The sequence below is a fragment of the Pseudoalteromonas sp. N1230-9 genome, from assembly GCF_032716425.1.
GTDB lineage: Bacteria > Pseudomonadota > Gammaproteobacteria > Enterobacterales > Alteromonadaceae > Pseudoalteromonas.
Genome location: NZ_CP090420.1, coordinates 807,402 through 865,072, shown reverse-complemented (window position 1 = coordinate 865,072; position 57,671 = coordinate 807,402). Strand labels below are relative to the sequence as shown.

The 57,671-nt window shown below is 40.6% G+C and carries 42 protein-coding genes and 1 pseudogene (1 of these 43 only partly in view); 31 read left to right on the top strand and 12 right to left on the bottom strand.

Annotated features, from left to right (window positions below; all coding sequences use genetic code 11):
- Positions 1 to 218: 218 nt before the first annotated feature.
- Positions 219 to 518 carry a hypothetical protein gene (locus LY624_RS21180; RefSeq protein ID WP_341804619.1) on the top strand — a complete coding sequence of 100 codons (300 nt, stop codon included), beginning with the start codon at positions 219 to 221 and terminating at the stop codon, positions 516 to 518.
- Positions 519 to 653: 135 nt separating this feature from the next.
- On the opposite strand, the pseudogene LY624_RS21175 reads toward LY624_RS21180, so the two are convergent.
- Positions 654 to 852, bottom strand: a pseudogene (locus tag LY624_RS21175) (IS256 family transposase); the annotation flags it as partial.
- Between the two features lie 74 nt (positions 853 to 926).
- Between LY624_RS21175 and LY624_RS21170 the strand changes: the two are divergent.
- The 4 genes from LY624_RS21170 to LY624_RS21155 all read left to right on the top strand — a co-directional run bounded on the left by LY624_RS21170 (position 927) and on the right by LY624_RS21155 (position 7,731).
- On the top strand, positions 927 to 1,730 hold the full coding sequence (locus tag LY624_RS21170; RefSeq protein WP_341804618.1) for a LuxR C-terminal-related transcriptional regulator: 804 nt from the start codon (positions 927 to 929) through the stop codon (positions 1,728 to 1,730).
- Positions 1,731 to 1,817: 87 nt separating this feature from the next.
- Entirely contained in the window at positions 1,818 to 3,077 is a 1,260-nt protein-coding gene (gene tyrS / locus LY624_RS21165; RefSeq protein WP_341804617.1) for a tyrosine--tRNA ligase, read from the top strand.
- 482 nt (positions 3,078 to 3,559) lie between these two features.
- Positions 3,560 to 6,121 carry a TonB-dependent receptor gene (locus LY624_RS21160; RefSeq protein WP_341804616.1) on the top strand — a complete coding sequence of 854 codons (2,562 nt, stop codon included), beginning with the start codon at positions 3,560 to 3,562 and terminating at the stop codon, positions 6,119 to 6,121.
- Positions 6,122 to 6,315: 194 nt separating this feature from the next.
- The gene (locus LY624_RS21155; protein ID WP_341804615.1) at positions 6,316 to 7,731 is read left to right on the top strand and encodes a TonB family protein; all 1,416 of its coding nucleotides are present in this window, start codon (positions 6,316 to 6,318) and stop codon (positions 7,729 to 7,731) included.
- Here the strand turns inward: LY624_RS21155 and LY624_RS21150 are convergent.
- Complete coding sequence (locus LY624_RS21150) at positions 7,724 to 9,841, bottom strand: winged helix-turn-helix domain-containing protein (RefSeq protein WP_341804614.1); 2,118 nt, start codon at positions 9,839 to 9,841, stop codon at positions 7,724 to 7,726. The genes LY624_RS21155 and LY624_RS21150 overlap by 8 nt on opposite strands.
- A gap of 155 nt (positions 9,842 to 9,996) precedes the next feature.
- On the opposite strand from LY624_RS21150, the gene LY624_RS21145 reads away from it, so the two are divergent.
- The 3 genes from LY624_RS21145 (at position 9,997) to LY624_RS21135 (ending at position 17,099) form a co-directional block, all read left to right on the top strand.
- A complete protein-coding gene (locus LY624_RS21145) occupies positions 9,997 to 12,618 on the top strand; it encodes a TonB-dependent receptor (protein ID WP_341804613.1) in 2,622 nt (873 codons plus the stop codon).
- Between the two features lie 71 nt (positions 12,619 to 12,689).
- Positions 12,690 to 14,738 carry a S9 family peptidase gene (locus LY624_RS21140; protein WP_341804612.1) on the top strand — a complete coding sequence of 683 codons (2,049 nt, stop codon included), beginning with the start codon at positions 12,690 to 12,692 and terminating at the stop codon, positions 14,736 to 14,738.
- A gap of 117 nt (positions 14,739 to 14,855) precedes the next feature.
- Complete coding sequence (locus LY624_RS21135) at positions 14,856 to 17,099, top strand: tetratricopeptide repeat protein (RefSeq protein WP_341804611.1); 2,244 nt, start codon at positions 14,856 to 14,858, stop codon at positions 17,097 to 17,099.
- A gap of 49 nt (positions 17,100 to 17,148) precedes the next feature.
- Here LY624_RS21135 and LY624_RS21130 read toward each other — a convergent pair whose 3' ends face one another.
- A complete protein-coding gene (locus tag LY624_RS21130) occupies positions 17,149 to 18,645 on the bottom strand; it encodes an arylsulfatase (protein ID WP_237119114.1) in 1,497 nt (498 codons plus the stop codon).
- Positions 18,646 to 18,934: 289 nt separating this feature from the next.
- Between LY624_RS21130 and LY624_RS21125 the strand changes: the two genes are divergently transcribed.
- The 4 genes from LY624_RS21125 (at position 18,935) to LY624_RS21110 (ending at position 22,423) form a co-directional block, all read left to right on the top strand.
- Positions 18,935 to 19,726: a hypothetical protein gene (locus tag LY624_RS21125; protein ID WP_130152415.1), complete on the top strand. Its 792-nt coding sequence runs from the start codon at positions 18,935 to 18,937 to the stop codon at positions 19,724 to 19,726.
- Positions 19,727 to 19,779: 53 nt separating this feature from the next.
- A complete protein-coding gene (locus tag LY624_RS21120) occupies positions 19,780 to 20,934 on the top strand; it encodes a BamA/TamA family outer membrane protein (protein WP_341804610.1) in 1,155 nt (384 codons plus the stop codon).
- Positions 20,935 to 21,061: 127 nt separating this feature from the next.
- On the top strand, positions 21,062 to 21,520 hold the full coding sequence (locus LY624_RS21115) for a hypothetical protein (protein WP_341804609.1): 459 nt from the start codon (positions 21,062 to 21,064) through the stop codon (positions 21,518 to 21,520).
- Between the two features lie 429 nt (positions 21,521 to 21,949).
- Complete coding sequence (locus tag LY624_RS21110; protein WP_130151755.1) at positions 21,950 to 22,423, top strand: hypothetical protein; 474 nt, start codon at positions 21,950 to 21,952, stop codon at positions 22,421 to 22,423.
- Between the two features lie 407 nt (positions 22,424 to 22,830).
- Here LY624_RS21110 and LY624_RS21105 read toward each other — a convergent pair whose 3' ends face one another.
- Positions 22,831 to 23,241 carry a hypothetical protein gene (locus LY624_RS21105; protein ID WP_130151756.1) on the bottom strand — a complete coding sequence of 137 codons (411 nt, stop codon included), beginning with the start codon at positions 23,239 to 23,241 and terminating at the stop codon, positions 22,831 to 22,833.
- 153 nt (positions 23,242 to 23,394) lie between these two features.
- On the opposite strand from LY624_RS21105, the gene LY624_RS21100 reads away from it, so the two are divergent.
- From LY624_RS21100 to LY624_RS21065, 8 genes are read left to right on the top strand one after another with little or no spacing between them, the layout of a single operon-like run.
- Positions 23,395 to 25,725: a TonB-dependent receptor gene (locus LY624_RS21100; protein WP_445936751.1), complete on the top strand. Its 2,331-nt coding sequence runs from the start codon at positions 23,395 to 23,397 to the stop codon at positions 25,723 to 25,725.
- A gap of 12 nt (positions 25,726 to 25,737) precedes the next feature.
- Positions 25,738 to 27,891, top strand: a complete 2,154-nt coding sequence (locus LY624_RS21095) for an FAD-dependent oxidoreductase (protein ID WP_341804608.1) — start codon at positions 25,738 to 25,740, stop codon at positions 27,889 to 27,891.
- Between the two features lies 1 nt (position 27,892).
- The gene (locus LY624_RS21090) at positions 27,893 to 28,717 is read left to right on the top strand and encodes a DUF547 domain-containing protein (RefSeq protein ID WP_445936750.1); all 825 of its coding nucleotides are present in this window, start codon (positions 27,893 to 27,895) and stop codon (positions 28,715 to 28,717) included.
- Positions 28,718 to 28,757: 40 nt separating this feature from the next.
- Positions 28,758 to 29,948, top strand: a complete 1,191-nt coding sequence (locus tag LY624_RS21085) for an ABC transporter substrate-binding protein (RefSeq protein ID WP_341804890.1) — start codon at positions 28,758 to 28,760, stop codon at positions 29,946 to 29,948.
- The gene (locus LY624_RS21080; protein WP_341804607.1) at positions 29,941 to 31,653 is read left to right on the top strand and encodes an ABC transporter permease; all 1,713 of its coding nucleotides are present in this window, start codon (positions 29,941 to 29,943) and stop codon (positions 31,651 to 31,653) included. The genes LY624_RS21085 and LY624_RS21080 overlap by 8 nt, the downstream gene beginning before the upstream one ends.
- A 1-nt stretch (position 31,654) precedes the next feature.
- A complete protein-coding gene (locus tag LY624_RS21075) occupies positions 31,655 to 32,305 on the top strand; it encodes an ATP-binding cassette domain-containing protein (RefSeq protein WP_130151761.1) in 651 nt (216 codons plus the stop codon).
- Positions 32,298 to 32,930 carry a CDP-alcohol phosphatidyltransferase family protein gene (locus tag LY624_RS21070; protein ID WP_130151762.1) on the top strand — a complete coding sequence of 211 codons (633 nt, stop codon included), beginning with the start codon at positions 32,298 to 32,300 and terminating at the stop codon, positions 32,928 to 32,930. Before LY624_RS21075 ends, LY624_RS21070 begins: the two co-directional genes overlap by 8 nt.
- Positions 32,920 to 33,705, top strand: a complete 786-nt coding sequence (locus tag LY624_RS21065; RefSeq protein ID WP_341804606.1) for a sterol desaturase family protein — start codon at positions 32,920 to 32,922, stop codon at positions 33,703 to 33,705. The genes LY624_RS21070 and LY624_RS21065 overlap by 11 nt, the downstream gene beginning before the upstream one ends.
- Positions 33,706 to 33,772: 67 nt before the next feature.
- Here the strand turns inward: LY624_RS21065 and exaC are convergent, their stop codons facing one another.
- Positions 33,773 to 35,293 carry an acetaldehyde dehydrogenase ExaC gene (gene exaC, locus LY624_RS21060; RefSeq protein WP_341804605.1) on the bottom strand — a complete coding sequence of 507 codons (1,521 nt, stop codon included), beginning with the start codon at positions 35,291 to 35,293 and terminating at the stop codon, positions 33,773 to 33,775.
- Between the two features lie 172 nt (positions 35,294 to 35,465).
- On the opposite strand from exaC, the gene LY624_RS21055 reads away from it, so the two are divergent.
- Entirely contained in the window at positions 35,466 to 36,362 is an 897-nt protein-coding gene (locus LY624_RS21055) for an AraC family transcriptional regulator (RefSeq protein WP_130152418.1), read from the top strand.
- On the opposite strand, the gene LY624_RS21050 is transcribed toward LY624_RS21055, so the two are convergent.
- The gene (locus tag LY624_RS21050; protein ID WP_341804604.1) at positions 36,352 to 37,023 is read right to left on the bottom strand and encodes a YoaK family protein; all 672 of its coding nucleotides are present in this window, start codon (positions 37,021 to 37,023) and stop codon (positions 36,352 to 36,354) included. The genes LY624_RS21055 and LY624_RS21050 overlap by 11 nt on opposite strands.
- A 129-nt stretch (positions 37,024 to 37,152) precedes the next feature.
- Between LY624_RS21050 and LY624_RS21045 the strand changes: the two genes are divergently transcribed.
- Positions 37,153 to 38,184: a LacI family DNA-binding transcriptional regulator gene (locus tag LY624_RS21045; RefSeq protein ID WP_341804603.1), complete on the top strand. Its 1,032-nt coding sequence runs from the start codon at positions 37,153 to 37,155 to the stop codon at positions 38,182 to 38,184.
- On the opposite strand, the gene gtfA is transcribed toward LY624_RS21045, so the two are convergent.
- Positions 38,181 to 39,653, bottom strand: a complete 1,473-nt coding sequence (gene gtfA / locus LY624_RS21040) for a sucrose phosphorylase (protein ID WP_341804602.1) — start codon at positions 39,651 to 39,653, stop codon at positions 38,181 to 38,183. The genes LY624_RS21045 and gtfA overlap by 4 nt on opposite strands.
- A 138-nt stretch (positions 39,654 to 39,791) precedes the next feature.
- On the opposite strand from gtfA, the gene LY624_RS21035 reads away from it, so the two are divergent.
- The 3 genes from LY624_RS21035 (at position 39,792) to LY624_RS21025 (ending at position 44,633) form a co-directional block, all read left to right on the top strand.
- Entirely contained in the window at positions 39,792 to 41,012 is a 1,221-nt protein-coding gene (locus LY624_RS21035) for an MFS transporter (RefSeq protein WP_341804601.1), read from the top strand.
- A gap of 151 nt (positions 41,013 to 41,163) precedes the next feature.
- Positions 41,164 to 43,563, top strand: coding sequence for a TonB-dependent siderophore receptor (locus LY624_RS21030; protein ID WP_341804600.1), 2,400 nt, complete (start codon positions 41,164 to 41,166; stop codon positions 43,561 to 43,563).
- Between the two features lie 188 nt (positions 43,564 to 43,751).
- Positions 43,752 to 44,633, top strand: coding sequence for a methyl-accepting chemotaxis protein (locus tag LY624_RS21025; RefSeq protein ID WP_341804599.1), 882 nt, complete (start codon positions 43,752 to 43,754; stop codon positions 44,631 to 44,633).
- A 291-nt stretch (positions 44,634 to 44,924) separates the two neighbouring features.
- Here the strand turns inward: LY624_RS21025 and LY624_RS21020 are convergent, their stop codons facing one another.
- Positions 44,925 to 46,136: a sugar efflux transporter gene (locus LY624_RS21020; RefSeq protein ID WP_341804598.1), complete on the bottom strand. Its 1,212-nt coding sequence runs from the start codon at positions 46,134 to 46,136 to the stop codon at positions 44,925 to 44,927.
- 225 nt (positions 46,137 to 46,361) lie between these two features.
- Here LY624_RS21020 and LY624_RS21015 point away from each other — a divergent pair, with 225 nt between their 5' ends.
- Positions 46,362 to 47,876: a catalase gene (locus LY624_RS21015; protein WP_341804597.1), complete on the top strand. Its 1,515-nt coding sequence runs from the start codon at positions 46,362 to 46,364 to the stop codon at positions 47,874 to 47,876.
- Positions 47,877 to 47,934: 58 nt separating this feature from the next.
- Positions 47,935 to 48,414 carry an ankyrin repeat domain-containing protein gene (locus tag LY624_RS21010; protein WP_341804596.1) on the top strand — a complete coding sequence of 160 codons (480 nt, stop codon included), beginning with the start codon at positions 47,935 to 47,937 and terminating at the stop codon, positions 48,412 to 48,414.
- Between the two features lie 42 nt (positions 48,415 to 48,456).
- Here the strand turns inward: LY624_RS21010 and LY624_RS21005 are convergent, their stop codons facing one another.
- On the bottom strand, positions 48,457 to 50,955 hold the full coding sequence (locus tag LY624_RS21005; RefSeq protein ID WP_341804595.1) for a S8 family serine peptidase: 2,499 nt from the start codon (positions 50,953 to 50,955) through the stop codon (positions 48,457 to 48,459).
- A gap of 540 nt (positions 50,956 to 51,495) precedes the next feature.
- Between LY624_RS21005 and LY624_RS21000 the strand changes: the two genes are divergently transcribed.
- From LY624_RS21000 to LY624_RS20985, 4 genes are read left to right on the top strand one after another with little or no spacing between them, the layout of a single operon-like run.
- Complete coding sequence (locus tag LY624_RS21000) at positions 51,496 to 53,010, top strand: curlin (protein ID WP_341804594.1); 1,515 nt, start codon at positions 51,496 to 51,498, stop codon at positions 53,008 to 53,010.
- A gap of 35 nt (positions 53,011 to 53,045) precedes the next feature.
- Positions 53,046 to 53,438, top strand: coding sequence for a curli production assembly/transport protein CsgE (locus tag LY624_RS20995; protein ID WP_130151775.1), 393 nt, complete (start codon positions 53,046 to 53,048; stop codon positions 53,436 to 53,438).
- Position 53,439: 1 nt separating this feature from the next.
- Positions 53,440 to 53,853, top strand: a complete 414-nt coding sequence (locus LY624_RS20990) for a curli assembly protein CsgF (RefSeq protein ID WP_237115406.1) — start codon at positions 53,440 to 53,442, stop codon at positions 53,851 to 53,853.
- A complete protein-coding gene (locus LY624_RS20985) occupies positions 53,853 to 54,626 on the top strand; it encodes a CsgG/HfaB family protein (RefSeq protein ID WP_237119136.1) in 774 nt (257 codons plus the stop codon). Before LY624_RS20990 ends, LY624_RS20985 begins: the two co-directional genes overlap by 1 nt.
- Before the next feature lie 63 nt (positions 54,627 to 54,689).
- Here LY624_RS20985 and LY624_RS20980 read toward each other — a convergent pair whose 3' ends face one another.
- The 3 genes from LY624_RS20980 to LY624_RS20970 form a co-directional block, all read right to left on the bottom strand.
- On the bottom strand, positions 54,690 to 55,385 hold the full coding sequence (locus LY624_RS20980) for a helix-turn-helix transcriptional regulator (RefSeq protein WP_341804593.1): 696 nt from the start codon (positions 55,383 to 55,385) through the stop codon (positions 54,690 to 54,692).
- A 144-nt stretch (positions 55,386 to 55,529) separates the two neighbouring features.
- Positions 55,530 to 57,032 (bottom strand): trehalase family glycosidase, encoded by a 1,503-nt coding sequence (locus tag LY624_RS20975; protein ID WP_341804592.1) that lies wholly within the window; start codon positions 57,030 to 57,032, stop codon positions 55,530 to 55,532.
- 9 nt (positions 57,033 to 57,041) lie between these two features.
- A protein-coding gene (locus tag LY624_RS20970) for an MFS transporter (RefSeq protein WP_341804591.1) crosses the window boundary here: on the bottom strand, positions 57,042 to 57,671 show its 3' portion. The gene runs 621 nt beyond the window's last position; only the last 630 of its 1,251 coding nucleotides appear in the window; its start codon lies off the right edge, out of view — the gene reads right to left on this strand; the stop codon is at positions 57,042 to 57,044.

Below are 57,671 nucleotides of genomic sequence, written 5' to 3'. Positions count from 1 at the left end.
TCATCTACATTTGAGATAGAAAAAACAATTTTAGTAATATCCATACTGCTGCAAGCTTGCAATTAGATTGTATTAATAAGATTACTGAACATTACACTGAGCCCAAGGAAGTTAAGTTTGTTGTAAAACATTTTCATCATCTAGCAAACTTGGAAACAACGCTTAACAAGTTAAGCAGTAATAATTTAGTAAGCTGAAGAATTCAGAGAGGTAAAATAATGAGTAAAGCAGAACTTCCTGTAGCCTGGATTGAGAATGAGCCCCCTATTCAGCCAGGATTATATTTTGTAGCTGTTCGGTATGAAACTGGGTTTGGTTCTTATGATTATATGGATTGGGATGGCGAGAAATGGGAAAAAGATAAATCTATAAAGGTTGTTGGTTGGGTGGCTTTGTGTGACTTTTTAAAATTAATTGATGCTGGTTGGCCTTTAAGTGATGATCAAGATTCAGCATTAAAAGACTCGCTTAAAAAATATAAAGCTAACGACGATAAAGGTTTTGTCGAATTTAAATAAGCTTTACTCATATTATCAAAATAATACCAAATGCTTGGCTAAGTGTTCATTTTTCGCCAAATATAGCCAAGCACTTTCTGCAAATTTAGTGGATATTAAGTTGAGGGGATTAAAATTCTGTATCAGCTTAAACTGCTAAATATCTAGCACAGCATCTAACCTACCTTCGAAGTGGATGGCTAATTGAAAAATATAAGATTCCAGCTATGGATTGGCATTGTCCATTCCTTTGAAGCGTTCAATATGTCCACATACATAATTTCATCAAACTATTTTCATTGGGAAATGCGCCCTTTGTTTCAGTGAGCTTTCTAAATTGGCGGTGCACAGCTTCATAAAACCCATCACTTTTAAAAATACTCCTCCCTGCGTTATGATGTACCGAGCGCATTATTACCTCTTAATCTCATGATAGAAAAAACATTTAATCAGTTACTCGCCGCTTCCATTTCGGCAATTAATTCAGTCACGTTTACGCCTAAGTTAGTGGCTTTTATCAATCATATTGTAAATTTTGATTGTGCTGTTATAACGGGTTTAAGAGGTAATAAACATCCAATTTATTTGTATGACTCAATTAAAGAGTCACGTGAGCTACTTTTTGAGCGCTACTTAACGGCATCGTTTCGTGATGATCCCTTTTATCAGATGATTTTAAGCAACAAAAAACAAGGGGTTCATTCTTTAAAGGATATCATGAACAATAAAGCTAAAACCTCCTCAACCGATTACTCACATTTTTACTTACAAACAGGTTGGCAAGATGAGCTTTGCCTCGTTATTGAGATAGAGCCTGAGCGCTGGGTCATTATTTACTTAGGTAAAACCAAAAAAGACCATGTATTTACTCGTGAAGATATAAACACATTAAAGTCATACTTTTGTCTAATTCAGTCACTATGTCAGCAACATTGGCTACAAGCAGAATTTCTTCTTGCTGAATCTTTATTGCAACCTGCGATTCATACTGAGAAAAAACGCGAATTAATTAAGCATGCCCTATTCACTTTTGGTCAGCACTTACTTACAAAACGTGAAAAACAAATCGTAACCTTAATTATTCAAGGCCTTGATAGCCAAGAAATAGCAACCCAGCTTGGTGTATCTGAAGGCACGGTTAAAAACCACCGAAAACGCATCTATGCAAAATTACATGTGGCTTCATTAAGTGAACTCTTCCAGCTTTTCTTAAACCACCTAATTACGCGATAAACCTAAAACTGTCCCTTTTGAGACATACAAATCGCTGTTCTCTATCCGTACTCTGTCAACCTGATAGTAAAAATTAAGACAAGACAGATGACACTTATTCAACAATTAAATGATCGCGGGCTAATTGCTCAAGCTAGTAACATTGAACAGATGCAGCAGCAACTCGATGATGCACCTCAAACTGTGTACTGTGGTTTCGACCCAACTGCGGGAAGCCTTCATATTGGTCATTTAGTACCACTTATTATGCTTAAGCGCTTTCAAGACGCGGGTCATCAAGCAATTGCGCTTATAGGTGGCGCTACAGGTATGATTGGCGATCCTAGCTTTAAAGCTAATGAGCGCAACTTAAATAGCGAGCAGATAGTCACAGATTGGGTTAAGGCATTAACAAGCCAAATTCAAAATTTATTATTGCCTCATTTAGATAAACCCTTACTAACGGTTAACAATGCTGACTGGATAAAGGAAATAGATGTCATCACTTTTTTCCGTGATGTAGGCAAGCACTTTTCTGTCAATAATATGATCAACCGAGAGTCAGTAAAACAACGTCTGCACCGCGCTCAGCAAGGTATTTCGTTTACTGAGTTTAGTTATTCTTTGCTACAGGCTTACGACTACGCACAGCTAAATCGTCAGTATGGTTGTAGTATACAAATTGGTGGTAACGATCAATGGGGTAATATTGTCAGTGGTATTGATCTTACTCGCAGGCAAAATAGCGCTCAAGTCTTTGGCTTAACCTTGCCGTTAATTACAAAATCAGATGGCACTAAATTTGGAAAAACAGAAGGAGGCGCTATTTGGCTTGATGCAACAAAAACGTCTCCTTATGCTTTTTACCAATTTTGGTTATCAACAAGCGACGCTGATGTTTACACGCTTTTGCGCTATTACACCTTTTTAAGCTGTGAAGACATTAATGCAATTGAACAACGAGACAAAGCAAGTACAGCTAAACCTGAAGCACAGCTGATACTCGCAGCAGAAATGACACGCTTTGTTCATGGTGAAAAAGAACTTAAAAGCGCACAGCGCATAACACACGCTTTATTTACAGGTCATGTTCAGCAGTTGAGTTTAAGTGAGCTAAAACAATTAGAACTCGATGGTATGCCTTGCATAGCAAGTGCAACGCAAAACATGCTAGCGTTATTAGTAGAGACTGGGTTAGCTAAATCAAAGCGTATTGCGCGGGAACTAATAGACAGTAACGCCATTAGTGTCAATGGCGATAAAGTAACCTCAGATAATCAAGAGCTTGATTTTGGGTTATTTGACCAGTATTGGCTAATCCAACGTGGTAAAAAGCACTTTTGCTTAATTAAGCGACAAGGTGCCTAGTAGCCTTCACTAAAATGCGGATAAACGTGCCTAAAGCACGTTTGTTCGCATCGCCACATTCACAAAGAACTGTTAATAATTGCGAGTTCAAATAGCGAATATTTGCACACTTTTACATCTATAAGTTATGAATCATGCGCTAATTTTCATCTCAAAGTTAATAAGTAAACTTAACTTATTAAAGAAACGAAAATTTTTAACAATTAAAAATATAGTAAATTCAATTAAATAAATCATAAAAAGCCATTTAATTTAATCTATTTTTAACATTTCACAACTTTTCATTCAAATTCAAGACTCCCCTGCATTTAAAAGCGTTTAATAGCCTCTCAAACTTAAAATGACAGCGCTGCCTAAAATCAGAGCAAGAAAAATAAGCAACATTAAGTTGCGTTAGTTTGACAACAATTCAGTGCTATGTGCATCCACACAAGTACAAACACAAATGATAAGACAACAGTTCGAATTCAAGGGGATCGACAATGTTAAGCTTGAACAAAAATAAATTAAGTTTAGCTATCAGCTTGTCATTGGTAAGTGCGGGTATCAGTTTACCTGTATTTGCTAATGAGGCAGATAAAGCTACCACCGATGAAGTAGAAGTTATTCAAGTCCGCGGTATTCGCGGCAGCGTTGTAAAGTCACTCAATACTAAACGCTATGCAAACTCAATTGTAGATGCCGTTACATCAGAAGATATTGGTAAGTTTCCTGATCAAAATGTTGCCGAATCGCTACAACGTATAACGGGCGTATCAATGAGCCGCGCGTTTGGTGAGGGCGAACGTATTAGTATTCGTGGTACCTCAGAAAACCAAAACCGTACTTTATTAAATGGCCAAGCAGTTGGCTCTGCAGATTGGTGGGTCGATTCATCAGCAAGCAGGGGCTTCAACTATACGATGCTTCCTTCTGAAATAGTATCAGGCCTTGAAGTCTATAAATCACCTGAAGCCGACATTGATGAAGGTTCGATCGGTGGTACGGTAATTGTTAGAACACGCAAACCTCTCGATCTTGAAGCAAATAAAATAGCAGGCTCAGTGCTGATGCAGCACAGCGAGGTTTCTGGCGAAACAGACCCACAACTTGCAGGTCTTTACAGCTGGAAAAATGACAACGAAACGTTTGGTGCACTCGTCTCTGTTTTCAAACAAAAACGTAATCTTCGTCGCGATGGTATTGAAGCATGGAGCTGGACGCACCGAGATGTCACTCTAGAAGATGGCTCTGTTATTGAAGATGTGTACACACCCGGTGGTGGTGGTTCAGCCATGTTCACCCAAGAAAGAATCAGAACAGGCTTCAATTTAACACTTCAATACCGCCCAACAGACGATATTGATATTACCTTTAATGCACTTGATTCAACAATGAAAGCCAATAATGCCAACCAAAACTTCCTTTGGTTACCTGGCTATGGTGGTTCACAATACACGTCTTTAGATGTTGTTGAGCATGACAAGGTAGGTCGCTTCGCCCAAGCTGGTACCTTTGGTTTATCTGAAACAGGGAATAATGTTCTTGATGAAACAAAAGTTCGTAATTCAGAACTTAAAACCAATTCATACGATATTAAACTGGTTCATGAAGGCGAAACGTGGAAATCATCTTACCACATTGGTGTAACAGAAGGTTCGGGAGGAACTCAAACAGACCGAAGCGTTGGCTGGGAAGGTAACACGGTACATAGCTACAACGCGGCAAACACTGAAAATATTGAAACAAGTTACGCCAACGATCCTGCCGATGGTAGTTTATGGAATTTAGGCTTTTTACGTTACGACTCAAATGATGCACTCGATAAAGAATACTATGCGCAAACAGATTTTGAGCGTGCAATTGATGTCGCAGTATTCAGTAAAATTAAGTTCGGTGTTAAATACCGAGATCACAAGCGTGAAAATGTTCGCTTGCAGTCACAGACTCGCACAGATCTAAACTGGAGCCTAGCCGACTATTCGAACCCTGCACCAAGCGACTTCTTATCGGATATTGGATCAAGCGGTACATTGCGTGATTATGCCATGACGGATCTTGGAAAAGTACGTCGTGATGGTGATGCCCTTGATTGGCAATATAACCTACTGTTCGATAGTAACTTTGCAATCGAAGAAAACATCTTCGCAGGCTATGTAAAAGCTGATATTGATGTGGAAGGTATGCGTGGTAACGTGGGTGTGCGTTTAGTTGAAACCAAACAAACCACAGGTGCCTATGTAGGACCTGCTGATGCTAAAGCGTGGCAAGAAGAAGAAACCAGTTACTTTGATATTCTTCCAAGCTTAAATTTAGCAATTGACTTAAATGACGACATGTTACTTCGTATTGGTGCTGCACGTGTTATGACGCGTCCAGACTACGCCGCAATGACGAATGCCACAACCTATAACACAGAAACTCGTGTAGGTACGGGTGGTAACTCAAATATCGACCCATACCGTGCAACACAATTTGATGTTGGCTACGAGTGGTATTTCGCTGATGCAGGCATTTTTTCAGCCGCTCTGTTCTATAAAGACTTACAGTCTACTTTAGGCAATAACACCCAAACCGAAATATTTAACGGTGTGGAAATTGAAATAAGCCGTCCGATTAATGGTCCGTCAGGCACATTAAAAGGAATAGAGCTTGGTTTCCAAACAGAAATAACAGAAGGGGTTGGGGTCGCGGCTAACTACACATTTGTTGATGGAGAGTCAAAAGACTTAGAAGGCAACGATGTGCTTATTCCTGGTATTTCTGAGCATACGTATAACATCAGCACTTACTACGAAACTGAACGTTTTGGCGGTCGAATTTCTTATAACTTCCGTACTGGTTACGACACAGGTCGTGCATGGCCTGGTTATCAAGATGATTACGGCCAAGTTGATGCCACTTTTAACTTTAATATCACTGAAAACATCACCGCTGTTTTCGAAGCAACTAACCTAACAGATGAGCATACCTTCAGCTATCAAGAGGAAGGCGTTAAGCAAGCACTTACAGGCGTATATGCTGACGGGCGTCGCTTTTCTGCTGGGGTACGTTTCAATTTCTAGTCGACACACTTGCTAACACAGGTATCCGACTATCGCCATGGATGGTGAGCCTCAATGCCCTGAGGTCTTTGAGCGGTGGACTTTGTTCACCGCTTTTTTTATTGATTAAATAGCATGTGTTGTTCTAGCAATCATGGCTAAAACAAGTACAATCAATGACTAAAGAGCTTTTAAAATCTTAAAATAAATTACCAGTGTCGCTCATAACCACTCACCCAAAAGATGCAAAACGTGCAACTCGAACCATGCAACTATTTGCATGGCTGGTCACTTATGCTCTTTTATCTTGTAGTGTAAAAGCCGATCTTCTCGATGCCACCTTAGCTTATCATCAAGGCGATTATAACAAAGCTCAGCAACAGTTTTACGAGCTTGCTCAGTTAGGTAATGTAGATGCGATATATAATATTGGTGTTATGTATTTGCATGGTCAAGGCCGTGAGAAAAACCCTGCCAAAGCTTATGCGTGGTTTAATTTAGCCGCTGATTTTGGCCTAGAAGAAGCACGCGATACTGCAAGGCTTATCGCCAAACAAAGTGAACAACAACACCAAGCACTTGAAGATGCATACGCAGCCTTGTTAACGAATATTAGTTATGAAAAGTATGATCAAGAACTGCGCCCAGAACTAACCGCAGAGCCTGTGCATGAACAAAGTGTGTATCGTAGCTATACCGTTGAACCAACCTACCCCGAACACGCCTACAACAATGGTTTAGAGGGTTGGGTTTGGTTAGAGTTTGATATTGATAAAAACGGCGCTGTTGGCGATATTACACTCGTAGACTCTTACCCCAAAAATACGTTTGACAAGCCTCTCATAAATGCTGTCAAACGTTGGCAATATGAAGCACCTAGCGAGATAGAGCACGCATATTATAATCGCTCTTTGCTCTATCACTTTACAACCTTCAAAGGTGAGCAATACCAGCAAAGTTTTCAGCGTCAGCAAAAAAGTTACCAAAGTGAAATAAGCGAATTAATAGATGCAGCCGAACAAGGCAATGCACTAGTTCAATACTATATTGCTAATTGGTTAAGCTCTGATAAGTACAATGCTAGTAAATTATTAAAATATCACTGGCAAAAAGACACCGCCAGTAGTGAGTTATTACTTACCTCAGCCCGTAATGGTTACGCTAATTCTCAATACCGAATAGGCGCTAATTTGCTGCGCGGTGATTATGGTCGAGTAGACAGACAAAAAGGCTTAAATTGGGTTTTATTGGCCGCGCAAAATGGTTTTGCTAATGCTCAATATCGCCTTGGTCGTGAGTTATTAAACAAACAGTATGTTGATTATGCGCCTAACAAAGCACGAAAATGGTTAATTGCGGCAGCCGCACAAGGCCACTTCAGAGCTAAGCGCGATTTAGCAGCACTTCTTTTTGAATTAAACGAACCCGTTGCTGATATTCAACACGCATTAGATGATGCATTAAAACTAGATAAAAGCCATCCACAACTATTGTTGCTACAGGCCAAACTTCAACAACAACAAAAACAAATCGAACAAGCTAAGTTCTTTGCACAAGCTGCGCTCAATGAAGCACGCGACAGAAACTGGAGTACTCAAGCCATTTCAGCCTTTTTAACGCTACTTAATTAACCACTTGATGTAACAAAATATCAGTTTCAATACCATCAACCTGACTAAACACCAATTGTGTTCCATCCACAGAGCTACTCATTGTCAAATTAACTCCTATATCTAACCCATAAGCACCTAGTTTTTTAATAAATATATTTTCTTGTGAAGCAATGACATAACAATACAAAGATAACTGATGGCCTTCGCGAAGAATATAGTACATCCCCCCTTCAAATAAGGCTGGCTTATATAAACTAAGTGATGGCAATAGTTGTGATAAGGGAACATGTTGCTCTAAAGCTGCTGACAGATAAACACGCAATGTGTGCTCATAGTTAATGTAGGACGGATTCAATTGCCACAGAGGCTGAGCTGGCGATAACCTGCGGGGTGTCACATTATTTGCCTTTAATGAGTTACTGCTCAGTTGCAAATCATACTGCCAATCTTGCCATTCACCCTGCTGTGATTTTGCTTGATAAAAAATAGTTTGGCTATCATCAGACCAACGAACCGCATTCAATTGCTCAAAGCCTGAAATAACAGGGACCAACCGGCGTGAAAAAGAATTTATTAAATACACATTTTGTCTTTCATCTAGCAACAATAATGTATCGCCATTAGGCGAAAATTGCAGGTATTTTGGAGTAATATGGCTGGGTAATTGAGCCACTCGATTGGCTCCTTTTCGGCGTTGATGTTTAATCCAAATCTCTGCTTGAGAATACCGAGTGACACCAGGGCGCTGTACAGAAATAAATGCAACCAGCTCACCATTGCTTGATATGGTAGGCATGAAGTCCATACGGGTTGAAGAGGCAAGCTGAGTGGTTTTATCAACACTTATTCCGTCACTGCCTTTATGTAAACTGAGTTGATAGGCATTTATTTGCGCTAACCCCTCTGCATGGGCAACGTCGCCATTAACAGGGTTTACATCTAAACTGGCAATAAATCCCATAGGTTTATGTAATGAGTGTTTTACCCCCTGTAATGTGCTGCGCATCAGTTCATCTTCCACTGACCAAATATGTTTTGCAAATGCGCCATAGATGGGCTGTTGTTTATACTGCTGACGACTAATAATGCGCTGCTCACTCAGGTTATGCAAATTCACTTCGCTTAGTGTGTACCAAATGCCCTGCTTTTCAACAATCAGCATTTTTCCTTCGCCACTAATATCAAACGCGAGAGGTTTAAACTCCCCTATCAAGGTTGTATCTTGCACTTTAACTTTATCACCCAAACTCAGCGTGTATTTCATCAAACGGGGCTGGTTGTCGTGCCAAACAATGCCAAAAAGTACATCTGGCTTATACCACTTGAGCCGTGTAGGAGCGCTGCTGGGCAGGCACTGTGTTAAGGTATACTCTGGACTCAAACGCCATGTTTCAATCGCGTTATTAACACCTATTATGCGAATATCACAGCGTAACGGGTCATAACGATAATATGCCAACCACTGACCATCTGGTGACCATACTGGTGCTTCTTCGGAATAACCTGAGCTTTTAATATTATGAACTGTTTGGCTTTGTTGATCGAATACAGCTAAGTCAAACTGATTTTGTAATTCGTTTGACTGACTAAACGCTAAATATCGTCCATCTGGGGAGTAACGTAAAAAAGCCTCAGTGCCTGGTGCAGATGTTACGCGAGCACGGTAGTTAAACTCTGTCGGTTTGCCCTTTGCCGTGAATAAATACTGTAAAAGTAAAGTGCTAATTACACCGACAACAATACCTGTGACGCCAAACAATGCCATCTTTTTTGGTGAATGTTGACGAGCCTTATCAAACAATGTTGGCGGTTCACTCACATTGGCAATTAGCTGATAGCCGATGCGAGGAATCGTTCTAATAATTTGCGGTGGAGACTTATTATCATGAAGGCTTTTTCGAAGTTGAGTGACCAGTTGACTCACCGAGTTATCACTGACGATCACATCTCCCCATAGCGCATCCATAATCTGTTCTCGTGAAACAGCTTCGCCCTGTTTTTTTAATAACAAAGACAACAAGGCTAATTGCCTAGACTCTACATCAACCCATTCGTTCTGTATTTTTATTTTCAGGCTCACAAAGTCAACGATGACATCGTTAAGCATTACTTTTTGTTGGGTTGACATCGACATTTGTTCAATTGTTACACAGGTTAATCTATGGTTAAATTAATCGAGAAAGCGTAAAATATAAATAAGGTACTGACAACAAGCAACAAACTCTTGATTTTATTATCATGAGGCAACTTGAAGAACACATTAACCGCTTTATTGGATTTGGCATGGCTTTAAGAACGCTCAATTTTATTAACATTTTTACCTATATTGGTTTTATTTTACTTGTATTTAGTTCAACGTACAGCTTTGCTCAAACAAGTGATAAAGAAAAGAACGCTTTAGAAACCATTCAAATCAGGGGCTTTCATGACAGCGCTGTCAAGTCACTCCATGATAAACGAAATAGTCAATCAATTATAGATACTATTAGCGCACAAGATATCGGTAAATTTCCTGATAAAAATGTCGCAGAGGCACTCCAACGTGTGACCGGTATTTCATTATCACGTATTCAAGGTGAAGGTGAGCGAGTGGGTGTTAGAGGAACAACACCAGAGCAAAACCGTACTTATTTAAATGGTCAATCAATTGCATCAGCCGATTGGTGGATTTCATCACAACCCAACAGAGGGTTTAACTATACCTTGTTGCCCGCTGATTTAGTTGCTTCACTCGAAGTCTATAAAACACCACAAGCGGATCATGATGAAGGATCATTAGGGGGAGCGGTTAACATAAAAACCATGCGCCCTCTTACAACACCGAATAAGCACTTTGTGATAAATACGCAACTGCAGTATAACGACCTATCAGGTGAGTTTGATCCACAACTAGCGAGCTTCTATAACTGGAAAAATAGTACACAGAGCACTGGCTTATTACTAACTTTTAGTCGAAATGAGCGCTCATTACGTCGTGATGGCCTAGAGTCATGGGGGTGGCACGAACAAAACTACGCCTTGAATGATGATAACAGCCTCTCCCCTGTAGACAGGCTAGCCGATATAAATCGAGTTTGGACGCCAGGCGGTGGTGGTTCGGCACTCTTTAAGCAACGTCGAATTCTTACCACTGCGACATTTGCTTTTGAGCACCAACTTAATTTTGATTGGAATATTCAACTAAATGGCTTGTATTCAGTGCTTGATGCCGATAACAGTAACCAGAACTTTTTATGGCAACCAAGCAGCGTTTTTGCCAGAGGGGGCCGCATTCATGACGCTGCAATCATCAACAATACATTGGCTTTTGCTCGTTATAGCAAAGTCACTGATATAAATAGACCTTATAGCACTGCAATGGAAGCTATTTGGCGAGAATCACAAATCGACACGAGCAGTATTCAGTTGATCGCATCGCAACAGGCTGATTTGTGGCATAATACTTATCAATTAGGCTTTACTCATGGCGGTGGAGGCTCAAAGCAAGACTATACCTCTCAATTCTCAGCGAATACGGCGTTTAGTGTCGACACACGGCAACAACAAAATATCATTGCAGATTATGCCATTTCACCTCTTGATGCTGCACAATGGCAACTCACCGAGGCCAGAAACGACAGTCAAGATTCCACTGATCAAGAGCTTTATATACAAGCTGACTTTGAACGTGCCGTTGATCATTCAATTATTTCTTCTATAAAATTTGGCGTAAAATACCGTGATCATCAACGTGACTTTATTCGCTTACGCTCAATTAATGGCTCATACGATAAATTAACAGAGCAACTTGCTTGGACACTCGCTGATTTTCCTGCTGATATCCCAGATGATTTTTTAACCGGCATTGGTAATCAGCACACTTTAAAAAACTATAGCTATGTTGATATCAATTTACTTGCAGAGCAATTTAATACACTTAATTTTGAACAGCAGGAAGAAAAAGCCAGTCGTTTTGATATACAAGAAAGAACGACTGCGGGCTATGTTAAGCTAAATTTAAATGGCGATACATACAACGCAAACCTTGGGCTACGAGTTGTTAATACTCGTCAAGATAGCGCTGCTTATGCTCGCATCGCATCGCCTATTGAGCTTCCGGACAGCTACCAATGGCAAACCCACTATAAAAATTACACAGACTTACTGCCGAGTATAAACCTCAACATTGATATTACCGATGATGTGATTTCTCGCTTTAGTGTAGCCAGAGTCATGTCTCGCCCGCAATATAATCACTTAATGCCTTCTACCAACTACAATGTCACCCAAGCACAAGGTCAAGGCGGTAACCCTGATTTAGACCCTTACAGAGCCAATCAATTTGATGCGAGCCTTGAATGGTACTTTGCTGATGCAGGGCTATTGTCTGCCGCTTTATTTAATAAAGATGTTGAGTCATTTATTGAATTTAACCGTGGTGTTGAAGTGCATGAAAACATTGCTATGACAATAGACAGACCAATCAATGGCAGTGGTGGTACGATTCGTGGCTTTGAACTCGGTTATCAACAAGAGCTATTTTATGGTTTCGGGTTAATTGCAAATTATACCTTTGTTGATGGCCAAAGAAGTAAACGTAATAATGCCAGCCTTAACGCTATTCCTGGTACTTCAAAACATACAATAAACTTAACTAGCTACTACGAAAACGAACACTTTAGTGGCCGTTTAGCATACAATTATCGCACTGACTTTGCGACTGGCGTAGGTGAAACCATCATGGAAAACTTCGGTCAATTGGACGGTAATTTAACCATAAAACTAAACAAACAATTCGATATTATTGTTGATGCAATAAACCTTACCAACGAAACAACCTACACATATGAACGTAATCAGTATGCTCCTACGGGCATCTATAAGAATGGTCGACGGTTTTATTTAGGTATTCGTTACAGCCACTGATCGCATTTGTTACTAATGCGATTCCACACTGCTATAATCACCGCAGAACATAACAAGCGAAGGGAACTACTATGCTAAAAACTGCTTTAGCCTTAGCCGTTGGTCTTTCAAGTACACTTGCTACTGCCAACGACACAATTACAATTGACGACATTCCAACAATACAATCAGTTATCCAAACAAGCGTAAGCCCTGATGGTGACTCGGTTGCGTTTACCCGCTCAGTACCACGTACACTGTACAAAGATGAAAATGGTCGTAATTACAGCGAACTTTACATTGTTGATGACGAAGGCGTTGAGCGTCCGTACATTACAGGTAAGGTTAACATCGGCAGCATTCAATGGTCTAAAGATAGCAAAACCATTTATTTTCTTGCTAAATTAAACGATGAAAAATTCACTTCACTGTATCAAATACCCGTTGACGGTGGCCAAGCTCAAAAAGTAATGTCTTTAAAAGACACATCAATATCAAGTTACGAGCTAAGCCCTGACAATCAAAAAGTCGCTATTTTAGCACTCCCTGCCAAAGATAAGTCTGAAAAAGAGCTAAAAAAATTAGGCTTTATGGCAGAAGTATATGAGCTTGGCCTTGATAATAAACAGCTTTTCATTGTTAGTCTTGCAAAAACAGACACGCCATTAAAGCCAACGGCATTAAACGTTAGTGATTATGTTAGTGATATGAATTGGTCAGCTAACGGTGAAAAACTACTTGTTAAAACTCAACCAACTGCTCTTATTGATGACAAATACACTAAGTCAATGTGGCATTTATATGATGTTACAAATGACCAGGTAACCTTATCTTTTAAAACCGAAGGTAAATTAGGCGATGCCGAATTATCTGCTGATGGTAAGTACATCGCGATTTTAGGTGCTGAGGATAAACATGATCCAGCTACTGGTCGCTTATTTATTGCTGATACAAAAACGGCAGAAATCACAGAGTGGCTACCAAATTTTATGGGCCATATCGTTGATTTTGAATGGTCTCATAAACGCAATACACTAAACTTCATCGCAAATGTTGGTACAGAAAGTTTTGTTGCAAGTATTAAAACGGGCAGTAAAAAGTATAAAAAGATCATTGAAGAAGGTCGCTTTATTGCCAGCAATTTAAGTGTGTCTGATTCAGATAAAACCTTAACTGTGCGCGCTAATACAGCAAAGCATCCAAATGAGGTGTTTATTATCCGTGGTAATAAAGCAACCCGTTTAACTGATTCTAACCCTTGGTTAAATGATAAACGCTTTGCCAAACAAGAGACTATCTCACTTAAAGCACGTGATGGTGTCGATATAGAAGGTATATTGGTTTACCCTCTTGATTATAAAGAAGGTACCCGATACCCACTAATTATGTCTGTCCATGGTGGGCCTGAAAGCCATGATAAAAATGGCTGGGTAACCAATTATTCTCGCCCTGGGCAAATGGGAGCCGCGCGTGGTTATGCGGTTTTCTATCCTAACTACCGTGGTTCAACAGGTAAGGGGGTTGATTACTCAAAACTAGGCCAAAACGACTATGCAGGCAAAGAGTTTGACGATTTGGTCGATTTTAAAAATCACCTTGTAGAAATGGGACTTGTTGATACAAAACGTGTTGGTATCACTGGTGGCTCATACGGTGGTTATGCCTCAGCGTGGGGTGCAACAAAGCTGACTGAACACTTTGCAGCAAGTGTGATGTTTGTGGGTGTATCTAACCAACTATCAAAATTTGGAACAACAGATATTTCTAACGAAATGAATCTGGTTCACGCACGCTCATATCCTTGGGATAAATGGCAATGGTATTTAGAGCGCAGCCCTATTTACTGGGCGGGCCAATCTAAAACACCACTGCTTATCATGCATGGTAAAGAGGATCCGCGCGTACACCCTGCTCAATCAATGGAGCTTTACCGTTACATGAAAGTACAAGGCAAAGATGTACGCTTAGTCTACTACCCAGGTGAAGGACATGGTAACCGTAAGGTTGCCGCTCAGTACGATTACAGCCTTCGTCTAATGCGTTGGATGGACAACTACTTAATACAGGGCAATAAAAACATGCCTGAATTTGAGATTGACCATGCAGCCAAACTAAAGGCTGTAAAAGATACAGATAAATAATCTATACGCCTTGCTTTAAAAGCAAGGCGTTTTTCTTTTTGTCATTGGCTTTACTTACACTCTAAAACTAATATAACTTATTAAAAGTGTGGGCAAAAAGTAAAAAGGAATTATTTAATGGTGCGTGTAGTATGCTTTTTTATTGGATGGACTATATTCAATTTACAGGCCGAACCAGAGTGCGTAAACTGCCACCAAAGCCAAGTACAAGATTGGCAGTCTTCGCACCATTTTCATGCAATGGAAAAAGCCACAGCCGCTACTGTGCTCGGTAATTTTAACGACCAAACTCTCGAATACGAAGGCCAGAAAGCGCGTTTTTACAAACAAAACCAACAACCTTTTATTAGCATGCCAAACCTTGATGGCAAACTAACTAACTACCCAGTTTTATACACTTTTGGCTATAAGCCATTACAACAATACATGTTTGATATGGGCAAAGGCCACATACAGCTTTTTCCATTTGCCTGGGACTCGCGTAGTAAAGCTGAGGGGGGACAACGTTGGTTTGTACTGCACCCAGAGCAGAAAAAGCACGACCTATTTCATTGGTCGCAAAAAGGCCAAAACTGGAATCACATGTGTGCTGATTGCCATTCAACTGATTTCAAAAAGCAATTTGACCTTAAAGCTAATAGCTTTGATTCAACTTACTCAAGTATTAACGTTAGCTGTAAAGCCTGCCATGGCGATACCCAAGCTCATTTAAAATGGGCTCATGGCGATAGCAGCATTGCCGATAAGGGCTTTACTCATAATATTAAAAAGCAAACCCCACTTTTTACTCAACAAACAGATGGCAGTATGAAAAGCGTGCAACCACTCGTAAAAAGCGAGCAAGTGCAAATGTGTGCAACGTGTCATGCTCGCCGCTCACAGCTTGATGACCGCAAAGATCCACACAGCTTTTTACACACTTTTCAAGGTTCATTACTAACACCCGAGCTGTACCATGTTGACGGCCAAATTTGGGATGAAGACTATGTATGGGGATCTTTTTTACAAAGTAAGATGTTCAATGCGGGGGTTACCTGTAGTAACTGTCATAACCCTCACTCTGGAAAATTAAAGCTACCGGGTAATCAAACCTGTACACAATGCCATAGTCAGGAGATATTCGACACACCAAAACATCACGGCCATAAAGTGGCTACAAGTGGTAGCCAATGTGTTGATTGTCATATGCCTGCAACAACTTATATGCAAGTCGATGACAGGCGCGATCATAGCTTTCGTGTGCCGCGCCCAGACTTAACATTAAAAACCAACGCCCCGAACGCATGTAATAGTTGTCACGAAAGTAAAACCCCACAGTGGGCGGTTGCAAAAATAAAAGACTGGCATCCACACCCAAAACATCTTGGCACAGCGCACTTTTCTGAAGCCTTTTATGCCGCAGATAACCGCTTACCTAATGCATCAACCATGCTAACGAAAATAGTACAGAATAAAGACTTTCCTGACATCATTCGTGCGTCAGCATTAAGCCGCTTAGCAACAACGCCTGATAATAACGCCATTGTTGGAATTGTTCGCTCAGTCAAAGACCCTGAGCCACTCAAGCGACAATCTGCCATAGAGGCGGCAATGCCATTTGATATTAATCAACGCTGGAAAATGCTGAACCCATTGCTTGATGACAAACACTTACCGATAAGGAGCGAAGCTGCACGTGCTTTAGCCCCCATGTTAATGGAACCCTTCCCAAGTGGTTTAAACGAACGAGATACCAAGCGCTTAAAATCTGCACTCGAAGAGTATAAGAAAAACCAACTATATCAATCAGAAAGAGGCTTTTCGCATACAAACCTTGGCAATCTAGCACTTTCATTGCAACAACCTGAAAAAGCAAAAGCTCACTATTTAAAAGCCATTCAGATTGAGCCGATTTTTGTACCTGCTTATGTTAACTTAGCTGATTTATACAGAAACCAACAAAATGAGTTAGCTGCAAAAGAAATATTAAATCAAGGGTTGGCTATCAATAATACCAGTGCTGACCTTCACTATGCGCTCGCGATGAGTTTAGTTCGCTCTAAGGAAAAGAGAAAAGCACTAACACACCTACAACAAGCGACTACGCTGGCAAGAGATAATGCCAATTACCACTTCACCTACGCCTTGCTGTTACAAGATTTAGGAGATATGCCACAGGCTATTGCAGCTCTTGAACAGGCATTTGAGTTAACACCAAACAACCCTGACATTAGCTATAGCTTAGCACAGTGGTACACCGCACAAAAAAATTACGCTCAAGCACTATTTTACGCACGTAACTTAGCACGCCTAGTACCTAATAATCAGCAAATACAGCAATTTGTTGGGCAACTTGAAATGATGAATAGTATTAATAAATAAAGTAAAAAAGGGCCAATATGGCCCTTTCTCAACTAAATTTATATAGTAATTAATGACCGTAATTCAGTGATTTAGCTTTCTCAATTGCTTCGTTAACATTTAAAGAAGCAGACTCTTGACGAGGTGGAAACTCTACAAATGTTTTAACGTGTTCATTCAGCTTTGCAATAATGGGTTGTAATAACCAACTCTTACGCATAATTTGATGAAACCCCGTTACCCCATCATAGTGCTCTAATGGATCTTTACGTAAGTTGAAAAGTTTAGGCATGCTATGAGTAATCATATCATCATAGTATAAGCCCGTTGGTTTCGTTGCAAAGTGCATTTTCCATGGACCAAAGCGTATTGCTGTTAACTGAGACTCATAGTAATAAAAGAAAAAGTTGCGTGCTGATTTATCCGCTTTACCTGTCCAGTAATCAAGGTTGTTTTCACCATCGATATAAACTTTGTCTGACTTTTTAAGCTTTTCACGCAAGTTCTTTTCACCAAGTGCCGCAGCAATTGTTGGAAACACATCTTCATGCGATGAAATACCATTTAGCTTTAAGCCTTTTGGTATTTTGTTAGGCCAACGTACTAAGAAAGGTACGCGAACGCCCCCCTCCCATGTTGTCATCTTTTCACCGCGGAACGAAGTCGTCCCTGCATCAGGCCAACTTGACTGCTCTGGGCCATTATCACTGGTATAAATAACAATGGTGTTATCAGCAATTTTTAGCTCATCTAATTTATCAAGCAGCTGACCTACATGCCCATCGTGCTCTATTAAACCACTACCAAACACATCTTCTTCAGAGCTAATGCCCGTCGCTAAATTTCGACTTTCAGGTTTTAAGTGAGTGTAAACATGCATGCGACTTGTGGCGTGCCAGATAAAGAATGGTTTTTTTGCTTTTACTGCTCGTTCCATAAAGTTAAGTGAGCGTTCTAACACCTCTTCATCAAAGGTTTCCATGCGTTTGCGAGTAAGTGGGCCGGTATCAATGATTTTGCCATTAGCGTAAGATTCTATAACACCTCTTGGGCCAAACTTTTTCACAAACTTAGGATCTTTTGGGTAATCAGCTTGTTCTGGCTCTTCGGATACATTTAAGTGGTATAAGTTACCATAAAATTCATCAAAACCATGCTTAGTAGGCAAGTGTTCATCTAAATCACCCAAGTGATTTTTACCGTATTGGGCCGTCATATAACCGCGGTCTTTTAAAAACTCAGCTAATGTTGGATCGGCTTCTTTAATACCTAAAGGATTACCTGGTTGACCCACAGTCGTTAGCCCTGTTCTGATGGGTAACTGACCCATCAAGAACGCGGCTCGACCTGCGGTACAGCTTGGCTGAGCATAGTGATCTGTAAAAAGTGCTCCCTCATTTGCTATACGATCTATGTTAGGCGTTGGGTATGTCATGCCGTGGGAGTATGCGCTTAGGGAGATGGGGGCAACATCATCAACCATAATGGCGAGTACATTTGGCTTATCAGCGGCAAGGCTCACTGTGGAGACCAAGCTACAAATAGCGGCCGCTATTATTTTTTTCATAAATCATCCTTTTTGTTTAACTAGTACCTTTACTCTAAAAAGAGCCTATTTCAGTATAGGTTAGAAATATAGCTATTCTAGTTCCGAACTACGAAAAAACGATTTAAATCAAGTTTTCATTGAATAAATTGATTACTTTATTTATCTAATTTTGTGCAAAATCAAATAACATTATCTTACTTGTAAAATAGTCCTTTGTTCATTTTTAATACTATTGAACTAATACTTTAAATAGATTATAAGTAACTAAAGCGTACTTTTTCACTTCCACTTTGTGTAAGGAAAGCACATGAACTGTCGAAAAATCACTCTGTTATTTTCACTTCTCATTCCATTTTCTGATGCGCTTGCTGAACAAAAAGAAGTTCAAGACATGTCAGATCCCCTAGCTGTTTATACTCAAGTCGGAGCAGGTGCAACCAATAAAGGAATAAATCTTAAGGTTGGGCAAGCTTACGATACAGGCGTCGAAACAACTGCTGGAATGAATAATATTGAAGTGAAAGGCATTTATGGTGACGCACTTGGTTGGGAGAGCGATCATGTAACAACAGATTCTATTGATTCATTTCGTTTTCGTAATTTCTCTGTTGATCTAACCACAATGAGTGCCACTCAAATAGATGCCAACTATAATTTGAATGCTAATTTAGTGGCTGATGAAAGCATGGATTTATCTTACAGCTATATCAAAGCGTTAAAGCCCGTAGGACGTTTTACCTTTTACCCATTAGCAGGTTTAGGCACATCTTTAGGCGAAAACACGTTAGAGGACGACGGCACTCGCGATAGTGGCTATTCAATTATGGGCGCTTATGGCCTAGTGGGTATGTACGCAAAAGTGACAATTACTGACAAAATTTGGCTCAACTATAACCCTTTTTGGCTAACCACTATCGGTGGTAGTGATACCTACAAAGACCATTATTACGGTTACGATCAAAGCCATATTCTAACACACGAATTTGCCGCAAGTTATCAAATAAATCCCAGAATGAACTTACGCTATTTTGCAAACTGGAATGAAAATGTTGATTTTATGGATGGCGATCATCGCATTGAGTTTAACTATCAGCTCTAATCGTTTTGCAACTTATGCTCTTCTCGTTAACAAAAAACAGAGGCAATAAATAAGTGAAAAAAGTTGTATGTCTGAATTTGTTGGCTGCAACTTTAATAAGCAGCTGCTCCTTTGCCTCTAGTTACGATGACTATGCAATTAAGCCTGCAGAAACACGGCTAGATAATCAACAAAAGATTGATGAGCCAATTTCTTTTTTACCTATCCCTGCTTTTATCACTGAACCAGCTCTAGGGCCTGGCTTAGGGGTTGTTGGTTTATTCTTTCACGACAATGAAAAGAAAAATAAAACGGGCACAACACTACCAAATAGCATTAGCTTAGTAGGCCTTATGGGCACCAAAAATGGTACTAAAGGTGCTGCCATTGGACATATTACTTTTTGGGATCAAGACCGTATACGCTACCAAGGTATTGTTGGCTGGGCGAGTATTAACCTAGACTTTTACACCTTCGACGAAATAGAACTCCTCACACCGTTATCCCTGAATATTGAAGGGCCTGCCATTTTTCAAAATTTAAAGTTACGTTATGATAATAGTAATTTTTTTTATGGCTTAAAACAGATTTACCGCCAAGTCGATATCAGCCTTGCAGACAACCCTATTGAATATTTTTTGCTCGATAACGACATAATAAAAGAGCATTTATCGTTAGATATCAATACATCGGGAATTGGTCCCTTACTTGAGTATGATAGTCGTGATAACCCTCTAAACCCAGAAAAAGGCTATAATTTCAAAGCTGAGTACCTCTACTTTGATGAAAGTATTGGTAGTAAAGTCAATTACACAAGTCTAAAATTAACAGCACTTAATTACTGGCAATTGACCAATAGAATTAACTTAGCATTACGAATGCAGTATGACACTGTCACCAATCGAAGTAATAAACGCCTCCCTGTCTACATTCCCCCCAGCATTAATTTACGAGGTGTTTCAGCAACACGATACCAAGGGTTTGATGTGCTTGTAACAGAAGCTGAGCTCAGCTACAAAATAACCAAACATATCAAGCTAAATGCGTTTACAGGTATGGGCTGGACTGCTAACAGTTTTTCAGGTTTATCCAAAGCCAATACAATTGATACAGTCGGAGCAGGCGTTCGCTATCTAGTCGATGAACATTACGGCATAACTATCGGTGTAGATGTTGCGCATGGCCCTGAGCAAAATGCAATTTATATACAAGCTGGATCAACATGGTAATGAAAACCCTTTGCTCATGACTTAAACCGTCTCAATTTAGAGTATAAATATTGACCTTGTTGAATTCGCTGCTATTATCAAATACTAATAATTATTAACTAATATCAAAGGCTCAGGGATTGAACTAATGCACAGCATAGCCTCAACTAAATATTATCCATATGCAGATTTTAAGCCCCACGGCCTTGTTGAGTTTTATCAACGTCAAAATACACTTTTTACAACCGCCGTCGGCCCATTCAATGAAGAGATTATTGATGCCCTGTCATTTACTCAACAAACTTATATTGAAAAAATCATCGCAGAGCATGGTGACTGGTGTGAATTAGTTGAGTTTGAAAACTCGTGCATGGCAACGCCTGGTGCCCTTGAAAAACTAATGATGTATTTAGCTGATTTAAAACGCCAGAATAGTGCACCGAAAAAAACAGCCTTTATCATAAAAGAGGGGCTTGAAGGTGGAAACCTGCTGAGTAATACGTACTGCAATTTATATAAAAAAACAGGTATGACTATGCAGATATTTAAATCTAAAACATCTGCGCTGAACTGGTTATCAAGCGAGACAACCACTGCAATAGCTTAGTTATTTAGCACATGTTTTTCTTCATCACGTAAAGTTAATACGTCCACTCCTCGTGCGTCACAGCGAGTGGATACCTCCATTGGGAAGAAGGTTTCTATTTCTCGTAACAACAGTCTAACCGTCAGGTTTAATTTTTAACTTAGCTATTTCTCACTTTACAAAACACTTCGTGCAACTCATCACTAATTAAAAAATACCTATAATACGGGCCAAATTCTCATGCACAAATCACATATGACAAGATCCAAAAAGAAGAAGTAAGAACTTTTTATTACTTGCAAGTTGGAATAGCAAGTTTAATTAAGGCTTTACTCTATAAGTTAAAAAAATTCATCTATCAGGTTTATTTTAATCGTTTGTCGATTTAGAGGGATTACTCTAAAGTTAACTCATCAGCAAACGATGCTGCGATTAACGAGGAAACTAATCATGTTTAAACCACTTTTAAAACGACTTGCTCTTAGCTCATTACTAACATGTTCAGCTTTTGCAATCGCTGAGCAAAGTGACTATAAACTGATGGTAATTAATGACTCAGATTCATCGCAAGCAATTATGCAAGGCCAATACGACGCGGTGTTAAATAGCACAGCGCAAGCAACTGATTTAAATAGTCAATATGAACTTGCATTCAATCGTTGCGCAGCAAGCGTGAAATCTAAAAATTTCAGCCACGCGGAATCTTTGTGTACCGAAGCTATCAAGCTTCTAAATAAAAGCGAAGTACGCGGCTATAAACGTCGAGAGCTTACATCATTCGCTTTAAGTAACCGTGGTATAGCACGCATAATGTCGAAAAACGACACAGCTGCACTATCAGATTTTTATGAAGCGGTAAAAATGTCGGGTAATGATTTAGTTAATCACAACCTCAACCGCGCTAAGAAAAACTTAGCACTTTAATCAAATTGTTGTCACAAAAAGCCTAGTTTGTGTGTTCTCTTGGCTTTTTTATATCCGAAGTCATTGCATACGCGGTGACTCAACCACATTGTTGTCAAAAGCTTAGCTTGTGTGTTCTCTAAGCTTTTTTATTCCGAGTCATTGCACACGCAGTGACTCAACCACATTGTTGTCGAAAGCTTAGTTTGTGTGTTCTCTAAGCTTTTTTATTCCGAGTCATTGCACACGCAGTGACTCAACCAAATTGTTGTCAAAAGGCCCAGCTTGTGTGTTCGCTGGGCTTTTTTATTTTTAGCCCATTTAAATTTCATTAAAAAAATTTTCATTAAAAATCATTAATATAAAAATAAGAAAATAAATTCATTCTATTTAAATTAAGCTAAGAGTATTTAAACTAGTTTATAAAATCACACTACATACTTCACATCTTCATCACGCATTAAATATAATGTAAAACAGGCTGCCCACATTGGCCATGCAGCAAAGAAAAGTAAATTATTAAACCCATCTATATATTGAGCATACGAAGAAAGTGTGGATGCGCCGTGTAATAAAAATATTAAACCGTAAGTGACTTTTTTCTTAAACCCCACCACAAAAGCAAACACTAAAATGATTTGCAAGCTTCCTAGAATATAGGCAATTGTATCTGTTGAGCCACTCAACCCATAGAAGTGCTCAAACACAATAGCACTATGACTTGGATTTACAAATTTATCCAAGCTCCACATTAACATAACGATAAACACGCCCAAACGTAATGATAAAAGCGACCATTGCAAGCGATTGTGTGTATCTGATGTAGTTGATTGAATCATTATTTTTCCTTTGAACTATTCACGCTTAAAAACAACAAGACCGAAAATAAAAAGAAACATTACAAAAATAAAATAAAAATGCTTTGAAAGTATTTTTTCTGGCTGTTGGTCTCATTCATCGTCAATAAATTATTTAATCGCAGAGAGAACATTTTGAAATACGCATTTTTAGCGCTGAGTATTTGTGCAAGCTTTGTATCACTTGCTACCGAGAATAATGAGATTGAGGTTATTCAAATATCAGGCGAGCAATTAAAAAATACCCAAATGACACCTAAAGATACGCCTATAAATGGACCTTTTGGCGATGATCTTTTTCTACAAGATATTGCACGAAGTGTAACGCCAATCACCAGTGAAATGATCGAACAACTCAATATCACCACCCTGCAAGATATATTATCTATTACACCTAATAGCTATTCAGCTAGCGGATTTGGTAATCCGAGCTTACCAACTTTAAGGGGGCAGTTAGGTGAACTATTTCAAGATGGCGTTCGCCGACAAGCAGGTAATAACGGTTTTGGCATTCCAATATCCTTCAATGCTATTGAGCAAATAGATGTAGTAAAAGGTGCACCACCCGTTTTATTTGGTAGTAGTCAACGAAATGGGGGCTTTGTAAACCTGAGCTCAAAAAAGGCAAATACTGAACAATCTCAAGGCAAACTGGTGCTTTCGGCTGGTCGCTGGGATCACTACTCGGCACAGCTCGATTACACAGCGCCGATAGTAGAAGGTAAAAGTGGCTTCAGAGTAAGTGCTGAACATATTGATAATGGTAGTTTTTATGATTTCTCAGGTTATAAGAGCGATAGTTTATTTGCAGCTGTGCGTTTCTTGCCTGACGCACAAAGTAGTTTAGATATAAATTTCGAGCTTTATCAGGTTGAATTTACAGATAACGCAGGTATCAATCGCCCTACTCAAGCGCTTATTGATGATGGACTTTATATTACTGGCCAAGGTATACAACCCAATGGCAGTACTATTGCAGGAGCGGGGGCTATTATTTCACCCACAGGGCAAGTTCGTATACCGCGAAACCGAGTGTTAACAGACCCCGATAATATCAATGAAGCCACGACCTATTTACTTCACAGTATCTATAAACGTGAACTAAATGATAAAGCGACCCTTAAAAATACAACTTATTTTCAGCACCTGCAACGTGAAGAAGTCGCTCAAAATAGCTTTGTAGAGATCATTGATGGTGCTGACACAGCCCAAAACCGCACTGAGTTAAGCTACCAATGGAATGATAGTCAAAGCTCTATTTTTGCGTTTGATGTTCGCTTTAACAAAGTAAAAGGGTTCAGCCAATTTACCACAGAAGCAGACTTACCCATTGATTTAACAGGCCCGATTGAAAACCGCCGTATCCCGCTCACAACAGAGCAAAAATCAAGATTAGTTGAATTAAAGCCAGGTGTATTTGTATCTCCGGGAGCCCAATACGATTTAGATAACGACGGTGTTGGAGATTTTTCACTCTCTGATACAACCGATTCGACCAGTTGGCAAACGGGGCTTGCTTTTGTGCATGACAGTCAATGGACTGAAAAATTGCGCACAAGTTTAGGCTATCGCCTTGACTATTATGATGTAGAAGCTCGGGATCCCATTGCACCACAAGGTCAAGTTGCAGCGCGCGATAATATTTATGAAACCCTGCACGCTGGGCAGATTAGTGTTAACTATAAACTCACTTCAGAATTAACCTCTTATATTACAGGGAGCTATAACGAAGCGACCTCCAATAGCATGGCCGGTGGTAATGTTTTAGGAAGTGATAACCAAATTAGCGCACAAAATTTTGCAACCGATAACACCCTTGCTGAAATTGGTTTAAAATTTTCACCAACTGACAGCCCGTGGTATGTCGATGCGGCTTTATTTAATCAACGTCGTAGCCTCAGGAATCGTGATGGAAGTAATACGGGTATTCGTACAAAAGGCTTTGAAACGCAGGTGTTTTATGATGCTGAGCAATACTGGTTTAATGCCGGTTACAGCTATATAGATGCCCGCTACGATAATTCAGCAAGTAGCCAAGACTCAAACCAAGTCGCTGATGCATTTGATAATTCTCGTCCTGATATTATTAATGGTACAGGTATTGGCGCACCTAATTTCGCGTCTTTTCCGCCATCAACTAGGCGAGTGCAAGGTATTCCCGAACAATCATTTAGCTTTAACAGTGGTTTTTCTATCACTCCTCAATGGGATATTGGCTTAGGCGGTATATACACCAAAAGCTATCCGCTTGATTTTTTAGCAACCGTGCATATTCGCGATCAATACACTTTGAATGTGAATACACGATATGCCTTCAGTGAGCAAACGTCTTTACGTTTAGATATCACAAATGTGACTAATCAAGATAACTGGCGTCCTGTTTTTGAAGGCGGTTACTTTGGCTCAACTTTAGTTTTTCCTGAGCTTCCTATTCATGCCAAATTGACCTTTCAACATACCTTTTAAGTAGGGCTACTCATGTTAAAGAAAATAATCTTACTCGTCGGCGTCTTAATTGCCGTTACTGCATTTTTCTATTTCGATTTACATCAGTTATTAACACTGAATGGCTTAAAAGGTTCGATGGATCAATTTAGTCAGTGGCGTGAACAATCACCACTATTAGTGATAGGCGCGTTTTTTTTACTTTATGTTGTCGTTACTGCACTGTCACTGCCAGGTGCAACAATTTTAACGCTGGCAGCAGGTGCGTTATTCGGCCTCATTGAAGGTCTACTTATCGCTTCATTTGCTTCAACTGTGGGTGCAACAATCGCATTTTTGGTTTCTCGTTATTTACTGCGTGACGCAATAAAATTGCGTTTCCCAGAGCGCCTTACAGCCATAGATGCAGGCGTTAAAAAAGAAGGTAGCTTTTATTTATTTACGCTACGCCTTGTACCTATTTTCCCTTTCTTTCTCATTAACCTTTTAATGGGTGTAACGGCGATTAAAGCCTGGACTTTCTTTTGGGTAAGTCAGCTAGGCATGTTGGCAGGCACGTTTGTCTTTGTAAACGCAGGTACACAACTAGCGCAGATAGAAAGCTTATCTGGAATCTTATCATTTAACTTAATTTTATCTTTTACTCTATTAGGTGTTTTTCCTTTTATAGCCAAAGCGTTATTAAATACCATCAAAAAGCGCAGAATCTATAAGAACTTTTCAAAACCAAAGCAATTTGATCGCAACATGATTGTCATAGGTGCCGGTGCCGGCGGATTAGTAACCAGTTATATAGCAGCTGCCGTAAAAGCAAAAGTGACATTAATTGAAGCAGGTGAAATGGGTGGTGACTGCTTAAACTACGGATGTGTACCCAGTAAAGCGATTATAAAAAGCGCTAAAATTGTTGAACAATTTCAACAAGCTGACAAGTATGGCTTAGAAAAAAGCAGTGCAACCTTTTCATTCAAAAAGGTGATGGCTCGAGTACACCAAGTTATTGCCGATATTGCTCCTCACGACAGTGTTGAAAGATACACTAAACTGGGCGTTGAAGTTATTAAAGGTTATGGAAAATTAATCGATCCATGGACGGTTGAAATTGCTTTAAGCACAGGTGGTAAACAAACTCTTAGTGCACGAACAATTGTGATTGCTACGGGTGCTCGTCCGTTTGTTCCACCTTTACTAGGCTTGGAAGAGGCAGGTTATGTCACCAGTGATACGCTTTGGAGTAAATTTGCTCAGTTAGATGAGCCGCCCAAAAAGCTCGTTGTGTTAGGCGGTGGGCCAATTGGTTCAGAGCTTGCGCAAAGCTTCGCTCGACTTGGTTCGCAGGTCACACAAGTAGAAATGGCTGAGCGGATCATGATAAAAGAAGATTTAGAAGTCTCTGAATTTGCTACTCAAGCACTGAAAAGCAGTGGCGTTAATGTATTGACCAACCACCAAGCACTTCGATGCGAAGTTCGTAACAACAAAAAATACTTGGTTGTTCAGCATCAAGAGAAAGAGTTCGACATTGAGTACGATGAGTTACTATGCGCTGTGGGTCGAAGTGCTCGCTTAACAGGTTACGGCCTTGAAGAGTTAGGCATTGAAACCAACCGCACTATTCAAACCAATGACTATCTCGAAACCCTTTACCCTAATATTTTTGCCGCGGGTGATATTGTTGGTCCATACCAGTTTACCCATGTTGCTGCGCATCAAGGTTGGTATGCCGCGGTTAATGGTTTATTTGGCCACTTTAAAAAGTTCAAAGTCGATTATCGTGTTATCCCTTGGACGACATTTATCGACCCTGAAGTCGCCCGTGTTGGGCTCAATGAACAAGATGCAATATCACAAAATCTAGACTACGAAGTAACTCGTTTTGAGTTTGCAGAACTAGACCGTGCCATCACAGAAAGCGCAACGAATGGCTTCATCAAAGTAATTACACCTAAAGGTAAAGATAAAATTCTAGGCGTCACTATTGTTTCTGAGCATGCGGGTGACTTAATTGCTGAATTTGTCCTCGCAATGAAACATGGTCTAGGCCTGAATAAGATACTTGGCACTATTCACAGCTACCCAACATGGGCCGAAGGAAATAAATATATTGCAGGCGAGTGGAAGCGTGCCCACGCCCCCGAAAAAGTACTCAACTTACTTGAAAAGTATCACACTTGGCGAAGAGGTTAATATGCTGAAATTTATACGCTTTATTGGTTTTTTAATTTTACTTACTATTATTAATAGTGCCATGGCAAAGGATAACCCAGCCCAAGAAGAAGCATCGTTACACTCTGCTTGGCAGGCATTACTTATCAAGCATGTCGTTGCAATTAATAACGCTACGAGTACGCAAGTTGATTATGCGGGATTTAAGGCCGACCAAACTCAATTGCGCAGCTACTTAAGTGCACTTTCTCAAGTAAGCCAAGCAGAATTTAACGCATGGCCAAAGTCCAAACAGTTGGCCTTTTTAATCAATGCTTATAATGCGTGGACCATTGAGCTTATTTTAACTCGGTATCCAAAAATTGATTCCATAAAAGAGCTTGGCAGCTTTTTTAGCTCTCCTTGGAGTAAAGAGTTTATCCCTTTATTAGGTGAAACACGCAGCTTAGATAACATAGAGCATACTTTAATCAGAGGGAGTGATACTTATAAAGAACCACGCATACACTTTGCTGTAAATTGTGCCAGCATCGGCTGCCCCGCTCTGCGTGGTGAAGCCTATAACGCCACCCACCTTGATGCACAGCTAGAAGAGCACACAACACGCTTTTTAGCAGACACAACGCGCAACTATATAAAAGGAGATAAACTTCACTTATCGTCTATTTTTAAGTGGTACAAAGAAGACTTTGAGCAAAGCTTTAGAGGGGCCCACTCGCTGAGTGAATTTATATTGCTTTACTCAGACGCATTAAATTTAACAAATAATCAGATAGCTAAAATAAAAGCAAACACGGTGGCTATTAAGTTTTTAGATTACGATTGGGCACTTAATGATACTCAATGATCAACCCACATTTATTCGTTTTTTATTGTTTTTAGCAAGCATGGCTTATTCGGTTTTAGGCCATGCTCAAAGCTGGCAAACAACAGTAAATGAAGGGGTAAATAAACCTGTTTACTTTCATGCTTGGGGTGGTGATGCACAGATTAATAGCTACATTCAGTGGCTTGGTGAGCAGGTTAAGCAGCAGTACAACATTGACTTAGTTCACATTAAACTTGCAGACACCAGTGAAGCGGTAAGCCGAGTGCTTGCAGAAAAGTCAGCCGGTAACCACACCCAAGGTAAAGTAGATCTTATATGGATTAATGGTGCTAATTTTGCCGCTATGAGTAAACACGGTTTATTAAAAACAGATTGGGCAACTAAACTTCCCAATTTCTACCTAACAAATCCGACAAAAAACCCTGCTGTAACTCACGATTTTGGATTACCTACGCAAGGTATGGAATCACCTTTGGGGCAAGCCTCACTCACGTTTTATTATGATAGTAAAACCGTTATTCATCCCCCTAAAAACCTAAAACAGCTTTTAAACTGGAGTACAAAAAATAAAGGTCGCTTTACGTATTCGAAACCTCCCGACTTTATCGGGGTGAGTTTTTTAAAATATGCGCTTATTAACTTAACACCGACAGAGCAACGCAGCTTACTTTATCAACCTGCCACTGAAAAAAGTGCAGCACAGTTATTACCCGCTTTATGGCAATACCTAGACGAATTACACCCAACCTTATGGCGAAAAGGTACTTTTTTTGTACAAAACAGCGCAGCATTAAAGCGCTTGGTAAGCGATATGGAGCTTAGCTTATCACTCACATTTTCAGCCGCAGAAATACCGGCCGCTGTTGAACGATATGATTTACCCCTAGCGACTAGAAGTTACGCAATGCATGACGGCAGCTTAAGTAATACACACTTTGTTGCTATTGCGTATAACGCAAGCCACAGCGAAAGCGCAAAATTAGTCGCCAATTTTATGTTAAGTGTGCAAGCACAAGCCCAAAAACAACAACCCGCTAACTGGGGAGACAACACAGTGCTTGATTTATCTTTACTCTCGAAAGAGCAAGCTGCACTTTTCAGTCAACAAGCCCCCCATCCAAGTAGCTTAGCTACAAACAATCAAAGTCCAGCATTAGCTGAGCCACATCCAAGTTGGAGCACATTAATAAACCAACAATGGCAATTACGCTATGGCACCTACAACCGCGGTACAGTAAGTAATGATTAAAACTCATGACACATTCACGCGCTTAATTAAGCTTAGCCCAACACTCTTGGTCGCCTTATTAGTTATACCTGTTATAGGGGGACTAATCGGTGTGTTATTACCTGCTTTTGGTTACCTTCCAGCTTTGGGCATGAAAGAATTCTCTTTGCAGGGTTTTAATGCCTTGATACAAACTGATGGTTTTAGTCATATGGTATTCCTCAGTGCCAGCAGCGCACTGATTAGTACATTATTGGCACTTACAATGACCATCTTGATTCTCGCTTGTTTTTTTAACAGCCCATGGCTGAAACGAATTCAACGCTTATTAGGCCCTATTTTAGTTATACCTCATGCCGCAGCAGCTATTGCGATTAGCTTTTTAATTACCCCTTCGGGTTTTATTTCACGGCTATTTTCTCCTTGGTTAACTGGTTGGGAATTACCGCCAGACTGGCTACTCCCTCATGATATATGGGGGGTAAGCATGATTTTGGGGCTTACGCTAAAAGAGCTTCCCTTTTTATTGTTGATGGCCTTAGCTGCATTTGCTCAAGCTGATTTAGGTGCAAAGTTGCGCGCTCAACATAAAGTTGCCATGAGCTTTGGCTACTGCCCTATGACTGCATTTTTTAAAGTGGTACTGCCTAATTTATACACTTATATTCGCCTTCCTGTTTTGGCTGTGTTGGCCTATGCCAGTGCCAGTGTTGAGATCCCATTAATTTTAGGCCCTAATGCGCCGCCAACTCTCTCTGTTGCTATCATTAACTGGTTTAACGACGTTGATTTAACGCTACGTATTAAAGCCTCGGCTGGCGCAATTGCTCAACTTATGCTCACCGCCACTTTATTAATAATTTGGTGGCTGTTAGAAATAATAGTGAAGCGCGTGTTTTATTTTTATGTGACTAACAGAAAGCGTGACTATGCAGGTAATGCGATTATGCACTTCACTCGCATAATAACGGTTATCTTAGTCGCGAGTATTTTATTATCTTTACTTGGCTTAGTGCTTTGGTCATTTGCTGGTTTTTGGCGCTTCCCTGCGTTTTTGCCTGATCAACTTGTATTCATCCACTGGCAAAATGCGCTAACAAATATACAGCCTGCACTGTTAAATTCGTTATACATTGGCTTTGCTGCCAGTGCGATTGCGATCATTCTTGTACTCGTAACATTAGAAGCTGAGCAACAACGTGCCTACGCACTATCTCACCTCAGCAGCTTTATTATTTACCTCCCTTTACTTGTTCCTAGTGTTGCATTTTTATTTGGTTTAGTTTGGTTGCAGGAGCAAATAAACAGTCATCATGCCTATATAAACGTTATCTTTAGCCATCTACTATTTGTACTTCCTTATGTTTTTTTGTCACTGGCAAGTAGCTACAGATGCTTTGACTCCCGCTTTACAACTTTGGCAGCAAGCTTGGGAAAACCTCCGGCTATGGTATTTTGGCAAGTAAAATTACCCATGCTAGTTACCCCTATATGCATCGCCTTTGCATTAGGCTTAGCAATTAGTTTTAGTCAATATTTACCTACGTTACTCAATGGCGCTGGGCAAATAAATACAATTACTACAGAAGCTGTGGTGCTTGCCAGTGGCGCAAGTCGGCGTACCAGCTCAGTGTACGCACTCATACAAATGCTGCTTCCAGCTCTAGCATTTGTTCTTGCTTGGCTTACTCCTAAGCTGGTCTATAAATATCAAAACAAGGCTTAATATGTATTCCTCATTAGATATTAAAGAACTCACAATTTTGCGTAATAAAACAGCACTTCTTTCACTTAATGAATCTATTCAAGGTGGTGAGATCCTAAGCATTATGGGACCATCAGGGAGTGGAAAGTCCACCTTGCTCAATTGGCTAACAGGTATGTTGCCACCAACGTTTAGTGCCCACGGTAATCTCTACTTAAACCAACAAAATATTACCCATACTCCCTGTCATTTGCGTCACATAGGCTTACTCTATCAAGACCCATTACTCTTCCCACATCTGTCTGTTGAGGGCAATATTGCATTTGCTATGCCTAAGTTAAGCAAAAAGAAAGACCTTGAAAACGTGAGTCTTGCCTTAGAAAAAGTTGGCTTAGGTGGTTTAGAAAAACGCTCTCCAGCAAGCTTATCTGGCGGACAACAAGCTCGTGTGGCACTACTGCGTGTTTTATTAAGTAAACCAAAAGCCATCCTTCTTGATGAACCCTTCAGTAAACTAGATAGTGAGCTTCGCCAAGAAGTTCGTGACATTGTTTTTAAACAAATCAGAGAACATCAATTACCCGCTATTATAGTCACGCATGATCACAGTGATGCCATAGCAGCCAGAGGGAATATTATTAACTTAGCAACCTTGGAAAAACGCTATGCTTGATAGATACATTACACCAGTCATAAAACCGCTACTAATGCCGATTGTTACGCAATTGGATAAACGAGGCGTAACGGCTGATCAACTCACTTTAACTGGATTCATTCTAGGCCTACTTGCCGTTCCTTTTATTGCCTTTAAATTATGGAATTTGGCGCTCGCTGCTATCATTTTAAACCGTATATTTGATGGTTTGGATGGCGCACTGGCCCGATATAGCAATACCAGCTCAAGTTCTGGTGGTTTTTTAGATATTACTCTCGACTTTTTATTTTACGCCGCGATCCCTTTCGGTTTTATCTTGGCTGACCCACAACAAAATGCGATTGCTGGCGCAATTTTACTAGTGAGTTTTATTGGCACAGGATCAAGCTTTCTTGCCTTTGCAGTTGCTGCTGAGAAGTTTCAGCTAGAGAAGCCTCAATTCAAAAACAAAAGCTTCTATTATCTTAATGGGTTAACCGAAGGGAGTGAAACCATCGCTTTGTTTATAGCGCTGTGTTTATGGCCTAGCTACTTTCCTGTATTAGCTAGCCTATTTGCTGTGGCCTGTACCATCACTATTATTACACGCATCTATGGTGGTTACTCAACCCTAAAGCACCAAGAGCTAAACAATGACAAATGAACTATATTGGCGAGTTGGCTGCTTTCTCAGCATATTAATCATTATGATGTTACTTGAATGGAAAAAACCTGCAAGATTATCGCCTATTGCAGCAAGGTATCGCTGGTTTGGTAATTTTTCATTAGTCATTGTATCTTCTATCATTGCACGTTTAGTGGTGCCGGTAAGTCTTACCGCCCTTGCTGATTTTAATCACCAGCAAGCACTAGGATTATTTAACTATTTAGAGCTGTCGCTGTGGGTAAGCATCCCACTAAGTTTATTAATGTTAGATATGCTGATTTACTGGCAGCATCGTTTATTCCATCGAGTCCCATTACTCTGGCGGCTCCATAAAGTTCACCATGCTGATTGCCACGTTGATACCAGTACGGGGTTGCGTTTTCATCCAATAGAAATTGCCCTGAGTATTTTAGTTAAACTCATCGCCATAACAGTGCTTGGTGTACCAGCGGTAGCCGTACTCATCTTTGAAGTTGCACTTAATGGTTTTGCGCTATTCAATCATGCGAATATCTGTTTATCTGAAAAGCGAGAAAAAACCCTACGCCTATTTATTATTACCCAGAAACTGCACCGCATTCACCATAGTACAAACATCGATGAAACCAACAGTAATTACGGATTTAGCCTAGTTTGGTGGGATAAGCTATTTTCAAGCTATCGCAGCGTGGCAATAAAGGGCGATGACTTGCAAGACATTGGTTTGAGCCAATATAAAGCGACAAAGCAAAATACATGTTTAACAACACTATTAAGCATGCCATTCAAATAACTTATTTAGAAAAAACGCCACATATAGGTGGCGTTTGGTTAGCTTCGACAACAATAAGAAAGGGAATTTAAAAGAAGCCTAACGGGTTTTCGCTGTAACTAACTAATAGGTTTTTCGTTTGTTGGTAATGATCAAGGGCGAGCTTATGAGTTTCACGGCCAATGCCTGATTTTTTATAACCACCAAATGCAGCATGCGCAGGATACATGTGATAACAGTTGGTCCACACTCGGCCCGCTTCAATCTTACGACCAAAGTGATAAGCACGGTTCATGTTTCGACTCCACACACCAGCACCTAAACCAAACTCTGAGCTATTAGCAAGTGCTAGCGCTTCGTCTTCATCTTTAAAAGTCGACATTGAAATAACGGGACCAAAAATCTCTTCTTGGAACACGCGCATATCGTTAGTGCCTTTAAGCAGGGTTGGTTGAATATAGTAACCGCCGTTAAACTCATCCGACAATTGCTCGACTTCACCACCAGCGAGCACTTCAGCACCTTCTTTTTTACCAATCTCAATGTAGCTTAGAATCTTGTCAAACTGAGCTTGTGATGCTTGCGCACCTACCATGGTTTCAGTATCAAGTGGGTTACCACGTTTAATTTGTAAGGTGCGAGCAAGTACACGTTCAATAAATTGCTCGTAAATATCTTCTTGAATAAATAAACGCGATGGGCACGTACACACTTCACCTTGGTTAAAGTACGCAAGTACAGCCCCTTCAATGGCCTTACTCAAAAACTCATCGTCTTTTTCCATTACATCGTTAAAGAAGATATTTGGCGATTTACCACCTAACTCGACCGTTGATGGAATAATATTGTCAGCGGCGCATTTTAAGATATGTGACCCCACCGGCGTTGAACCTGTAAAAGCAATTTTTGCAATACGTGGACTTGTTGCCAGCGCTTCACCCGCTTCTTTACCATAACCGTTTACAACATTTAAAACACCCGCTGGTAATAAATCACCAATCACTTCAAGTAACACTAAAATTGATGCAGGGGTTTGCTCAGCTGGCTTTAAAATCACACAGTTACCTGCAGCAAGGGCAGGTGCAAGCTTCCACGCAGCCATTAACAATGGGAAGTTCCAAGGAATAATTTGCCCTACTACACCCAGTGGCTCATGAAAATGATAGGCAACGGTGGTTTCGTCTATCTCGCCAATTGAGCCTTCTTGAGCCCGCACACAGCCTGCAAAATAGCGAAAATGATCAGCCGCTAAAGGCACGTCTGCCGCAAGTGTTTCACGAATTGCTTTACCGTTATCCCAGGTTTCTGCAACCGCCAGCATTTCTAAATTCTGTTCAATGCGGTCAGCTATTTTTAACAAGATATTGCTGCGCTCGGTGACCGATGTTGTTCCCCATGCGGCTTTTGCATCATGGGCTTTATCAAGTGCCAGTTCGATATCTTCTTTTGATGAGCGAGGTATTTTACAAAACACTTTACCATTCACTGGGCTAATGTTTTCAAAATACTCCCCCTTTACTGGAGCGACCCATTGGCCACCAATATAATTTTCGTACTGGGCCTTAAAATTGACTTTAGCGCCTTCGCTACCTGGATTTGCATAGATCATAATGTGCTCTCTCTTCAAATTGTTGTATTTTATTTAAGCGGTGAGTTATTGTTTATTTAACCGCTAACGATTTACGTTAGCCCAGTTACACAAAATGCACTTGATTCTCAGTCCAGACTTTTTGACTATCTGTCCATAAATAAGGAAAAGTGAGGCAACAATGAACACATCAATCACCAATAGTCGCTCAAATAAAAAACGCCAACGTATTGATGTGCTTATTGAAAATAAAGTAAGCTTTGCTGGGGAGCACGCTGAATTAAGTATTTACGACACCTATTTAGACGCGCAAAAAGTGGCGCTACATTCCACTGAATTACTGTTCTGTGGCATGATCAGCGGTAAAAAAATCATGCATGTTGCCGACAGTGACTATCATAAAGAGTTTTTACCTAATCAGTCATTTGTACTTGCCCCAGAGCAAGGGGTGCTAATCGATTTTCCTAATGCGTCTCTTAATCAACCAACAACCTGTTTAGCGATTGAAATCAGTACCGATAAAATCAGCCAAGTAGTTGATGCTCTTAATTTTAATCAACAAATTACCCAGGATGACTTTTTCCAATATCAAGCGAAGTTGGTGCATACCCAGCATAACTTACAAACTCAACAACTGCTTGAACGGATGATCACCCTGTTTAGCGAAAATGAACAACACCGAGATTACTTAATTGATTTATCACTCAATGAGCTAATAACCCGCTTGCTACAGCAACAAAGCCGAGATTTGATGATCGCAAGCTGCAAGCAAGGTAAACTTGCAACCCCACTGAGCCAAGTAATTAGCTACCTAGAACAACATCTTGCTGAGAATATTGATATTGATGTGTTATGCAAGATTGCCTGTATGAGCCGTAGTAAGTTTTATCAGCAATTTAAGCTGGCATTTGGTGTTACACCTGCTCTTTGGCAACAACAACTACGCTTACAAAAAGCGTATAAACTGCTCGAAAAAGGTGAGGCGATTAGCCAAGTTTGCTATCAATTAGGGTTTAATAACCCGAGTCATTTTAGCCGTGTGTTTAAACAAGCCTTTGGCGCAACACCTAAGAGTATCGCTAATCATTAAGCTCTGGATTGCGATGAGAATAAACGCGATAGGTTAAGGCGAGTAAAATACAAATAGCACTTGGTACATAAAGCGCCGCAAAGCTCAATTTTGCAAATAACCATGCCCCCGCTAAGCCACCAAAAATAAACCCAATAATAATTAGACCGAACAGTTTAGCCTTACGTTTATCAAGCGCCTCACCACGTAAAACCCGACCAAACATGATACCTAAATCAGTAAAGATACCTGTCACATGGGTGGTACGAACAATTGCGCCACTGTAAGTTGTTGCCAAGGCATTTTGTAGCCCACATGCCGCAGAGGCTAAAAAGTGTCCGTAGCCAGAGCCATTAAACAGTAACCAAAGTGCACCCAATAAAAGCCCTGCCTCAATCAATAATGCCGTGTCGTAATGACGACCTAGTTTAAGTGCTGAGCTATGCAGTAAAAACCCAGCAATACCAGATCCGACTAAAAATGACAGTAATACACCAAATAAATGCAAAGCATCAAGGCTATTACCTTGCATAAGATCTGCGCCAAGCAAGGTGGCAGTCCCCGATAAATGCGATACAGCTTGATGCTCAAAGCTAAGTAAACCAACTGCATTTACGCACCCAGCCACCAGCGCCAAAATAAATGCGCCAATCTCAACCCATTTTGGTAACTTAGAAATCACTCGCTATTCGCCTTTTTCTCATACTCGAACTCATTCTCTTATGGTACGCCTAATTTAATGACTAAAAACACTTTTTTTCGACTCTTTATATGGTAATTTACCATTAAGTGAATCGATTAAGAACCGACAATGACAAAGCCAAAAAGCTGGACGCTGAAAAGTATTGCCCAAGAGTTAGGCGTTTCAAACGCCACCGTATCAAATGCGTTTAATCGTCCTGATCAATTATCGAAAGCACGCCGCGAAGAGATTTTGGCGGCCTGTAAAAAGCTCGGCTATTTTGGTCCTAACAAGGCGGCGCAATCATTACGCCGAGGCACCTTTAATATTGTTGCTTTAGTATTGCCAGACAGCGTTGAATATATGGTGTCAGATCCAGTTGCTAGCAGTTTTATGCGGGGTGTATCGGCGGTACTCGAAAAAAATGGTATTAACCTTTTATTATTTTCTGGTAACAGCGATAACCTTAATAGCGTGGTCGATTTTGTTGATGGCTTTATTTGTTATGGTCGCCCTCGTAACAAGCAACTTGTGGAACAATTAAAACAGGTCGCAAAACATGTGGTAACGGTTGATTTTAATATTGGTCGCGATGCCTCAGTAAACGTAAACAACCAACAAGCCAGTTTCGATATTGCCAAACATGCACTACAAAAAAATGATGATCGGGTTGCCATTTTAGGCCTGCGTTTACTCGATAACGACGTATTATGCCGAGTATACGAACATCATGAGTTTGAAGCGGGTCAGTCTATTGCTCATCAACGACTGCGCGGTTATCACCAAGCAATCAGCGATGCTGGTGTTACCCTTGGCGATGATAGAACATGGAATATTCCAGAAAGCAGCGAACGCTTTGCTAGCATTGCCGCTAAAGAGGCGCTTAGCAGCACACCAAGGCCAAACGTGTTGTTGTGCATGAGTGATTTAATCGCCCTTGCCGCCATGCGCGAAGCATTAAAAATGGGCTTATCTATTCCTGAAGATGTCAGGATTGTTGGCTTTGATGGCATCGATGAAGGCCAACGATTTGTGCCAAAACTCACCACTGTCCATCAAAATAGCGAAGAAAAAGGCCGCATTGCAGCGACCTTGTTTTTATCGAAAGAGCAGCAAACAGCCGAAATCGACTACCAACTGCAATTGGGTCAAAGTAGTTAAGCTAAAAGGTCAGCCAAATCAACAATGCTTTGTTCGCCATCGCGATGATCAACAATAATCACTTCACGGCTAGCAAAGTCAACTTTTAACTCGATTGAGCTGGCATCATCATGCCAGCTTAAACGGCACACACTGCCTTCACCTTTAGCAATAAACTCACCGTTAAATGCTGGGTGCTCATTACGTAATTGAATCAGCTTAATTAAACCTTTCACCACAGGTTTAGCAAGCGCAGCATCAATGTCTTGTGCATTTAAGTAAGGGCGATTGATATCACGACCTACATTGGTACGAGCCAGTAATTCCATATCGTTTTCACAAGCGAACAGGCCACCATAATAAACTTGCGGAATACCTGGCGCGAAGAACTGAATTGCACGCGCTAATAAGTAATCAAAGTCATCCGCACCCAAGGCATTGTAGTAAGTGCAGTTTACTTGATATAAATCGACATTACTTGCTGCTGCACCGGTTGCTAGGCGGCTTTGCCCTTCACTCTTTTCATGAATGGTTTCAACCAAGTTATCAATTTCTGCTGCATTTAATAAACCCGGTTTATCACCCATTGGGCCTGCGTCAATGATGCCAATGCCATCGTGGGTATCGAGTACCGTTAAACAGTTACGCGGCGAAATGGTTAGCCAGTTCAATAAGGCTTGCGCATCATTGCTAAACAAGCTGTGTAAAATAAGTGGAGGTAAAGCAAAGTCATAAACCATATTTACACGCTTTGCGACTTCAATCTGAGTTTGGAAATGGCTATGGATCTCGGCAATAGTTTCCATACCTGCTTCATTTGCTTGCGCCGAAAGCTTATTTAAATACTCAAAGGTTTCATCCAACATAAAGCAGTTTGTGCCAGCTTCTTTGATCGCATAGCCTGCCGCATCTAAACGAATAATGTTGACATTATTATCAGCAAATTTGCCAAGCACCGTATTTAAATACTCGATACCCGCCGTTGATTTCACATTAATATCAATTTGGTTTTCGGTAAATGTGGTCCAAAAATCATAGGTTTGGCCATCGCCACACGCAATAGGTGTAAAGCAGCTACCCGGACGTGGACGGTAAATCGCTTGTTGCTCAGCCTCAGACATGCCATTTGGGAATACATCGTCTTTAGTTAAAAATAACTCCCAAAATTCAGATTGCTTGCCTTTCGCGAGTACATCTTTAAATTGGAAAGATTGTGCTGAAACATGATTAACAATTAAGTCAGCCATTAAGTCATAGTTTGCACCAAGCACGTAAATATTGTCCCAGCTACCAAGACGCGAGTCGACTTCACTATGATCAATAGGATCAAAGCCAGCATCACTGCCATCAATCGGGTTATAAAATGGCAACAAATGTACACCTGCAAACACATTGTTAAGTGGGCCATTTAATAAATTACTTAATTCATCAATACCTTGACCAGTAATACGGTCTGCGTAGGTGATTAATTGCACTTTATTGTTGATCATAATTGTTAATACCAAGTTGAAACTTAATCGATTAAGATATATCTTTAACCACGACAGCAAATTATTCAAGCAGTTTTTATCGTTTTTATACACTAATATACATAGTAAAGGCGCAGACCTTTCGGTGGGGATACAACAATGAATAGAACACACGATCCTTTGCAAACCATTAGATGGCTGACATACATGATGTTTTTTATGTTTGCGATGACCTCTGATGCGGTTGGTATGATCATTCCTGAGCTTATCAATGAATTTAACTTAACCATGACTCAAGCCAGTGCCTTTCATTATGCGCCTATGGCACTTATTGCTTTTAGTGGCTTATTTTTAGGTTTTTTGGCCGACAGTTTTGGGCGCAAGCAAACCATCATACTGGGACTCGGCATCTTCACTATTTGCTGTTTTCTGTTTACCGTTAGCAGTAGTTTTAGCATATTTGTAGTGCTGCTTAGCTGTATTGGTCTTGCAATTGGACTATTTAAAACCGGTGCTTTAGCGCTGTTAGGTGATATTTCTAAAAACAATTTAGAGCATACAAAAACCATGAATTTGGTCGAAGGCTTCTTTGGTGTTGGCGCCATTGTAGGGCCTGCGCTTGTCAGCTTTTTGATCACCCAACAAGTAAGCTGGACATACCTTTATGTTATTGCTGGAGTTTTATGCTTAGTTCTAACCTTAATTGCTTGGCGTGCAGATTACCCTAAACCTAAAGAGCTTGAAGAACACGCAAAACCTGCCTCTCTTGCAACCACCATGAGCATGATGAAAAATCCTTATGCACTTGGCTTTTCGTTAGCGATTGCTCTTTATGTTGCAACCGAAGTGGCAATATACGTATGGATGCCTACTCTGCTTGGCGACTACACTGGCCCGTGGCAATTGCTGGCAACCTATGCACTGACTTTATTTTTCATTTTACGCGCTGCGGGGCGTTTCTTAGCGGTGTGGCTGTTAAATCACTTAAGCTGGCAAGCGGCGATGCTGTATTTAAGCTTAGGTATCGCACTGTGTTATTTAGGCTTAATCTTCGGTGGCGTTGATTGGGCGGTCTTCTTACTCCCCTTATCAGGGCTGTTCATGTCGATGATCTACCCAACTTTAAACTCGAAAGGCATTTCTTGTTTTGCCGTTCAACAGCACGGTGCGGTAGCTGGGGTAATTTTGTTTTTTACCGCCCTTTCGGCTGCTGCAGGCCCATTATTAATGGGTGTGATCAGTGACTACTTTGGCCACATTCGTTACGGCTTTTATCTCGCAACAGGCTTCGCATGTTTACTGTTTTTAGCCATGCTATATAACTACTTACGTAACCCTGCTGAACAAGCGTTAGCGCAGCACAGTGCATTAAGCCACTAATTAAAAATCGTTAAAAATCAATTATCGAACATAAATTGTGCAATTTTTCACTAAAAAGACTTGCACTGTGTAAAATTATTGTTATCTTTACTTAATCGATTAAGATAGCAATTTAGACAACAAATCATCTGGGATTGAGACGAGGCACATTATGACAACACACAAACATGCCCTTTACACATTAAGCGCGCTTGCATTAGCAATAAACCAAAACTTACACGCCGAAGAGCAAGCACAACCGGAGGCCAAAAAAAGCGGCCTTGAAACAATCGTTGTAACAGGTGTACCACGCCGCACAAGCATCATGGCATCAAGCTCATCGGTTAGCAGTGTGACATTAGCTGAAATTGAAGTATCAACACCACGCTCTACCGCAGAAGCATTCAGAACTATTCCAGGTGTTCGTTCAGAATCAACAGGTGGTGAAGGTAACGCGAATATCGCGGTACGTGGCTTACCGGTTGCATCGGGCGGTGCTAAATTCTTGCAACTACAAGAAGATGGCTTACCTGTTATGCAGTTTGGCGATATTGCCTTTGGTAACGCAGATATCTTCATGCGCTTAGATTCAACAGTACAAAGTGTTGAATCAATCCGTGGTGGCTCAGCGTCGACAGCAGCAAGTGATGCCCCAGGTGGTATTATCAACTTTATTTCAAAAACAGGTGAGAACGAATCAGGTAGTGTATCAACAACGGTTGGCCTTGATTATGACTCAATTCGTACAGACTTTGAGTATGGTACGTACCTAAACGACAGCGTGCGCTATCACATTGGTGGCTTTGTTCGCCAAGGTGAAGGCCCTCGTGATACAGGATATACATCAAATAAAGGTGGGCAAATTAAGGCAAACCTAACGAAAGAATTTGATGCCGGTTATGTGCGTGTTTACTTTAAACACCTCGATGATAAAAGCGTAGGTTACCTCCCTATGCCTATGTATTCAAATGGTGACTCAATCCCAGGTTTTGATGCGCAATCAGATACGCCGCATTCTGCTCTTTTCACACAAACTCTGCGTTTAAATGGTGATAACCAAATCAGTACAGGCGATATGACCGACGGTATGAACCCAGTTGTTACCTCAGTAGGTTTTGAAGCGGCATTTGATTTAGAAAACGACTGGCGCATCGAAAACCGCTTCAGAACATCATCAGTAAGCGGTAACTTTATTTCTCTTATTCCAGCTGAAGTTGCATCTGCAAGCTCTATCGCTTCTAGTATTGCTGGTGATGGTGCATCGCTTGTTTATGCAAATGGTGGTTCAGCAGGCGAAGCCTATGGCGATGACGATTTAGCAATGCGTATTCATACATTCGATGTAACGCTAAACGACATGGGTTCAATTGTTAATGACCTTAAGCTGACTAAGTCGTTCTCTGATGACACTAGCGTTACCTTTGGTTACTTTGCATCAAGCCAATCGATTGATATGTCGTGGCTTTGGAACTCATATGTTATGGAGCTAAAAGGCGACAACGCTGCATTACTTGACGTTTACGCTGCGAATGGCGACAGCTATTCAGATAATGGCTTGTACGCTTATGGTACACCTTACTGGGGTAACTGCTGTCAACGTAACTACGATACTGAATACGAAACACGCGCACCTTACATTAACTTAGCCACTAAATTTGGCGATTTAAGCATTGATGCAAGTGCTCGGTATGATTCAGGTGAAGCACGCGGTAACTACGCAGGTGCAGTAACATCTACTATTGATATGAATGGCGACGGTACCATCTCAATTCCTGAGCAAAGTGTTGTTGGTATTGATAACGCGAACCCAAGCATTGTTAACTACGACTGGCACTACAGCTCATACTCAATTGGTGCGAACTACCAAATTGATCCAAGCTTTGCGACATTTGCCCGTTTAAGTAAAGGCGGCCGCGCGAATGCAGACCGCTTATTATTTGGTAAAGTAGAAGCAAATGGTTCGGTTGCCGAAGCGGATGCAATTGATGAAGTAAACCAATACGAAATCGGTGTGAAAAAACGTTTTGATTCACTATCAGTATTTGCAACAGCATTTTACGCAGAAACTGAAGAGCAAAACTTTGAAGCGACATCACAAAAGTTCTTTGACCGCGAGTACGAAGCGAAAGGTATTGAGGTTGAATCAACCTACTACCTTGGTGATTGGGATTTCCGTGGTAATTTTACTTGGACAGACGCAGAAATTGCTAAAGATGCATTATCGCCAGAGTTAGTCGGTAATACACCACGTCGTCAAGCTGACCTAATCTACTCACTAATGGCAACTTACAATTTTGACAAAGGTGCTGCTGGTCTAAGCTTTATTGGTACAACGGATGCTTACGCACAAGACAGTAACGACCTTAAATTTGATGGCTATACACAAGTGAATGGTTTTGTAAGTTACAATCTATCTGAAAACTTAAGCCTTTCGCTTAACGTGAACAACCTGTTCGACACCGTAGGTATCACAGAAGCAGAAGAAGGCTCAGTACCAGATAACAACATTATCCGTGCCCGTACTATTAACGGCCGTACAACGTCGCTTACTTTAAAATATTCTTTTTATTAATCACGCTCCTCCCTCGTTTTAGCCCAGTATTTACTGGGCTTTTCCGCTTTAATAACCAGCTTTTCCACTTCACTTAATCAAATACTCTTAATTACTCTCTTTCTAACAAAAACATTGATAATAAGTTAATACTTTGATCTATAATCAACTTGTGCAAGAAGTATCAACCATATGAATTAGGAACATACATGTTTGTCTCTAGCAAAAGCCACTCTTTACTCCAAGATCAATACAACGCGCTATTAGCTGAAGTTGAGGCACTTAAAGCCGACAATCACGTATTACGTGACGAAAACGAACGCTTAGAAGCAAAATTACATCAGCAAGCTGATGATGCAGACCAACTGTTCCTTGCCAACTTATTAAATAGTTCGATTGAATGTATCACGCAAATTGAGGGCGTACGCCAAACTGTACTCGACTCATACCTTGTTATCGAAGAAGAAAGCCAAGTTACTTTACAAATAAGCCAACTACTAAACGACTCGAATAACGCTCTGCAACATATTGTCAGTGAAATGGCGAGTATGGCGAGCAAAATGGGCAGTATGACCAGTAACATTACCGGCCTATCTGATATGGCGGATAGCATCAATACCTTTGTATCAACCATTTCTAAGATTTCTGATCAAACCAACTTACTCGCGCTTAACGCTGCGATTGAAGCTGCCCGTGCGGGTGAGGCTGGTCGTGGGTTTAGCGTTGTTGCCGACGAAGTGCGTACGCTTGCAACCAACACCAATAAATCAGCACAAGAAGTGTCTGATCTAGTAAAGGAGATCATCAACAAAACCAGCGAAACAGTGACCTCGGTTGAAGATATCCAGCAAAACAACACTCAGCTTTCAACAAGTTTTGATACGCTAAACAATGACTATGGTTCAATCATGAGCCACTGTGATTCGATGAAAGAAACCATTATTAATGCAGCCACACGCTCATTTGTGCAAACCGTAAAACTAGATCACATTGTTTGGAAAGGTGAAGTCTATGCGGTTGCTAATGGCACAAGTAACAAGTCGATTGATGACTTTTCAGACCATACTATGTGCCGATTAGGCAAATGGTAGAATTCAGAGCAATCAAATGGCTTCAAACAACATAACGCATTTCGTCAATTAGAAGAGCCACATCGTGAAGTTCATCGCAATGGTGTTGAAGCATTAGTCATGCTGCAAACTGGCAATAAAGACGCAGCGATTAATCACATTAATAAGATGGAAGCAGCCAGTGAACATGTGATGAATTTACTTGATCAACTCGCTAATGGGTAGTTACTCATAATTACCCCCCAGTAATTGGAATGTCCAACTATTGGGGGTCATTTCACAGATGCTCGGTCTTTTATCTATTTAAGCTAATTACTCAACTAGGCCTTCTTGTCGCACTGGCATAACAGCTCCTTGCTGCTCTTGACGCTTCACATAGCTAAACAACAACAAACACCCTAGTGCCAAGCTTGCAGCTAGCATAGAACCAAGGGTTGCGAATCTAAAACTATAAAACTGTGCAATAACCCCTGTTACCCCTGCCCCACACATAACGCCGAGTTTAATTGCGTTGGTATAAAACGCTGAGGTAAACCCTATTCGTTCGGGGAGCTGATCTTGTAATACGGTTAAGCCAATACCCGCGAAAACACCGTAAAACAGCCCATTTAAAACTTGCAGCGCGATTAAATGCCACACTTGAGTAGCAAAAAACACCCCTAAATAAAATACAATGGCACAACAAAATGCGAGGGCAAGCATCGAGACTTTACTGTATTTTTTAGCAAGCTTTGCTCCATACAGCATGATAGGAATTTCTAACAGTGCCACTACCCCCATAAACAGCCCTGGGGTATGTTCTGCAAATCCTAGTTCTGTAATGCTATAAAGCGGCAGTGCTGATGAATACATAATATTGCCCGTTGAACCAAGCATAATAGCTAAGCCTAGCAACCAAAATGATAAACTTGTTGCTTCTGCTGGCTCTAAAGCGTGTTGTGCTTTTTTAGCGCTGTAGTCAGGAATAAACTTAAATGCGAAGATTAGCGCAACCAAGGCACACACCGCAGCAAAGTAGAACGAGCGGCTAAACTCGCCTCCCGCAGCTAACAAATAACCAAGCGGCGGGCCGCCCACCCAAGCAAAGGAAATAGCAGCACGTAAACGCGAATTAAAACTGGTGATGTCGATGTTCTGCTGACGCCCAGCCCATTGTCTTGCCACGGTCATCATTTGTGGAATTGCTGCATTGCCCATCGCAAGAAACAACACGCCTGCGAGCAAGACTTGCCAAAATGCAGTGGCATTCGCAAAGGTCACTAACGCACACACCATACCTGATACAGCAACCATAAATAACTTACGCGCACTGGTGCCTTTATCAGCCATGCCACCTAGCCACTGACTAATAACTAACCCAGTAATGGTGACCGCCACCATATAAACACCCAAATATACGGGCGGTGTTTGCAGCCCTTCGACAATGAATAAGCTCATCAACGGGTTAACGAATGCTCCCATTAACCCAGTTAGCATACTTAGAAGAATAAAAATTGCACCATGCTGTTTTAGCAATGCTTTCACTCACAACCCCACATTAATACGACACGTGAATAGATATTTAAAGGGCGCAAATTATACACAGTTTTAGCGAAAACTTCATTTTGTAATACAAATAAAATTAAAACCTAATTGATAGATATAAACTATCACCTTAATAGAAACAATCAGTTTTACCAAATAAAAACACCTTCATATAATGGCTGCAACAAAACGCCAATGCCTTGGTGACTTATGAAGAGGTTTATTATGAAATTTAATCGCACACTGACTTTAAGCACACTTGCTCTTGCAATCAGCCTTCCTGCATCCGCTGCTACACTTACCAAAGACAACGGTGCAGCTGTGGGTGACAACCAAAACTCTATTACAGCTGGCCCGCGTGGCAGCGTTTTACTTGAAGACGTTCATCTAATTCAAAAACTGCAACGTTTTGCTCGCGAACGTATTCCTGAGCGCGTTGTTCATGCGCGTGGTACAGGTGCACATGGTGTGTTTGTTGCGAGTAAAAACCTTGAAGACCTAACCATTGCTGCGCCATTTGCACAAGCAGGCAAAGAAACAGAGGTATTCGTTCGTTTTTCATCAGTTATTCACGGTAAAGGTAGCCCTGAAACTCTACGTGACCCACGCGGTTTTGCTACTAAGTTTTATACCGATCAAGGTAACTGGGACTTAGTGGGTAATAACTTACCGGTGTTCTTTATTCGTGATGCAATTAAATTTCCAGATATGGTGCATTCATTAAAACCATCTCCAGTTGATAACATTCAAGATCCAAATCGCTTTTTTGATTTTTTCTCACATGAACCAGGTTCAACACATATGTTGACATGGGTTTATAGTGACCATGGAACACCAGCAAGCCTGCGTAAAATGGATGGCTTTGGGGTGCATTCTTATAAAATGATCAACAAAGACGGTGACGTAAAATACGTAAAATTTCATTGGCTTAGCCAGCAAGGTATTGAAAACTTAAATGCTAAGCAAGTTGCTGAAGTACAAGGTAAAGATTTTCAGCACTTAACCCGTGATCTGTATCAAGAAATCAATAACGGTAATTTCCCGAAATGGGATCTATATATCAAAGTATTAGACCCATCTGAACTGGATGACTTTGATTACAACCCATTAGATGCAACAAAAATGTGGTTAGGTGTTAAAGAAACCAAAGTAGGTACCATGACACTAAACCGTATGCCGGGCAACTTCTTCCAAGCAACAGAACAAGTCGCTATGGCCCCTGCGAATATCATTCCGGGTATTGAACCATCAGAAGATCGTTTATTACAAGGTCGTGTGTTTTCATATGCCGACACCCAAATGTATCGTCTAGGTGCAAACCACCAGCAGTTGCCAATTAACCGCGCCAAAGTAGAAGTGGTTAATTACAACCAAGACGGTGCGATGAACTTTGGTCATACCACAAGCAATGTGAACTATCAGCCAAGCCATGAAAACGTGCAAGAAAACCCAATTGCTCGTAAGGCACAAACGAAGCTGGCTGGCTATGTACAACAAGCAGCGATTAAAAAGCAGCAAAACTTTGCTCAAGCTGGCGTGTTATATCAAAGCTTTACTAAACAACAACGTACAAACCTGATCAACAACTTAGCGGGTGATTTAGGGAAGGTAAAAGATAGCAAGGTAAAGCACATTATGCTCAGCCACTTTTACAAAGCAGACAGCGAATATGGTACGCGCTTAACCAAAGCCGTCGGCGGTAACCTAGCGACGGTGAAAAAACTAGCAAGCTCACTTTAATTCACTCTCCCAACCTTGATGAGGAAGGCACGTCCTTCCTCTTTTTTAGGAGTTAACTATGCGTATTTTTGCTTTTCTACTGCTGAGCCTTTTATTAACAAGCAACCCAGTAAATGCTGAACAGCAAACAGATTCACAGACACAATATCAAACCTTACTTGCCTATTATTTTGCTGCTGCGCGAACTGCAGAGAACGACATCATTGAACAATTTGTTGAGGCCGGACTGCCAATCAACAGCGTTAATGAAAAAGGCTATACCGCGCTGATGATTGCCACTTATCATGGCCATAAACAAACGGTAAACCAACTTTTAGCATTAGGCGCCAATGCGTGTCTTGAAGATAAACGCGGCAACACCGCTTTAATGGCAGCTATTTTTAGAGGTGAATTTAGCATCGCTAAAACGTTAATAAAACAAGACTGCGACACTGAGCACGCAAATAAAGCAGGGCAAACCGCCGAAGCATTTGCAGCACAATTTGGTCAACAGCATGTACTTGCTTTGCTTACGCAATATAAAAAAGCGAAACAATAAAAAAAGCCCAGCGGAAACTGGGCTTTGAATAGTAGAACAATATTAGTCGAACGATACCGTTACTGGGTTAGAGCAAACGGTTTCAGTTACACATACCTTGTACTCATAGCTTGGTAACTCAGCATTACGCTCTACATCACGATAGAAACCACGATCAGCTACTGTTTCAAGTAGTTCTCCGTTACGGTAGATGCTTACTTGATCAGCGACTGTTTGCCAGCTTAAATCAACACGCATAGTACCTAAACGCGTTTTACTTGAGCGTTTAAGCGATAACTCAATTTCAACATCAGATACCACAACCGTTTGCGTAAACGTATCTGTTTGGCCTTCGCTATCTGTTGCTGTTAGCGTCACTTCATAGCTACCCGCTTCGGCATAAGTATGTAGTGGATTTACATCTGTCGATGATGCACCGTCACCAAAGTCCCATGCCCAAGAGACAATATCATTATTGCTATCTGTGCTTGTATTGGTGAAAGTTACATTTAAACCTGATGCTTCAAATGCAAAACCTGCTTGTGGTGGCTGCGGGCTTACTTCACCAATTGCGCTGAAAGTAAGTGACCAGCTGTTTAATGTACCTGTATCAGCAGCCAGTACGTCTTTGACATTAAGTACCCAATCACCTGTTGCAACTTCACCATTAAAGTTAGCCAGCGAATAGCTTTGTACTAAGTCATCTGCGCCACCTCCTGATTGGCTGTGAAGCGTTGCAGTTGTTCCTCGCGGCGACGTTAACGTAACGATTAAATCACCAATATAAGTATGAGTAATATCAATACTTGCATCCGTTGAGAATACTGTCAGCTCGTCAGCAACAGTTATTATTGAATCAATACCTGTGTCATCGTTATCTGGAATAGTCAAAGGTGTTTCATTTGAGTAAGTAAAATCATTTAAGCCAACAGGATTAACAAATAGTGACACAGTGCTTTGTTTTGCAAGTTCACCTGACGTTGCATCAACAACAAAACTATAACTACCCCAAGCCGTTTCTTCTTGTGTGGGAACTGTTAATGTAACTACATCACCCGGCACTGCTTCAGTTTGCGATAGCGTTGCACCTTCTAAATCAGCTTGAAGAGCTAGGTTAACAACGCCTTCCCACTCGGCAATTGAGCCAATTTCAAAGGTATAGGTTGCAGTTTCACCTGCGGTGATTTGTTGCGAACCTGGCGAAACCGAAATTCTGAAGCTTGGTGTCGGATCAGCTTGTTCAAGCGCTTGATGCACATTTAAACGATTACCCGATACCGTTTTACCTTGCAGTGCTTCATTTTGGTCACCACTATTCATTAACAGTTCTTTTAGCTCAAGCGCTGTTAAATCAGGGTTGATTGATAACACCAGTGCCGCAGCACCTGCAACATGCGGTGTGGCCATTGAAGTACCAGAATAGCTTGCATAACCATTACCAGGTACAGTTGATAAAATTGCACTACCTGGTGCACCTAAATCAACACTGGTTAAACCCCATTGTGAGAAGCTCGACATATTGTCTCTGCTATCAGTGCTGGCAACTGATAACACACTCTCGTGCTCGTAGTTTGACGGGTAATGCGGGTTTTGGTCGTTATCTACCGCATCATTACCTGCCGCTGCAACAAATAGAATATCAGCTTGCTCGCTTGCAGTGATCGCATCTGCCAATGCTTGGCTAAAGCCACCGCCACCCCAGCTGTTATTTAAAACACGTACATTGACGCCTTGGTTTTTAAGATCAACCATGTAATCGATACATTTTATCGCATCAGATGTAGAGCCTGTACCATCCGCACTTAAAAATTTACAGCCTACAATTGATGCTTCTTGGTTTACACCGACTACACCTGTACTGTTATTGCCTGATGCACCAATAGTACCTGATACATGCGTACCGTGGCCCTGATCATCCATAGGGTCACCAGCATCAGTAATTGCATTAATACCATGCACATCATCGATGTAACCATTACCATCGTTATCAATACCATCACCTGGAATTTCACCAGGATTTATCCACATATTGTCCGCTAAATCCTCATGGCTGTAATCGACACCTGTATCAATTACACCAACAACAACATCACGACTCCCTGTTGAAATACTCCACGCTTCAACAGCATCTATATCAGCATCTTCTATACCACCGGTTTGTCCTTCATTATGCAACCCCCATAATTGAGAGAAGTCAGGATCATTCGGCACATTTGCTATTGATACACGATAATCAGGTTCAACATATTCAATTGCAGCATGGCTTTGCAGACGCTTGATAGCTTCTTTGCTGCTCATACCAGCAATTTTAAATTTAGCTAAACGACCAGATAAAATTGCTGAGTAATTGTCATCAACACCATCTTGGTTAACATCACTAATAGTCGCTTTCACTAGGTTACGGGCATTTTCTCGCATCGCGACAGAGGTGCCAGCTTTATACATGACCAAAACTGAGTCTTCGCTTGCACCGACTACGGTCGCTTTTGCTGGAGTGCTTATTTGCGCAGCACCTAAACATGGTAATAAAGCTAGGCTGAGTACAGATAATTTAGTTTTCATATTTTCTATCCATAATTAGTTGAACTGGCCGAGGGGTAGACTCGACCAACAAAGCTCATTACTTCTGAATGAATATCACATGGCATATTTTATAAATGGCAAATCACATTCAACTAGCAAGGAAAATACCTATTGAAACAAAAAATCCACACTTTTAAATGAGAAAAACAATATAAAACCGCCAAATAAAGCACTTTTTAATGAGTTTCTTGTTTAGGAACTCAACCCATATTAACTAGCACTTTTTGACCACCTCCAGCTTGTTAATTAAACAAAAAATTAACAAACCCAACTTAAGACCTTGAAAATAAATAATATTAAAAACAGCAAAAAGTGATGATTTTTTATTCCTAAAAATCAGCCTAGAGTAATTACTTGTTAATCTAGAATTCAGATTATCAACGAGTAGTAAATACGTTTCATTCACTTCTGAACGTCACAAAAGAATATCACGCACTTAATCCGGCAAGGCATGCCGGTACATAGTTCTAAACCAAAAACATTAGAACTTTGATTAATAATAACTGAAAGGAAATAATCATGAAGTTAAAAAGATCTCTACTCACATGCGCAATTACCTTCGCTTTGGGCTCAAGCTTTACTGCATACGCTAATATTGATGATAAAGCTCAATCAAGCTCAGAGCTTGCTACACAAGTAGCTGTGCAAAGCACAATCAGCTCAGTTTCGATTGATCAAACATCGACATCTGGAATAGGTAACTCACATGTTGTTATACAGCAAGGTACTGGTCAAACTGCGGAAACAACCAGTATGGGTGATGGTAATTTACTTGAGGTTACTCAAACACAAACGAGTAACTTATCACTCGTAAGTGCAACGGGTAATTTTAATACTATAACCCACAATCAAAATGGCACACTCAATGGTGCGTTATCCGAAGTTACTGGTACAGACAATACAATTGATGTGGCACAGCAAGGTGCTGGCTTCTTTGGCATTAATAATGAGGCAATTAATATCATCGAAGGTGACGCAAATACGATTGAAGTCAATCAAGGTGATGGTGGTCATTGGTTATATAACTTCAATATGCAAGGTAACGACAACACAATTAGTGCATCGCAGGTAGGTTTATTAAATGAAGCGACATTCAATGTAGTTCAAGGTGATGATAATACACTTGAGGTAGCACAAGACGGTTTATTCAATGCATTTACTTCGGATGAAATCGTTGGAAACAGTAATGAAATTATTATTGATCAAACCGGTTCTTTCAACAGCGCTATACTCACCTCATTGCGTGGAGATGCCAATGAAGTAGAGTTTGAACAAGATGGCGATTCAAATAGTGTTGTTATTGCTGAAATCACTGGCAATGATAATGAAATTAACGCTGATCAAGAAGGCAATAGTAATAGCTTTGAGTCTGCTGTAATGATGGGTGATGGAAACGCTCTTTTAGTTAATCAAGCACAGGATAATAATACCGTCACTCTTGACGCTATTGGCAATGATAATGAACTAACAGCATTTCAAAATGGTAACGGTAACGACGCTTACCTAGGCGCCGTAGGCGACGAAAATGAATTCACCACCAACCAAATTGGTGATGCTAACAGTGCACATATCGCAAACTTTAATGGTAGTGATAATGACGTTGATATTAGCCAGGCTGGTAATGAAAACACTGTACTTGTGCAGTCGTCATACCCTGACACTTCTCTAACTTCAAATAATAACGAAATTACCGTTAACCAAGAAGGTAGCTTAAATGAAGCTGCTCTTACATTTGCAAGCGTTCTTGATAGTAACAGTAACCAAGTTTCATTTGCACAAAGTGGTGAGTTGAATGCGATAGATCTCATTATGGAAGGTAGCGGCCATTCTGTTGATATCAGTCAGACTGGCTCTGAAAACTTTGTAGTAGGTGTTGATCAAGGTGCTTTTTTGGTCGGTGGCGAGAATAACTCATTTGTTGTTGTGCAAGAAGGTAACGCGAACCTTGTTGAGGGCTCAATTATTGGTTCTAACAACGCTGTGATGATCACACAAATTGGTGATGGCAATATCGCAACTGTAACTCAAGAGTAAACTGTTAGGAGGGAGCTCTGCTCCCTCATTCAATTATGAAAACACAACTTTTAATCCGTATTTATTGCATTTTTTTAGCTTTCAATTGTTTTACAAGCCAAGCGAAAGAACTCGAGATTGATGGTCTTGTGCTCGACAGAAGCATAAGCCGTTTTGGGCATCAATTTTACTTTGAGTTTGCGAACCTCTGGCGCGATCTCCCTTCTACGGCTGGCTTTAATATCGAAATAAAAGAAACGGTATTACCGCGAGCAGGCACACGACTCGTACTAAGAATGAATAATCAAATCGTGTATGTCACTTACTTAGGCCGTCGCCTTGAACCTTTGGATGAGCGTGTAAAACAAGCAATGTACAGCGTTATGGACGCGATGGCGCGTAGTCAGATGCAACAATCATCACCGGATATGGCAAAAAATGGATGGTAAAATGAAATATATCATTACACTAATAATAATTTTCAACTTACAAACTAGCTGGGCGACTGAACTCGTTTATACCCCAATTAATCCCAGTTTTGGCGGAAGCCCGCTCAATGGCAATATGTTATTAAGTAAAGCACAATCACAGAATAAGCATAAAGCCCCCATTATTGAGCAAAATTATGCAGATAAATTTCAAGATTCACTTGAGCGAACTTATCTAAACCGTATGGTCAGAGAAATCACCGATATGGCATTTGGTGAAGAAGTAGATGACAGCATTTTCAATGGCGACTCGTCATTTATCACCGGAGACTATGAAATACAAATTATCACCAGTACCACCGACACCATCACTGTTAGAATAACAAGCATACTAGATGGCACTGTGACAGTTATTGAAGTACCGAGGTTTGAATAATGATTAAGGTAATTTTAAGTGCGATACTATTGATACTTACAGGCTGCTCATCAATTGGCAACCTTGTTCCACCAAGCAAGGGGTTAGCCGAAACATTAGAACCAACCGAAACGTTTAGAGCCCTACAAGCACTACCTCATCCTATGGGCAGTATTCCTGTTTCTGTTTATTCATTTAGAGATCAAACAGGTCAATACAAACCACAAGCGAATGTGAGTTCATTTTCAACCGCCGTCACGCAGGGTGCAAACTCAATTTTAGTACAAGCTTTGCACGAATCTGATTGGTTTATTCCTGTTGAACGTGAAGGTTTACAAAATATCTTAACTGAACGAAAGATAATCCGTGCTGCACAAGCAGAAAATAAGGATTTACCTGAACTCCCTCCCCTCACAACTGCAAAAATAATTCTTGAAGGAGGAATTATTAGCTACGACACCAATATTAAAACGGGTGGTATTGGTATGGAGTATTTTGGTATTGGTGCATCTGAGCTGTACAGAGAAGATGCAATCTCAATCTACTTGCGCGCTGTGGATGTTCGAACGGGTCAGGTACTACTATCGGTCGCCACCAGCAAAAAAGTACTAAGCCAAGAAATGCGTGCCGGCTTTTTCCGCTATGTGAGTTATAAACGACTTGCCGAAGCAGAAGCAGGCTATACAGACAATGAGCCTATGAGTATATGTGTTACTCAAGCGATCGAAAAAGCGCTTAGTGACTTAATCCTAAAAGGCATCAATAAAGGTATTTGGTCAGCTAAAACGGTGTAACTTAATCTAGGGCGCTGATAACAGCGCCATTGATACAATGGCTTATAAAACCCAAGCCATGTTTTACTGCCTTTGCAAAGATAAGCTCACAGCCATATAGTTTTGTGCCCAATTAGCAAGTTCAACACGATTACGCGACGCTGTTTTTTTGAATGCACTATAAAGGTGAGTTTTTACCGTGTGATCGCTAATATTCAAGCTTTCAGCTATATCGCGATTACTTGCTCCTTGTGCGAGTAAATGAATAACTGATTTTTCACGCTTGGTAAGTGAATTTAGGTCTATTTCCGTGCCAGTTGTATCATTGTTTGTATTAAACTGGTTTCGTGAAATAGCCGACCACATATAGTTAAATACGACGGAGATGCTCTTTGAGCTAAAAAATAGCTCGCCATTGAGCACTTTCATTAGTCCAGAAAAAATATCTTCTGGCGATTGCTCCGCAAAAAATACGCCTTTTATACCATTGAGAAGTAAATTCTTTTCGCACACAGAATTAACTTCAGCATTAAAAATAACCACTCGATTTTTTTTTGCTAGTTGCACTAACTCTGCTGGAAGCAAGTCAAGCCAATAAGCTCCTGCGCTATCAATAAGATAAAGATCAAACTCCCCGCGCGATGACTCCAATGGGAGCCGCGAATCAATTTTAACGCGTACAAAGAACGCATCTAACATTTTGATTAAATATTGATAATTTTGGCTACGGTTTTGTGATGATGGTTGAGCCTTTAGAAAAACAGAAGTTGATTGAATCATTTTATTTCCTCCTTGAAATACCCAATTAACAATACCTAGTTTAGATACATGATTCAATCAAAATTAACTTAGTATTTATAAATACTTATGAATAAGGAAGGACAACAAAATTTTTTACTTATGTTAAAATAGAATTTCAAATTGCTATTTTTTAAGCAGTTTATAGAATCGAGATGTTACTCCATTAGTCCAACCAAACCCTTGCTGAACAATGTACTCTCCTCCACAAGCACGGTCTCTAATGTTGCATACATTGTATTTCTCAAGCAGGCACTTATCCTCAGAAAAACGCACTTCAATCATGCTTAGCCAATTTTCCATAATGCTTTCAGCTTCGCTGACAAAGCCATATTCAGTTAAACCTTTTACAGCAAACCATTGCAGCGGCGCCCAGCCATTAGGACTATCCCATTGCTGTGGTGTACTACACAATGTTGTCACTAAACCACCGGATTTTAAAAACTCACTCATCAGTTTTTTCTTCACTTGTTGAGCTTGTTGTACAGATGCAGCGCCTACAAACAAAGGTACAGCCATTGCCATTGAATCAACACTGCTTTGCTGATTGAGTCGAATGTTGTAATCACGATAAACACCCGCCTCAGAATTCCAACAATAGATATTAATTGCATCTAAGCGCAGTGTAGCCTGCTCAGCAATCGACTGACTCTTTTGTTCTTCACCAAGTAAACGGTAAAAACGCGCAAGGGTTTGCTCTAGGTTATACAATAAACTATTCAAATCAACAGGTATGATATTGGTCGTTTCAATACTTTTCAGATCGCTATGATCGCTTAGCCAACGACTACTAAAATCCCAGCCAGACTCGCATGCCGCACGGATATGTTGAAAATAGCTTTGTTGCTGCTCAGTTGTCAGCCCTTCAGCATCATGTAAATCTTCTTTTAATGACTCTGGGCGAGGCGTTGCCGCACTATCCCAATAGCGGTTTAAAATAGCCTTATTGGGCATTTTTACGACACGCCTAATAGCAGGCGTTTCATTGCTTAGGTCGTTACAGCCTTGCATCCAAAATTGATACTCAGCCTCAAGTGCTTTTACAGCGTTTCCCAGCCAAGTTAAATCTGCTTCATGTTTATATTTCGCATCCCATAACATCGCTATCATTAACGCCAAAACAGGTGGTTGCGAGCGAGAGCTATAATAAACACGGTTACCATTTGGGATACAGCCATTACGCTTTTGTAGGTCAATAAAGTTATTAACCATGGCTTCAATGGTTGCTAGGTCGCCAGTATCTTCTAAACCTAAGGCAGTAAAATAACTATCCCAATAATAAATTTCTTGAAAACGGCCTCCCGGCACAATGTAGTCAAACTGAAGTGGCATCAGTGAGCTTGCTAAGTCAGTATCAGCATTGCGATGCAAGTGCGGCCATAAATCAAGAATGTACTGCTTAACAGATGCGGTGTCTAATTTAGCTGTCGGAATGGACTGATCTGCAAACACAAAGTTCGACATAACAAATTTACGCAGCTCATCACCTTTTAAAGGACCTACAAGTTGATACAACTCACAGGCACTTTGCCAAGATAAGTTTGGCACTGCATCAGCAAACATTTTTGAATCAGCAAACACTTCAGCTAGCTGTACGTCTTTAAATAATTGGCTATTAACGAAGTTCATGATAATCCCTTATTCTGCGCTTGAAGCCGCTTGATATTGTGATTTTAGAGTGATTTTTTTAAAGACTGAAACGGTGATTAGTAGCAAGGTTATTGGCACTAATGTGAGATAAAACGCATGCTGCCCGCTAAATTTATCAAATACAAAGCCCGTAATAATTGAGCCTGTTGTTCCTCCTAATGCTGAGAAAACCACGATTAAACCTGTCATAGCAGCATGCTTGTGCTTAGCTAGTGAACTCAGCATCACAGAGTTGAGTAATGGGTAAATCGGCGCCATAAAAAAGCCAATCAGCGGCAGCATGTATGCTGCAAAAGGCACATCAAACACACTTTTTATTTGGCTTCCATCTACATCATGAGTCAAAGGCAACACTAATAATACAAGCACACCCATGGCAACCAAACAGCCCATTAGCATACTAAACCAACTAATAAACCTAAGTACTTGCCCTGCTACCAAACGACCAAGCGCTAACGCAGCGGCAAACAAACTGGCAAGTTGAATACTGACATCAACAGGTAATTTTAAAACTTGATTATTAAAGGTAGGTAACCAAGTGCCCACACCTTGCTCTATTAGTACATACATAAATGCACTAGCAACAAAAATAAGCACCAGAGGTTGATAAGTCAGCTT

Excerpts from the sequence above, each read along its gene's own strand:
- LY624_RS21180 (WP_341804619.1), top strand. The coding sequence starts at position 219 with ATGAGTAAAGCAGAACTTCCTGTAGCCTGGATTGAGAATGAGCCCCCT.
- LY624_RS21170 (WP_341804618.1), top strand. The coding sequence starts at position 927 with ATGATAGAAAAAACATTTAATCAGTTACTCGCCGCTTCCATTTCGGCA.
- tyrS (WP_341804617.1), top strand. The coding sequence starts at position 1,818 with ATGACACTTATTCAACAATTAAATGATCGCGGGCTAATTGCTCAAGCT.
- LY624_RS21160 (WP_341804616.1), top strand. The coding sequence starts at position 3,560 with ATGTTAAGCTTGAACAAAAATAAATTAAGTTTAGCTATCAGCTTGTCA.
- LY624_RS21150 (WP_341804614.1), bottom strand. The coding sequence starts at position 9,841 with ATGTCAACCCAACAAAAAGTAATGCTTAACGATGTCATCGTTGACTTT.
- LY624_RS21145 (WP_341804613.1), top strand. The coding sequence starts at position 9,997 with ATGGCTTTAAGAACGCTCAATTTTATTAACATTTTTACCTATATTGGT.
- LY624_RS21140 (WP_341804612.1), top strand. The coding sequence starts at position 12,690 with ATGCTAAAAACTGCTTTAGCCTTAGCCGTTGGTCTTTCAAGTACACTT.
- LY624_RS21135 (WP_341804611.1), top strand. The coding sequence starts at position 14,856 with ATGGTGCGTGTAGTATGCTTTTTTATTGGATGGACTATATTCAATTTA.
- LY624_RS21130 (WP_237119114.1), bottom strand. The coding sequence starts at position 18,645 with ATGAAAAAAATAATAGCGGCCGCTATTTGTAGCTTGGTCTCCACAGTG.
- LY624_RS21125 (WP_130152415.1), top strand. The coding sequence starts at position 18,935 with ATGAACTGTCGAAAAATCACTCTGTTATTTTCACTTCTCATTCCATTT.
- LY624_RS21115 (WP_341804609.1), top strand. The coding sequence starts at position 21,062 with ATGCACAGCATAGCCTCAACTAAATATTATCCATATGCAGATTTTAAG.
- LY624_RS21110 (WP_130151755.1), top strand. The coding sequence starts at position 21,950 with ATGTTTAAACCACTTTTAAAACGACTTGCTCTTAGCTCATTACTAACA.
- LY624_RS21105 (WP_130151756.1), bottom strand. The coding sequence starts at position 23,241 with ATGATTCAATCAACTACATCAGATACACACAATCGCTTGCAATGGTCG.
- LY624_RS21095 (WP_341804608.1), top strand. The coding sequence starts at position 25,738 with ATGTTAAAGAAAATAATCTTACTCGTCGGCGTCTTAATTGCCGTTACT.
- LY624_RS21090 (WP_445936750.1), top strand. The coding sequence starts at position 27,893 with ATGCTGAAATTTATACGCTTTATTGGTTTTTTAATTTTACTTACTATT.
- LY624_RS21085 (WP_341804890.1), top strand. The coding sequence starts at position 28,758 with ATGGCTTATTCGGTTTTAGGCCATGCTCAAAGCTGGCAAACAACAGTA.
- LY624_RS21080 (WP_341804607.1), top strand. The coding sequence starts at position 29,941 with ATGATTAAAACTCATGACACATTCACGCGCTTAATTAAGCTTAGCCCA.
- LY624_RS21075 (WP_130151761.1), top strand. The coding sequence starts at position 31,655 with ATGTATTCCTCATTAGATATTAAAGAACTCACAATTTTGCGTAATAAA.
- LY624_RS21070 (WP_130151762.1), top strand. The coding sequence starts at position 32,298 with ATGCTTGATAGATACATTACACCAGTCATAAAACCGCTACTAATGCCG.
- LY624_RS21065 (WP_341804606.1), top strand. The coding sequence starts at position 32,920 with ATGACAAATGAACTATATTGGCGAGTTGGCTGCTTTCTCAGCATATTA.
- exaC (WP_341804605.1), bottom strand. The coding sequence starts at position 35,293 with ATGATCTATGCAAATCCAGGTAGCGAAGGCGCTAAAGTCAATTTTAAG.
- LY624_RS21045 (WP_341804603.1), top strand. The coding sequence starts at position 37,153 with ATGACAAAGCCAAAAAGCTGGACGCTGAAAAGTATTGCCCAAGAGTTA.
- gtfA (WP_341804602.1), bottom strand. The coding sequence starts at position 39,653 with ATGATCAACAATAAAGTGCAATTAATCACCTACGCAGACCGTATTACT.
- LY624_RS21035 (WP_341804601.1), top strand. The coding sequence starts at position 39,792 with ATGAATAGAACACACGATCCTTTGCAAACCATTAGATGGCTGACATAC.
- LY624_RS21030 (WP_341804600.1), top strand. The coding sequence starts at position 41,164 with ATGACAACACACAAACATGCCCTTTACACATTAAGCGCGCTTGCATTA.
- LY624_RS21025 (WP_341804599.1), top strand. The coding sequence starts at position 43,752 with ATGTTTGTCTCTAGCAAAAGCCACTCTTTACTCCAAGATCAATACAAC.
- LY624_RS21015 (WP_341804597.1), top strand. The coding sequence starts at position 46,362 with ATGAAATTTAATCGCACACTGACTTTAAGCACACTTGCTCTTGCAATC.
- LY624_RS21010 (WP_341804596.1), top strand. The coding sequence starts at position 47,935 with ATGCGTATTTTTGCTTTTCTACTGCTGAGCCTTTTATTAACAAGCAAC.
- LY624_RS21005 (WP_341804595.1), bottom strand. The coding sequence starts at position 50,955 with ATGAAAACTAAATTATCTGTACTCAGCCTAGCTTTATTACCATGTTTA.
- LY624_RS21000 (WP_341804594.1), top strand. The coding sequence starts at position 51,496 with ATGAAGTTAAAAAGATCTCTACTCACATGCGCAATTACCTTCGCTTTG.
- LY624_RS20995 (WP_130151775.1), top strand. The coding sequence starts at position 53,046 with ATGAAAACACAACTTTTAATCCGTATTTATTGCATTTTTTTAGCTTTC.
- LY624_RS20990 (WP_237115406.1), top strand. The coding sequence starts at position 53,440 with ATGAAATATATCATTACACTAATAATAATTTTCAACTTACAAACTAGC.
- LY624_RS20985 (WP_237119136.1), top strand. The coding sequence starts at position 53,853 with ATGATTAAGGTAATTTTAAGTGCGATACTATTGATACTTACAGGCTGC.
- LY624_RS20980 (WP_341804593.1), bottom strand. The coding sequence starts at position 55,385 with ATGATTCAATCAACTTCTGTTTTTCTAAAGGCTCAACCATCATCACAA.
- LY624_RS20975 (WP_341804592.1), bottom strand. The coding sequence starts at position 57,032 with ATGAACTTCGTTAATAGCCAATTATTTAAAGACGTACAGCTAGCTGAA.